The sequence below is a fragment of the Nostoc sp. LPT genome (assembly GCF_017115165.1).
Classification (GTDB): Bacteria; Cyanobacteriota; Cyanobacteriia; order Cyanobacteriales; family Nostocaceae; genus Nostoc.
On sequence record NZ_JABXKF010000190.1, the window covers coordinates 1 to 44313 of the forward strand.

Sequence of the window (44313 nt, forward strand, 5' to 3'; positions counted from 1 at the left end):
TGCTTTGGAAACTAGAAAGTAAATCAGCATTCCAATAAATTTTGATATTTTGATCGTGTTGGTTCGCGGTAAAATGCTCAAACTCTCGAATATCAGGCAAGAAAAATAAGTAGTTGTAACTTGCGACTTCTTCATAATCGTCATTGACTTCTAGCACATTTGGTGTAATAGTTCTTACACCACCAGATAGATAAAATTTAGATGTCAGAAAAGGCGAAGTATCGTGTCTCTGCTCAAAAATCACTGCCTCAGAAAACTCATTGTCACAGATTACTAGCTCAAGGTTATGGCGAAGAAAAGTCCAGCGAAAGCTGCTTTGACCAAACCAAGTAGATAATTGTGATTTTCCCTCATAGTCATTAAACAACTGCACATCCTCGCAAAATTCCCCAAAGTCTTCTGTCCCAGTTAGACGAATAGTCATGGTAATACTCTTAACTACTTCTTGAGAAATAGTATCTATTAGTAGGGAGAGCGATTGCAACTGCAAAAATTGTGCAACAAGAGTACGATCGCATAGCTGTCCAATTTAGGCGATCGCCTTTGATTTCTGCTGCGTGAGCGCCAAACCACTGAGTAAATAAAAATGCTAACTCCTAAAGCTTTAAATTGAAGTTCTATCAAATGCTATTTTTTGTAGTCGGTTTTGCTCGATAGCGATACCACCACATCACAAAGCCAGTGATGAACAGAATTAACGGAGCCAGACCAAGGAAGATGTAGAGAATGCGGGTGGGTAAGCCGCCGAAGGTGCCGAAGTGCAGTGGCTGGAAGGAATTAAGAATCTTGTCGCCTAACGATGCCTTTAACGAATTTTCAACTCGTAAAACTTGACCACTGTATTGATCCAGATAGACATTGCTCATACCGTATTCCAGCTGCTCTTGGGGGAGCTTCATGCGCAATCGCAGAGGCGCTTTCGGATCTGTCGTTAAGTCAATGCTCCGCAATGCTCCGTCGGGTAGGGCAAGTTGAGCCGTTTTTATCTGCTGGCTCAAAGGTAGAGGAGATTGACCTGCTAACGGCACAGAGAGAAGCTCAGGCAGCGAAGGACTGAAGGTAATGGCACGAATCAGAGGGTCAACATCGCCCAAATTCCAGGCAAATCCAGTGAAAAATGTCAACAGTAAAAATATGGCGGTAGTAATACCAGATACCTTGTGTAGATCGAAGTTAAGCCGCTTGGGGTGGGCAGACCACTTAATTTTGAAGCCTGCCATCAGCTTGCGCCAACCGGGCCACAAGATAATTCCCGTGGTTACAACGATGCACATCAGCAAACCCACAACACCGAGAATCTGTAAACCCAGATCGCCCAATTTCAACGAGGTGTGGAGTTGATAAACAATCTGGAGAAAGTGCTGTACGGCATTGGGATGCAGACTGTTGCCCAGAATTGCCCCCGTATAAGGGTTGACGTAGACTTCTACCCAATCGTTGCCCGGAATTGAGATGACGACATTAAAGAAATCATCCGGTTTAGTTGGGAAATAAACCCTTTGTAATGCCATTTCTGGCTGGTTAACATAGGCAGCTTTGACAATATCCAGGACAACTTCCAGCGAGAAGCGATCGCCTTTGGGGAAGATAGCGCCAAACTGTTGATGCAGTTGAAACTCGTTGATTTCGCGCTGAAAAACGATCAGGCTGCCAGTTAAGCCAACCAGGATCGCAATCAATCCGATCGCAAAACCCAGGATGCGATGCAGAACAAAAGTCAGATGACGGAGCTTTTTCGCGGACATGGTAGAGACTACTTGAGCAAAAACAACAGCATATTAAGCAGCAGAAATCAAAGTGAGCAAAACCGCACGGTTTCTGAATCTGATAATCGTAAACTTGCACGATTTCTTCAGAAGACGTTGTTTATTATGTCGGCGACTGCACTAATAACAATTGGTCGTTCTTGGCTGGATTCTCTATCTCACTTACTTGCCGAATTTGTCGGATTGCATCAACAGTCTGTCCTTTGATAATCAGGCGTGTTTGTTGAGTAAAGTCTTCCTTAGCGTCGGTGCACACTGTACTCTTATGAACTCTAAGTGATGATATTTCCTCACTTCTAGTAGGTTCTGTCACCAACACCACGAGCGCACCTGTCAGCAATAGACCAAGAACAAACTGTTTAGACTTCATTATTGTTTTGTGACTCCGTTACACCACTCAATGTCTAGTTGACAACTACTAGCATTTAAAGAGTATTGAAATCTATTCGCATTAAAAAAGCAAGCTGAATGAAATAAAAACAAATAATAATTTACACAATCGTAGGAAAATTTCAATAATACTACTGCTTTTAAAGAGTATTAATTCATACAACAACCCTTGTAGTGTAAAGTCGATATTTTGTACCTAATCGTATGTAATAACTCAGATGTTAATATCACTTCTGCTTTATTTTTGTTTTTACTCCCTTTTGGTCGTCCTCGCCCCCGTTTTTCTTTGGGTTTTACTTTTTTAATTGCGGGCGTACTATTTGTTTGATTATCACTTTTAATTATCTGTTCTATCTGAATAGGAAATGACTGCCTTCTTTCAACACTAACTAATGATAAAGCAAAGAAGGATAGACCTAATATTGGTTTGCTTGGTAGGCAAGAATTGAATCTATCTAACCCATAAGTCTGTTTACCCGATTTACTGACTACAACTTCATCTCTAGCAAGTAGATATACTTCATTTTCTCGCCACAAATGTTTACGAAAAAATAGCCAAAATAATGTCGCCCTTGGTATTACTGTCCCAAAGAATCTCAGCATCGTCCGATAACTACTACTAGCGCCTGTCCAACGGGAGATTCCCAACATGTGACTCGACCGCTCATCGATAACATGGACAGGATTATTTGGTTCAATTACCGCATTGTTATATATTTATCTGCGGTAACAGGCATTGTAGTAGTGATAGGATATCGAGCATGGGCTGGAGAGTAGCTTTTGAGTTGTCGTTGTGAGAGACAATAACTCTACTACGTCAGCCCTCTCTCTTCATACTCTTTTTTTGGTGAAGGTATTGTTAATCAAACATTAATTACATGGAACAAGTCATTACTTCAATGGCAGATGCTTTGTTAATAACCAGTAATTCCGGAAAAATAAAAAAAGTAAATCGTGCTGCTCAAAAATTATTTGGTTTTCAGGAAGAAGAATTAATAAATCAACCAATATCACTAATAATTGATGAGGATCAGCTTTTAATAAAAACGATTTATCAAAATTCTTATTTAAAGCGTAATTCCCAGAATATAGAAGTAGTTTGCCGAACAAAAACTAGAGAAAAACTGTTGATTGCTTTTTCTTGCTCAGTAATTCCAAAAAAAACAGAAGGGCTAGAAGATATTGTCTACATTGGGCGGGATATTACTGCTTGGCAACGCCGGGAACAGCGTACAAGTGCCCAGTATGCTATTACTCGCATATTATCAGAATCACAGAGCATAAAGCAGGGAATTCCACAAATTTTGCAGTCGATTTGTCAAAACTTGGGATGGGATTTAGGCGAACTTTGGACACCAAGCCAATATATTGGCACTTCGGTACAAGGAGATAGTCTCAATGCAGTATTAAGGTGTGTGGAAATTTGGTCAAGTCGATTAGTTTCTGTCCGAGAGTTTAAAGCAATCACCTGGCAAACTACTTATACACCTAGTGTTGGCTTACCTGGTCGAATTTGGATCAGACGTTTGCCTTTGTGGATTAAAGATATCACAGTAGATGGAGATCAAAGGCGATCGCTACCGGCTGCGGAGGCTGGATTGCACGCAGCTTTTGGCTTTCCCATTTTAGACGATAGTGAAATCTTAGGAGTAATGCTTTTCTTTAGCCGGGAGTTACTATCAAAAGATAAAGACCTATTGCAAATGATGGATTCTATTGGTAGCCAAATTGCCCAATTTATCAAACGCAAACAAGCAGAAGATGCTCTTGTAGAAAGTGAAGAGCGATATCGAGATTTATTTGAAAATGCTAATGACTTGATTCAATCTGTCAATCCATCTGGTCGTTTTTTGTATGTCAATCGTGCATGGCGAGAAACTTTGGGATATAGCGAAGCTGAAATTGTGAATATGAGTATTTTCGATATTATAGATCCAGAGTTTAAACAAAGCAGTTTGCAAAGATTTTATCGCGTGCTATCAGGAGAAAAGTTTGGGCAAATAACAACTATATTCGTTACTAAAGACGGTCAAACAATATTTTTAGAAGGTAATATTAATTGTAAATTTGTTGAAGGTCATCCAGTTGCGATTCGCGGCATTTTTCGCAATGTAACCCAGCGAGTAGCAGCAGAAGAAGCACTTCGCTATCAGCAAGAAGAAACCGAACGTTTATTGCTGAATATTTTGCCAGTCGCAATTTCTAGAGAAGTGAAAGAACAACCAGATAGCATTGCCGAAGACTTTGCTGATGTCACAGTTTTATTTGCAGATATCGTCGGCTTGACCGAAATTGCTACTTCTATAAGTGCAATTCAACTGCTAAACCTACTCAACTCAATTTTCTCAGTTTTTGATCGCCTCACCGAACGATATAGTTTAGAGAGAATCAGAACCATTAACGATGCTTATGTGGTGGTTGGTGGCTTACCTACACGCCGCCAAGATCGTGCTCAAGCGATCGCTCTGATGGCACTAGATATGCAAACTGCGATCGCTCTATTTAATACTGAGAATAACCAAAATTTCAGCATCCGTATCGGTATCCATAGCGGTTCAGTAATGGGGGGAGTCATCGATCTCAATAAGTTTACTTATGAATGTAAAGACACAGTAAACATCGCTAGCTGTATGGAATCCCAAGGTATTGCTGGTAAAATCCAGGTTACAGAAAATACTTATAAATGCTTGTGTGATGAATTTGTATTTGAAAAACGAGGCGAAATTGAAGTTAAAGGCAAAGGGAAGATGATAACTTATTTGTTGATTGGACGGAAGAAATGAGGGCATTGCCAAAGAGAAGGCAGAAGGCAGGAGGCAGAAGTTCTTTAATGCGTGAATTTTGAATTTTGAATTGATTTCTCCTCCTGCCTATGTCCCTTAATGAGTATTCGGAATCAGCCGACCACAGGGATAAGTTGCTGTTTGCTGTGAAGCACTTTCGGCAACTGCTGCTGGAATCCGATCCGATGGTTGGGTTTTGGCTGCTAGATAGTCTTTTTGCAGTTTCTCTAAAATGGCTTCTCGCCTGTCATACACGCGCTTCAGGGGACGAGGCTGGCATTTGTTTAACACATACGCACTCACCAGTGGTAGAGCGATCGTGCTATCGGTATAACAAACGATTGTGTTAGGTAACTCATCGGGGTCAATCTTACCCCAACTGACAGCTTCCGATGGGGTTGCTCCAGATAAACCGCCTGTATCTGGACGTGCATCGGTAAACTGCACAAAGTAATCGTGTCCTCGTTCTTCCAACCCCAAGACTTCGTGAAGTTGGGGCTGAGTTTGTAGCAAAAAGTTTTTAGGACTACCGCCACCAAGAATTACAGCCGCACTTTTACCTCCTGATTCACGGGCATTATATGCGATCGCTGCTGTCTCATTCACGTCAATTGATGGATCTATCACCAACTGCGAACCTTCCAATGCTAAAGCCGCCACGTTCATCCCAATTGAGCTATCTCCTGGAGAAGACGTATAAATCGGTACGCCATATTCATAAGCTGTAGCTAGCAAGCAGGAATGCTGCACACCCAATTGCTTTTCTACTTCTCGGACATATTTACCTAGTAAATAGTGAAATTCAGCCGTTCCCATCCGCTTTTGAAACGCTTCTCCTTGCAGAATCTTGCGGATGAACGCATCAGTTTCTAGCAGCACATCGTAACCAAAGATAATGTCATAAATGCGGATCGTGCCTTCTTGTCGCAGTTTCACATCATCCAAAAACGGATTACCAGCAAAGAGTTCAAAACCCAAACCATAGTGCATATCGTGGTAAAGATTTGCACCAGTGCTAATCATCCAGTCAATAAAGCCGTTGCGAATTAAGGGTGCAAGCACTGAAACCCCAAATCCTGCTGGCGTCATCGCACCAGAGAGGCTAACTCCCACCGTGACACCTTCTGTTAGTACATCGCGACTCAGTAGTTGGCAGATTTCCCGCAACCGCGCTGAGTTGTAAGCGGTGAAATATTGATCGATTAAATCCACTACATTGATATCATTTGATATTGGTGTAGGTGCAATTTTTTGACCCAGCTGTTTAGACATTTTGGCACTCCCGAACAGTAAACACGCCGAATCTAATGGTATCTAGCTTTCAGCCAAAGTGATAGCAATACTTTTTGATCGCTAACTTGAAAAAGCAAGTGAGGCGTAGGAGAAGAAACCTTTTTCATCCCTTTGGGGATTTTCCGTTATACCAATTCAATTAATGATTGCAACACATCCTTGGGTAAAGACGCGATGAATCGCGTCTCTACAAATGGTCTATTTGTCGCATTTTTTTAAAATTGGTATGACCTCGCGGTTACAGCAGTTTGATAACACTGCCGTCACCGATTTGCTCCCCCTGTTTGAGGAGTACGGACTAGACGCACTCGGCATTCTTGAAGACGTGGAAATTGGTTTGTAACTTTTTTGGGTGGAATATGAGTCAATTTTGCTAAACTTTCAGTTAGCCTGAAACTCATAACTTATCACTCAGGACTAATGCAAGATAGGCAAGAACAATTTTCGCAAGTGGTAGTGACTGCTGGGCAGATGCGCGATATTGAAAAGCGGATCTTTGCAGCGGGAATGCCTGTAGTTGCTTTGATGGAAAAGGTGGCGGGATTAATTGCTCGTCGCATTTTAGAGATTCTTTCAAACACCGCTTTGTTAAAGGGATCTCGTGTGGGAATTCTTGTCGGCCCCGGTCATAATGGCGGCGATGCTTTAGTCGTAGCCCGTGAATTACACTTTCGCGGGTATGAGGTTTGGATTTATTCTCCTTTTTCTAAACTTAAGGAATTAACCTCGCAGCACTTACAGTATGCCGAGAGTTTGGGCATTCCAATTTATCAAACAATTGAGCAACTGCCAGATTCTGATTTGTTGATTGATGGCTTGTTTGGATTTGGTTTAGAAAGAAACCTGACCGATCCCATCGCCTCTGCAATTAATCAGCTAAATGAATTGTCTGTACCGATTTATAGTATCGATTTACCTTCAGGTTTACACACCGACACAGGCGAAGTATTGGGAACTGCCATTCGCGCCACTCACACATTTTGCTTAGGTTTATGGAAACTCGCTTTCTTCCAAGATCGAGCGTTGGAATATCTTGGTAAAGCTGAATTAATCGATTTCGATATTCCTTTGGCTGATGTGGAAGCTGTTCTCAAAGATGCACCTAAAATTAAACTTATTACACGAGCAAAGGCACTTGTTACTTTACCTTTACCCCGTCCAGCAGTTACTCACAAATATAAGGAAGGACATTTACTGCTGATTTGCGGTTCGCGGCGCTATGCAGGTGGGGCAATTTTAACTGGTTTGGGTGCTAGGGCTAGTGGTGTGGGGATGCTTTCGATTGCCGTACCCGAATCCCTGAAATCTCTTTTGGTGTCACACTTGCCAGAAGCGCTAATTGTTGGTTGTCCAGAGACGGAAAGTGGAGCGATCGCCCACTTACAACTACCAGAGAACACCGATCTAAATTCCTTTAATGCGATCGCTTGTGGCCCCGGTTTAACACGAGATGCTACGCCCATTGTGCAAGAGGTAATTAAAAGCGATGGCTTTGCCAACGCCAAGGGCGAACGCCCTTTGCTTCTTGATGCCGATGGCTTAAATATCCTGGCACAAATGGGAGCGATCGCCACATTAAAAAAACGCCAATCAGTAACCTTACTCACACCCCACACTGGCGAATTTGAACGATTGTTTCCTGATGTCGCCGATGCCAAACATGACAGGGTGCAAGCAGTACAAGAAGCTGCCGCGCAAAGTCAGGCAGTAGTCTTGTTGAAAGGGGCAAGAACTGCGATCGCCAACCCTCAAGGTGCTGTTTGGATTGTTCCTGAGAGCACACCCGCTTTGGCACGTGGCGGTAGCGGCGACGTGTTAACTGGGCTGCTAGGTGGATTGTTGGCGCAAGCAGCAACTAAACAGATTCCCGTAGAAGATATTGTAGCAACTGCTGCTTGGTGGCATTCCCAAGCAGGTATTTTAGCAGCCCAAGAGCGTACCGAATTGGGTGTAGATGCGTTTACATTGACACAATATTTGATAAAAGTTCTAAGTAATTAAACAGCTTTTAACTATGACTCTAAAAACCGTATCGTACACTACTATTTTTTAACGTAGGCGTAGCCCGCCGTAGGCATCGCAAAACTTTTCGGTCTACTGAAAGTAATTTAAACTCAAATATTGAATTTGTATAATTTTAATTGAGAACGGGTAATAAGTAATTTATTTACTATTACCCATTACCAACCTTAACTAACTACCGCTTCCGCTTTTTCCTCAGCTTTTTCTTTCACTAGAACATAAGGTTTTTCTGCACCTTGTACTAAATACTCAGCTAGCTGACTTTCAATTTGATCGCGGACAATTTGGCGATACTCCAGAAAATGCTCGTTGTGGGCGCAAGCAGAAATGTAATGTTCAATAACTCCGGGGTTACGCTTGAGAATGCTGAACAAATGATGCCAGAATTTCCAGCGGGTTTCCCGTTTGATTCCTTGTCGCCAAATCACAATCAGCAACGCTTTTACAACTACCCACTCTGGCATTTTTGCTGGGGCTTTCCAACTTGGTAAGCCCATCATCAAGAAACAGCGATAGGTGCGATCTAAGTACTGTACTGGGTCGTATAAAGTACAGAATGCTTCAATATATTCTCTGGCAAGTTCTTCCAAGGGACGGGTGGGGAGGAAGTTCATCAATGTTGTTTGGTTGATGTTGCCATCTTGATTTTCCCGTAATCGTCCTTCCTTTTTCAGGCGATGCCAAAGCGCAGTATTAGGTAACGCTTGTAACATGGCAAAGGTAGTTGAGGGAATTGCTGCTTGTTCAGCAAAGCGGACAATGCGATCGCCTGCACCTACTTTTTCGCCATCAAACCCAATAATAAACCCAGCCATTGGGCGCAATCCCGCTTTAGTAATGGTTTGCACTGCCTCAGTTAGAGAACTGCGAGTATTTTGAAACTTCTTGGTCATTTGCAAACTATCCTCATCCGGCGTTTCGATTCCCAAAAACACCGCTGAGAAACCACACTCAACCATCAACTCCAACATTTCTTGGTCTTGTGCTAAGTCAACTGAAGCTTCCGTGTCAAATCGGAAGGGATACTTATGTTCTGCCATCCAGACTTTTAACTCTTTGAGCAACAATTTTACATTTCGCTTGTTGCCAATAAAGTTGTCATCTACCATGAACACACCCCGCCGCCAACCCAGTTCATAGAGGTAATCTAACTCTGCTAACAGTTGGGCTGGGGCTTTGGTGCGCGGTTTGCGCCCGTAGAGAACAATAATGTCGCAAAATTCGCACTGGAAGGGACACCCGCGCGAAAACTGCACCGACATCATGTCATAAGCATTCAATTCTAATAAATCAAAGCGGGGTATTGGTGTGCTTGTCACATCAGGTTTTTCTGTGGCGCGGAAAGTCCCAGATGTGTCTCCCCTTTTTATTGCCTCAATAAACATGGGCAGCGTGATTTCCCCTTCATCCAGAATGAGAAAATCTGCGCCAACATTTTCAACTTCATGAGGTACTGAGGTGGGGTAGGGGCCGCCAACTGCGACTAGCTTGCCACGTTTTTTTGCTTCCTGGATTTGCTCAAGTAAATCTTGTTTCTGGACAATCATCGCAGAGAGAATTACTACATCTGCCCACGCCCATTCTGCTTCTGTTGCGGGGCGGATGTTGCGATCAACCAGCTTGAATTCCCACTCTTGGGGCAGAATTGCGGCTACTGTTACTAAACCCAGAGGTGGTAATAAAACCTTGCGATCGACTAACTCCAAAATTTTTTCATAAGACCAAAAGGTTTTGGGAAATATTGGATACACTAACAAGATTCGCATTTAGTATCAATCCTCACACTTTGATTGTTATCCCACTCTAACGAAAATAAAGAGTTATTGACTTTTTATTAAAGTTGTTTTATTTTACCACTGATATTTTTACCTCAAATGGGCAACTGGTACAGCACGGCGTAAATCCAGCTACCATCTCAATTAACCAGACAAGTTGCTCAGAGCAACTAGTTAAAGGTAGCTAAACTTCCGCCACAGTCTACTAGGCTTCTTTAAAAAAACTCCCACATATATAGGAATTATTATCATTTAGCTGTATCGTGAAAAAAGAAGCAAATAAGAAAACAAGTGTAGCGTTTCCGAATAAATCAATCAGATGATCGCACAATGGCTCTCAAAAGCTTTTGCACAAAGTTTCAGGATTCTCCTTACCGTTACATTTGTCAGTACTACATTTCCTGTGGTTGCATCTGAAGATAAGTCCAGTTCTAGTAATCAACCTAACCTTCTTCAAACTGAGATTACACAGCAGGATTTCAAAATCATTGAGCAATTAGTAGCTATTGCTGAACGCAACTCAGCCCAAGTACTGGAAACAAAAGCTGCAATGGGATTGAATGCTTTTAGCGATGTCGTAACTATCGAATTATCTCCGGCTCTAAGTACGATCTCAACATCACCCGATTCCTCATCTGAGCGCTCAAACAGCTTTTCCTTAACCCTCACAGTTGACCCGATTAAATTCATCAGTACTTTTGGGCAGCTTCCTGTTTTGCAAGCTCGTTGGAAGGAAGCTAGACAGCAAAAAAGGTTAGCTATCATCCAATACTATGTTGCTTATCTCCATGCCCGCCAAGCTACTCTAATTGCCACCTATCAAATACAAAAATTTACTGGAGGTTCCGGCATTGCCAGCCTTTATTCCCAAGCAACTTCTTCCAAGAATGTCAATCATCTTGCTAATCCTGATTACATTGCGGCTGCAACGTCTATGTTACAAGCAAACACACGCGAACGATTGACATTGGAAGAACTGGCAGCTTGTGTCGGCTTATCTTCGCAAGAAATGACCGCTATCATTAGCAAAGAATAGATATTTGATCATGCACGTTTAACGCCACTAATTTTTAAAACATCAGTCATGGTTGCACAATAATTTGGCAAGCCGAAACTATCGGGATTGATGAATTTTTCGTATGTAAAATGCCGATAGTTCATGCAAAATCGATCCCAAGCGGCCATCCGAATGCGAAACAGAACAATAATCAAATTAGCCAATGCTATAGATATGGGGATGCGAAAGTAAATCTTTTTGCCCAGATAAGCGCAAACTTCTTTCACTGCTTGATTAGCAGTTAACGGTGCTTGACCTAAAACAAGCCGACGTGGTTGATCGCTTTCGGGAGGATGATTAATTAAATATCGCACGACAGTGGCAATATCTTGTCCGTGGATAAAGTGAAAACTGCCATCTGCTTCCAAAAAGCGAATCAAATTAATATATTTCGTCACTTCTGGAATGCCAGATGTGAGGTGAGAATAGGGTTTATTGGCATCACCACCCAATACTAAAGTCGGAAATACTGTGGTAATTTTAGGTGCGATCGCTAATTTTTCTTTTTTCTCTAAGCACTCATATTTAGAACGGATGTAATCTGTCCCAATTTCCCCAGCTTCTTTTAATGGTTGATTGTAGCGATCCAAAACGCTAGCTGTCGAAAAATAAATCACCTGTTGGCAACGTTCTGGATCTAGCAGTTCGAGCAACTCTATAGTCTTGACGACATTAATATCAAATGTCTCATCACCACCCCAAGCTGTGGCTGTGAGTACCGCCGTATCAATTGTGGATAGCAAATCGGCAAACTGGCGAATATTTTGCATATCACCTTGTAAAATGTTGATGCCTGAACGTACCTTGGTATCAACTTGCAGTTTGCTTGGGTTCCTAACGAGTAGATACAGTTCACAATCTGTTTCTTTAATTAAGGCTTCTGTTAAATAATGACCTACACAACCACTTGCACCAGTCACTAAAATCCGTTTCTGGTTCATAAAGAATTTTTCAAAATTTAGGAGTTAAAAGTGAAGAATTAAAAATAAAGTTAAAAGTTCCGAATCAGGAGTTAAAAATAAAGTTATGAGTTAGAAGCGAGGAGTTAAAAATAACTCTGCACCTCACAACTAATAACTTCATAACTCGTAACTCCTAACTCTTAACTCATAACCCATAACTCCTAACCCTTAACTCCTGCAAGATTCAATTCTTTTGCAGTTTCAAAGAAGAAAGCGACATTTTCTTCGGGAGTTTCTGGTAAGACACCGTGACCGAGATTGAGAATATGACCCCAATTGCCGGCTTTGCGAACGGTATCGAGAATGCGATCGCGGATAAACTGTTTAGAGCCGAATAGCACGCCTGGATCAAGATTTCCTTGAACTTTCACTTGCTTACCCAATCTGGCTCTTGCGTCTGCCATATCTACAGCCCAGTCTACACTGACAATATCAGCACCAGATTGTCCCATTCTTTCCAACACACCTGCACTACCGCTAACTAGCAAAATCAAAGGTGTATCGGGATGGGTTTGCTTGACTTGCTGGAAAACTCTCTGCTGATAGGGGAGAGCAAAGGTATCATAATCTTGAGGACTCAATTGACCCGCCCAAGAATCGAACATTTGCACAACTTGAGCGCCAGAGTCAATTTGGTAGCGGGCATAGATGGCGATCGCATCTGCTAATTTAGCTAACAGTTGATGCAATATCGTCGGATCTGAAAATGCCAGATTTTTGATAATGGAGTAGGTTTTAGAACCTTTTCCCTCAACTGCATAAGCTGCTAATGTCCACGGCGCACCCACAAAGCCCAACACCGTTGATTTATCGCCTACTTCCGAACGCAGCGCTTGCAAAATTGTTTTGATAAATGGTAGAGCTGCTTCTGGTTCTAAAGGATGCAGAGCATCGATTTGTTCTTGAGTGCGGAGGGGCGAATGAATGATTGGCCCTTTACCTTCGGCAATATCCATGTCAATGCCCAAACCAGGTAATGGGGTGACAATATCAGAAAACAAAATTACTCCGTCTGGTTGGAAAGCTCTCCACGGTTGCAAGGAAACTTCAATTGCTACTTCTGGAATTTCCGAGCGATCGCGAAACGAAGGATACTTCTCTCTTAAGTCTCGATATGCTTTCATATATCGTCCCGCTTGTCGCATCATCCATACAGGGGGACGATCTACTACTTCACCACGAGCAGCCCGTAAGAGATGAGGAGTTGTTAAAGAAACACCCATTTATTACTTCATCCTATTTATGCCACTGTTTAGCTTATCATTCTGGGATTACGCTTTTCCAGCACGTTGTTAAGAAAAGGTGAGTAGCAAGGCATAAAGTAATATTATTTTATAATATTTTGATTATTGGATATAAGCGCTCGGTTGGCTTGACTACAGTAATTAATGCCACTAAGTGCCACAAATTATTCTTTTTTTAGCTTATCCGATGAAATCATCGCTTTGAGTCCCACGTAGAAATGCACCTCTGACTTATACATCAAGGGAACGCATCAGGAAAACTGCATGATAAATAACAAATGTGTCTCTACGCTTGACGTAGAGACACATCCTTAAGGGTTTTCAATCGGTATCGCGATCAATTTATCCTTTCACTGTCGCTTTATGTTGTGAGCGTTTGAAAAGTGAAGTCATACCACAAGCACCTATTGCTAACACACCTAACATCGCACTAGGTTCGGGAACGCTCTCGGCTAGTCTATAAGCGTGGTTATCTGTTTCAAAAGCAATACCATTTGAGCGCATCACAACTCGGTCAAATGTTTCTCCTGTATCAGCTACAAGATTGACAAACATATTAGCTTGAGAGCTAGTCCAACTACCATCAGCTATAGCAGTTGGCACATCTGCACCACTAAAACTCTTTAACAACTGATTGCCTTTGTAAATGTCAACAAAGTTGTAACTATCCAATGAGCCTGCATAAAAACCGAAGTAATTAACAGCTTTTTTGAAGTTAATATTAACAAAACCACTGTCACCTGCAACATTACTACCTGATGGAGAAATTGTTAGATATTTGGTGTTATCCCCAGAAGGTGAGGCGTATTGACCAGATACACTACCTTGAACAATGTTAGAAGTAATATTAGAGTAAGTAACAAATCCATTAGGATCGTTTGCTGTGCCATCGTCAAAGGTGACAGTTTTGGCATCAGCGTAGCTAGAAAACGGGCCACTGTTGACTTGCATCGTCACAGCACTAGCTGGATTTGCACTCATGATCGCAATAGTTGTTCCGATTAAAGCCAATGATAATTTTTGCAGCATTCTAGTAATAAACATTGAAGAACACAAAGAGAATTAGGACTGAACTTTTCTTTAAACTTAGCTATGAAAAACTGGTTTTATTATTCCAAAAACCTAGAAAAAAAATTGCAAAGATTATTTTTTCTATATGACTGTTGTTGGATATCACAAGCTTAAAGATGTAAGTGTGTCTTCATACTTTGTAATCCTATTTTGACTTTTATAAGTGACAAAAGATACGGTGTATATACTAAAATGTTTTTAAAGATTAAGTGAAGGTTATTGCGCAATTGTAGTGGGCAGAACAAACATATCTAAATTACTCTTGATCGCAACCAAAATTAAGAATCAACAAAAAATCACCATTTCTGGTTTGGTTTAGTTTCCAAGACTCAAAGCGATGTCTACGATGGACTACCTCTAAATCTTTAAGAATAAAGATAAATTAATGAGATTAATTCCGGCTCTATTGACAATAGACTGCTATTATTGACATAGTATCCTCGCCTTGGGCAAGTGGCGAGTGGCGAGTGGGGAATGGAAAATAGGGACTGGTGATTGAGAAATAGGGTAAAACAAGAATCAATATTTAATTGAGAATTGGGCATTGGGCATTAGTTATTCTCCCTCTGCTCCCTATCTCCGTAATTTCCCTATTCCCTCACTCCTCTAACTTCTTATGCAAACTGACTCTAACAGTCCTGATAATCTTGCATCTGCTAATAATGAGCCTAATCCAAGAAAGTATTTGATTCCGCGATCGCAGCGACAGAGGTTCTTTGTTCAGTTTACCTTAATGACCCTCATCGGATGGGTTGTGGGTGGCGTTGCTAGTATCGCTTTAGAGAAAATAGTTCTCCAAAGTCTCTCACCTAACGTTGCTATCCAACCACAAGCATGGAGCATTTTGGTTAGAAGTCTCAGTAACGTTGTATTTGCCGTGATTTTCGCCGCCGATCAAGCCCTTGTTATTTACCGATATTTACTGAGTTGGCAGTGGCTATTTGCTACTAGTGTAGGTTGGCTGATTGCCAATGGTGTTTCTACAGCCTGGATTAACTACATTTCAACCATTGCCTCATCATCTTCTGAAGATACTTTGATTTTTGGATTTTTGTCTGCGATCGCATATATAATCTCTGGAATTTGGCTAGGGATTTGCCAATGGCTGGTATTGAGGCGATATACAGCAGACATTTGGTGGTGGAATTTTTTACCCTCAATTTCTTTCTTCTGGATCACTATTTTGGTTTGGTTGCTTTTTCTTATGCAAAATTTGATTCCAGAAACTTACCGTACTCCCATACTATATTGGAGTGGACAAGGATTGACAGCAGTTATTTTGGGAGCCATACCAGCAATTGGTTTGTGTACATTGAAAAGAAATTTACATTCCAAAACTGGAGTCTCTTCCTGACTTTTATCGATATATTCTATAACCTTAATATTTATGACTCGCCCGCGCATTCTTCAACTTGGTCAAAGTTATACATTTAATAAGTATTTTGAATTACCCTATGCCCCAGCAGATATCTTGGCGGAACTGGGATGTAGTTACGAACGCGCATCGCTACAACTACCACAATATTCAGGTGTAATTGACTATTTAGAGTTTTTACAGCGTTACTTACGGCGCAATATCATGTGCGTAAATACTATCAGTGAAGCTGCAAAACGTGAAGTTTTAATTGCTCCTATTTTGTTGGAAATTTGCGACCAAACGCAAACTCAACTAAACATTGAGTACCCCATTAATGTTAGCGAACAACTCAAAGGAAGTTTTGATTACTATATTTCATCTTCCAATTCACTATTAGTAGTTGAAGCCAAGCAATCTGATTTAAGTCGGGGGTTTACTCAACTGGCAATTGAATTGATAGCACTCGACCAATGGACAGATTCTCAAACCCCAACTTTGTATGGTGCTGTAACAAATGGTGAAGATTGGCGATTTGGAATATTTTATCGGCAAGATAAACGGGTCATGCAAGATATTAAACTTTATCGCGTTCCAGAAGGTTTGGAAGAATTAGTGCGAGTACTTGTAGGAATTCTTACCAATGCTAATAGTTAATTATGTACTCAAGCTTGAGCTACCCAGTCCCATTTAATTGCTATCCCAAATGGTTTCTAAACGCTCTTGTGCTATCTTAAGAGCTTTTTCGGGAGACTCACCCAGCAATGTCGCCTCGATAGCTCGACCAAGACTGTCAGAAAGACGGCTATATCCAGCAATAATCGGTCGAGCGCCAGCCAGAGGAATTTGTTCCATAAACACTTTTAACCAAGGTTTTTGCTTGATGAATTGCTGATAAGCTTCACTTTGAGCAGCTTTAAGATTAACTGGTAAAAAACCGGTGCCGATACTCCATTCTTTTTGGAATTCTTCACTCAAAACATATTCTAAAAATTTGAGTGCGGCTTGCTCTCTGACTGGTGTAGTCTTCATTACATACAGATTTCCGCCACCTGTCACCGTAGCTTGACTAACATTTGCAGGTATGGGAAATGCGTCGTAATCAACTTTAGATTTAGTGATATAACTCCAAGGGCCTGTAATTTGCATAGCAACGCGACCCGCTATAAAAGCATCCTCTTCATAACCCCGCTCTGGAGAAGAAAGCATGGCTGAACCATCTTTTAATAGCTCTTGCCAGAATTGTAAGGCTTTCAGCGCTCCAGCATTTGTTAAATCTGGTCGGTTGTTTGTCAGTACTTCTCCTCCAGCGCTCAGTAAAAAAGAAAACCAGCTAAAAACAGTCCATTCTCCCTTCCCTAAAGGCAGTGTAATTCCGTACTGCTCTGGTCGGTTGTCGCCATTGCGGTCTATGGTTAATTTTTTGGCAACTTCCCTCAATTCTTCCCAAGTCTTGGGCATTTGCGTAATTCCCGCACCTTGGAAAAGCTTAGGCCTATAAAAAATGCCTATATTGCTTGTGTACAACGGGGCTGACCAAAGATGACCATCTAATTGCAATTCCTCAAGTAGGTTAGCGCTGATTTCTGACTTTATGGGTAATTTGTCCAACCAATCTTCTAAAGGTATAACTGCCCTTAAATCTACCAACTGACCTGTAATTTGCGGGTAGAATGCCAAGATATCTGGAGGCGCATTACCCACAACCGCAGTTAATATTTTTGGCAATTGGGGTTGAGCTAAAAAGATAGATTCTACCTTGATATCAGGATGAGTCTGATTAAATTGGTCTACCAGTTTTTCAAACACATCTCGATTTGCAGGGGGATTGATTGCTTGCCACAAGGTTAAATGAATTACTCCATCATCCCTCTGTGCTATTCCCTGACAACCAGATAACAATATAAGAAACGAACTTAGAACAATCCCTAAAAGTAACATTTGCCAAACAGAAGTAATGAGCCGACGAGAATAATGGCTTATTTGGGATAAAAAAAGGATAATCTTCATGCCAGGTAGTTAATCTGATTAAGAAATATTTTCCAAAACACTTTTGGTAATACTAGTTTCTGCTCTTGTGTAAATATAAGTTTGGGGTTCGGTTAGTTTTTCGGTTCTGAATATTTTTGCCGCCCGATACCAAAAGTCTGTATCCTCTCCATAGGCAATATGATTAAATCCTTTCACCTCAAAAAATACCTGTCTCTTCCCAAAAAATGTTGGGCCTAAAACACATTCTCGGAGATTAATTTTTTGACCTGGTTGAAAATAATCTGCAACCCAAATCTCTTCTTCGGCTGCGAATCCCCCTTCAATCAAATCAATTTCTGGATTAGCTTTCATATATTGAATTCGCGCATCCAAGTGATTGACTTTGTACGCATCATCACTATCTAGAAATGTTATGTATTTGCCGAAAGATGCTTGGATACCAGCATTTTTAGCATACCATAGCTTCTTATTTTGATGTTTCAAATACCGGATATTTTGAAATTGTTGAATATAAGGATTGACAATTTCAAAAGTATTATCTTGGCTGCCGTCATCAACTATAATCAGTTCCCAATCTTTAAAACTTTGAGCAATAACACTATCGATACAATTATTTAGATATTTTGCTCTATTGTAAGTACAGAGAATAATTGATACTTCATGATTGAAATCAAAAACTACAGTTTCCATTGTAAAATCATCTTAATCATCATTGCAAATTATGGGGGCTGCTTGGCGTGGGAATGTTGAGCCAGTAAAACATCAGCCAGATCCGAAAATTAATTGGAATTTATCAAAGCATTTAGCAGATTATTCTGTGAGTGGATTATGACTGTTTAACCAGAAGCGGATCTGATTTTAACTTAATCTAGATGCGCGATCGCTAATATTCCTGCATCCCCATCTAAAGTTACCTCTACACCCACTGGTAAGGCTGAATTGGGATTATCATGACCAAAAGGCAAATCGGAGACAATTGGAATACCCAAATCACCCAAGCGATCGCGCAGTACTTCTTCTACACTAAAACTAGATATAGTTGGTGGCGCTTCACAGCGAGTAAAACCCCCCAAAGCAATACCGCAGACTTGAGACAAAGCACCACTCAAACGCCACTGCGTCAGCATCCTGTCAATCCGATAAGGTGCTTCGGTAACATCTTCCAACGCCAGGATTACACCATCTAGATGTGGCAGGATTGGTGTACCCAAAAGGTGAGTAGCTACCGTGAGATTCCCTGGTAACAAAGTACCATTAACCACACCACCACCCCAACCACAACCTTTGAGAGGCGTGAAAGAACTACTTTCTACCCAATCAAATAATCGCTTAATTGACCAATCTGGCTCATCTGCCAAAGTTGTCATTACAGGGCCGTGAACGCCGGAAATTCCTGCTGTATAAAGGCTCCATAATAAAGCTGTAATATCAGAAAAGCCTATCAGCCACTTGGGAAGCGCGGAGGTTGGCCAATTCCAATCTTCTAAAATGCGGGTGCTGCCAAAACCACCTCTGGCACAGAGAATACCACGACAATCAGGATCTTGCCATGCTGCTGCTAGCTGTTGACGGCGATTTTCGTCTATCCCAGCTAGATAACCCCATTTGTCATCTATCTGGGGGCTGACTTTTAATTGATAACCACGCGATCGCCAAATTTCTAGACTCTGTTTAAATTCCTCGAATTCTCGCAAAGCACCACTAGGGGCAATTACTCGTAGTAAGTCTCCAGGTTTTAGGGGCGGTGGTAAGATTTTGGCTGGCATGAAAAAAGTTAGGAGTAAAAAGTATAATATTAACAATGCTGCAACTGTGTTAACAATACAACAACTTCATCAATTGCCTGTCGTACCACTGTTGCAGACTGATCGGACTGATTGACGATAATACTAAAAACTAGCGGCTCATATTTCGGCGCATTCAGATATCCAGATAGAGAAATTACACCCGTTAACGTACCCGTTTTTGCTTGCACAATGCCCTCAGCAGATGTATCTTGAAAGCGGCCTTTCAGAGTTCCACTTTTACCAGCCACGGGTAAAGATGCGCGATATATATATGCTGTTGGGGTTTTTGCCATTCCCCGCAGAGTTTGTACAAAAGCTTCTGGTGTTACTAAGTTACGACGTGATAAACCGGAACCATCCACTAAAATATAATTTGTTGGATCGACCCCCAATTTAGTTAAGCTTGCTTTGACAACTTCTAAACCGACATCAGCACTAGTCTGATTTTTTAGTCTAGTTTTTTTCACAGATAATTCTCTCAGCAGTGCTTCAGCATAAAGATTATTACTATTTAAATTAGTTTCTGCTAATAATTCAGCTAAAGGTGGCGACTCTACAAATGCTATTTCCTCTTGATTAATACCACCATTTCCTACTAATGTTTGTCCCAAAGTAATTTTTTCTGTTGCTAAAGCAGTACGGAAGCGTCGTAAAAAGTAATAATTAGGATCAACTACAGGCAAATCTATTAAAGAGGGTTCTGAATTCGTTGCCAGTTGTCCTTGAATTCGTAATACTGTTCCTGACAATTCGCGGGTGACATTGACAGAGCTTGGTTGATTTTGGGCAACGGTTACTGATTGATTAATTATCCGCCACTGTTTCGCTTCGCCAGCATCAATCCACATTAATTGTAAAGATTTACCTACAGCCTGCGGTACAAGTTTTAAGCTAAAAATATTTTGATTCAGAATAAAGCTACTGACTGGTGCGCCATAGTCTGATTGCACATCTTCCCATTGCCAGGTTGGGTTAACAATATCACCTTGAATAGAACTATCATCGGCAATCAACCGCTGAATTTGAGTAATACCTTTCTGTTTTAACTGTTGTGCCAATTTTTGCAGTTCAGTATCGCTTAAGCTAGGATCTCCCCTACCGACAATACGTAAAACACCATTGCTATTTTGATAAATAGAGGTGCGAATCCGAAAATTAGCACCCAATTCCTGCAATGCAGCTGCTGTGGTCAGCAATTTGAGGTTAGACGCAGGAGTAAAATATTTCTGAGCATCTCGACTGTAAAGAGTTTGTCCGGTTGACAGGGGTTGTACCAAAATTCCCCAGCGCTCCCGACTAAATAAGGGACGATTGATTACAGCATCTATCGCTGTTCCCAGTTGGCTAGAGCAAATTGATTTTGTGGTAGTTGTTGGTGCAACTGGGGTTTGTGCTTTTGCAACTCTAGAACTAAATCCTATCTGGCTAGTCAAAAATATTAATAAAATACCCAGTGGTTGATTTAAAATCTTAAGTCTCACCAATTTTCCTTATCCCAAAGACAGATATTTTTACCTTGCAAACAACTTCTTTCCGGAGAGAGAAGAATTGCCTCAGTAAAGTTACTTAATTAGTATAGGGAAGATGTTCACATGTTTCCTACATAGGCGATCGCACAAACATAATTTATGGGACTACAAAATAGAAACGTAAATCAACCTGCATATACAGAAATACGAAATCGAGGCAACGGTGTGAGTACATTTTTATCTGGTGTAGCTGTATTACTCTCTACTTTGGCTTTGGGATGTAGCGGCTATGTAGCTTATGAAGTTTTCACGTTACGGGAGACACTAAATGCTACTAATACAGTCAGTAGCAGCATTCCTACTCAAGTGCCAAGTTCTACAGCTACAACTTCTCCACAAGCAACAGTCTCTCCATCTCCAGCCAGTGCAACAACTTCAGCAATTAGCCCTGGTCAATTTGTGCAGCCTGCTTTTGGCAAAAAGGCAGAAGTTGAGTTACTTTCAGCAAAACGCATTAAAGATCCAGAAACTGGAAACCGTGATGTGGTAAATGTGCAAATGCGTATTCGTCGCCTTGCCACAGACGGAGTTGTTGGTAGCGATATTATATCGGTTGCTAGTACAACAGCCCGCAATCCTGACACTAGCGTAACCTACAAAGGAGTTGCTCTTAATCGCTCAACAGGAAGCGTTTCTTTGTTCCCAGTACGTCCACAAGCCTCCGCAGATGCTTATATCTGGCTAAGAGTTCCCGATGGTATCAATAAATTGGACATTTTTGTGCCAGATACAGCCGCATTTAAAAATGTACCAATTTCCTTTTAGCTAGCTAACTGATGTCAAATAACTCCCCATCCAGGGGAGTCAGTAGTAAATAGTATTTTATTATACAAATAATGTTTTAGTTCTCTAAACAGTAGCCTGTAACTGTAAGCAGCAGTTTGAGAGATAACCAAATTTCCAAAACCCTTTTTAATTACTTTCTCTTTCACTCCAGGAGTAATTTCGCTGACTGCCATTGATGCAGTTAAACTCATTTGCATAGTTTGCAAAGTTAGTTTAGTAGCGATTATTTGACCCCTTCTTCACCACTAAACCCGTCGTTAAAGGCACTGGATTGGGGCTATCCATTAGTTATCAAATTGTTGTAGAAAAACATTGTGGTCAACTGCAATGCATATCTACGGTAAAAGAAGGAACCGAGTTTATTTGATTGTCTTTGCCCTATCCCGTGTGTTCTGGCTTTCACTGCTTTCATTATTAGCGGCTGGTTTCGGCTTTATTTTGCAGATAATTGCCGGACGCACTTTGCTTCAGTTGTTAGTGAGTGATGAAAATCGCGGACAAATTACAGGTCTTTATGTTATGGCATCTACAGGCGCAGTACCTATAGGTAACTTAATAGCTGGCGCACTAGCAAGCAAAATTGGTAGTAGCAATACTGTCATCCTTGGTGCAAGTATTTGTATTGCAGGCTCAATTTTCTTTATGCAGCAAATCTCCACCTTCCGCGATCTGGTTCGTCTGAATCTACGTACTGAAGGAGCTTAAAAGAAAAATAGCTCTGGCTATTTGAAAGAGTGCATAATCAGCCATAACCCCAAAAATTGATAACAACAATGACTACTATAAATGACCCTGCTGTTGTCGCGGAAGTAACTGATTTGTACCTCAAGTATGAAGAAGCCCTTTGTAATAACAATTTAGAAGTGATGGACAGCTTGTTTTGGGATGCACCCGAAGTAGTGCGGTTTGGCATCACAGAAAACCTTTATGGCGGCGATGAAGTTCGTAACTTTCGCCAGAATCGACCAAACCCAAAAATAGAGCGAGAAATCTCGAATCTCAAGGTTGTAACCTTTGGGAAAGATGCAGCAACAGTAACTTTAGAGTTTCGCCGGATTATCAATGGTGTAGAGCGTTTCGGGCGACAAAGCCAGACTTGGTACAGGTTTACCGAAGGATGGAAGGTGGTTTCAGCCCATGTTTCATTATTGCCAGTGTGATGGTGTGAGAAGTTTTGCTTAAGGAGTAGATATGACAACCTATCCTATCGCCTCTAGTGCATCATTAGTGCAGCAGGCCGAATCTCTAGCTGCACAACTTGAGTTTACCCAATTCTCCCAGAAGTTGGTCGCCTGTTGCACGTCCTCACCAGCCACATCATACAGGGTCAAATTGGCGAGATTGGTAGCGGGTGTGGGGTTGATGCAGCGTGGATTGTGAGTGCATTACAGCCAAATAGTACATTCATTACTATTGAAAGCGATCGCGATCGTGCCAAACTTGTGCAACAGCTATTTGCAGATAAGTCTAATGTCCGCGTACTTCAAGGCAACTAGCACGATTTACTCACCTATGCTCCCTTTGATTTATTATTTGCCGATGGCGGAAAGGCAAAACTTACAGAACCTCAGACATTGATAACTGCTCTCAAACCTGGAGGCTTCATCTTACTAGACGATCTCACACCCGAAGAATACTGGCCATCAGAATGGCACGGACGAACAGATCCAATCAGAGAATTTTGGCTCAAAGATCCTCGAATTGCTGCCACAGAAATCCGCGTGACAGCAAAAAATTCAGTAATCCTAGCAACACGCATTCAATGAAATAATTACTGTAAAAAGCAGATAAAGAGAGGTTTAAATATGGGAAATTCATTTGATTGGATTGTATTAAAATCTAGACATTTAGTAAAAGATAAATGGATTTCAGTACGGTCTGATACTTGCCAAATGCCTAATGGAACAATAGTTGACCCCTATTATGTTCTTGAATATCCAACATGGGTAAATGTTGTAGCTTTAACCAAAAATCAGGAAGTTATTTTAGTAAAGCAATATCGCCACGGTCTGAAAAAAACAATTCTAGAATTGCCCAGTGGTGCTGTAGAGACTGAAGATGTTTTGCCAATGGAAGCTGCAAAACGCGAATTATTGGAAGAGACTGGTTACACTAGCAATCATTTTATTGAAACTGGTATATTATCACCAAACCCAGCTAATCATACCAATTTAACCCATTGTTTTTTAGCAACAGATGTGGAATACGTAGCTGATTTAAAGTTAGACATTACCGAACAAATTGATGTAGTTTTATTGCCTTTAAAAAAAGTCATTGAAGGTATTGATCAAGGTATACTGCTGCAAACATTACATATTAGCTCATTATTTTTTGCTCTAAAAAAACTTGATAAAGTGCAATTTACTTAGTCATCTGGCTAGAGTTGTCTTTGTCAATAACTTCACTAAAGGATAAAAGATAAATGACTGCAACCATTTCATTTGATCGCGTTTCTGATATCTACGATGCAACACGAGGACTACCGCCTGAGATTTCCGAGCAAATCACAGATTTTATTCTCAATCTAGTTTCAGCAACAACATAAACAAAATTCTATGAAACAGGTATCGGCACTGGTAGAATTGCTGTCTCGACCGCAAAAAGAGGTTACTCTTAGAGCTAATTTGTAAACTCAAGTAAAGTACTTGTCTGATAAGGGTTTCAGTAATTTAAGTCAATACAGCACTTATTTGCTGAAACTTAGACCTAGTAATGATTTGAGTACTCTTAAGATTTTATTTACGAATCAGCTCTTATACTGGTATAGATATCTCTGAAAAAATGTTAGCTAAACTGCACCAAAAACTAGAGGGTGTATCTCATCAATTAACAGCAATTAAGAGCTAATTTGTAAACTCAAGTAAAGTACTTGTCTAATAAGGGTTTCAGTAATTTAAGTCAATACAGCACTTATTTGCTGAAACTTAGACCTAGTAATGATTTGAGTACTCTTAAGATTTTATTTACGAATCAGCTCTAAGGGAGACGCAACTTCTCTACCATTTGCTGATAATTCTTTTGATGTGGCGTTGACAGTTCATGTGTTTCACCTGGTTTCTGCTTGGAAGCAAGCACTAGCAGAAATTCGTCGAGTCGTTAAACCGCGAGGAATTTACCTCTACACTCACGGTAATATGAATTTCAGCAAAGTTAATGAAGATGTCAATCAGGGTAGATTTGAATTTCAGCAACGTTGACAAGATATCATTGCTAGCTATGATTATCCCTTACCTCGCTATGGTGCAACAGAAGAAGAGGTTTTAACAGAGTTGCGCGAACAAGGAGCAAATTTAGAAACAGTTGTTGCAGCCAAATGGCAGTCTAAACTAACTGTGGGCAAATTGCTTGAATCTCATCAAAACAAGATTTATCGCCATACTTGGCATATCCCAGATGATATCTTTGCCCGTGCAATTCAAGATTTGCAAGACTGGGCTTTGCAACACTACGGCTCTTTAGACTACGATTTGTCTGGTGAAAGTAGCTTCAAGATTGTAGTAGTACGCAACTGGGCTTAATTGCGATAAACAATTTTGTAGTAAGGACTTTAGTCCTTGTCTTACAGCAATTTTTAGGTAATTAGACCACGACTGAAACGAGGAGTAGAGAGTGTGGAGTAGTGTAGTTCAATTACTTAAAAAGCACTATAAGCACTGAAGTGCTTACTACGTAATAGACAAAGATAAACTGGACAATCACTAAACGAGGATTCACTAATGATATTGGAAACTCAACGCCTATTACTGCGGGAAATGACGCTTTCTGACCTCGACGCGTTACTGCTTGTCCTCGGCGATGCAGAGTCGATGCGCTACTACCCAAAACCCTTTGACCGCGAGATGGTGGAAAGATGGATTGACCGACATCGCCACAACTACGCACAGCACGGCCTCGGCTTGTGGGCCATGGTTCTCAAGACGACGGGTGAGGTAATCGGCGACTGCGGACTGGTTTGGCAGGAGGTCGAGGGACACCAAGAACTCGAAATTGGTTATCATGTCCGCCGCGACCAACAAATGCAGGGTTACGCAACTGAAGCTGCATCTGCTTGCCAAGACTACGCCTTTAATGTACTGGGTTGCGATCATCGCGTCATTTCCCTAATTCGCAAAAGAAACATTCCTTCTCGTCGTGTAGCTGAAAAGAACGGACTCAAGGTCGTTCAGGAGACACTCTGGCGCGACATACCGCACTATATATATGCTGTGCAGCGCTCAGAAAGTAAATTTCTTACAACAAGCAATTTCTCAGAAGCAGAGAAGTTTAATAATCTGTGTACTAACGTTGAGGCTGCTCACGAGAAACATAGCTCAATACGCTTGGGTTAGCGTCAAAAACCATAAACTGCGTAGTAGCGTAGCAAGCTTAAAATATTGGGTTGAGTAATCATAGAATAGTTTTGGACTTTCTAGGTTTTGTGAACCCAACGTTTTAAGGATGACGTGCTAGTAGGTTGGGTTGAACTTTAGTGTTACCCAACAAACCACTGAAAATGTTGGGTTTCGTTCCTCAACCCAACCTACAATTCTCCTTAACCCAAGCGTATTGGAACATAGCTAGCCATTAGACTTCTTGGCATTGTGGGGAAAAGGGTAAGGGGTAAAGGGCAATACGCTTGGGTTAAGGGTTATTGGTGTAAATAATTGGTCTTTCAAGAGGCGATAAATCGCGTCTCTACATCAGGGTTTTGTTGCTCATTCTGAACTGTATTGCCTAATAATTGCGTTGTAGAGCAAACTTTTGGTTGGCTATGCTTCAAAATATCAGGTGCATTTAATTTTTTGAGTATAAAATCTAGCTGTTAAAAGAGCCGCACCTGCTACTAAAGTTGCTAGTACACTATCAGGTTCAGGGACGGCAGCAACTTGAGCATCAATTCGTGCAGTTCCAGCAAACAAACCGGACAATTCAGGGTCCTCTAATATATCAGCAAACTCTGGAGAAATCAACAATTGAACATCAGGGATGGTTAAATTTTGGCCATCAAATGCCACAAGTCCCGGACTGCTCAAATCAAACAAAATTGTATTTAAAGAAAACGTGTCTCTTAAAACAAGTCCGCTGGCACCTGTGACAGTACGTCCTGGAGCAAAACCAATTGAAAAATCACCAACAGTAATTTGATCGTTGAATGTAACAGTACCAGTATGCTCGATTGTACCTGAAAGCGGAGTAAAACCGCTCTCGTCACTGAACGTGAAGTTAGTAAGTGAGTCGATGTTGAAACCAACTAAATAATTGCTAGGAATTGGTGCAACTGTCTGATTAGTGCCTGTCAAAGTTAGCCCAATACTACTAAGAATCTCCTCGTGATCGCGATCGATGCTGGTGACTCCAGATATCACTTTAAAAGTTGCAGCATCTACCTGTATCGGTGCTATTGAGATAAAAGCTGCTGTCGTACAACCAAAAATTCCTGCAAACTGAAAAAAACGCATATATATTTCTGATGATCTTCGTAGTTTATTCTATCTAACAAAACGTCTTTTATTAATAGATAAATTCAAAAGTTTTCCCTAAAGAAGTATTCTCAAAACTTAAGATTATGTAAAGATACTGTTAATAACAAAATTTAAACCATACAGCTACAAATACAAAGTTGAGTTTGTGGTTACAAATAAAAATTACTAGTCAAAATGAAGCAAAAAGTATAAGGTATAAAGCATTAAGGATATAAAATGAAAACAATATAGCTACGTTTAATTATGTCCAATGCCAATTATTTAGGAGCAAATTTAAAAGTACCTCTCCCAAATTTGGGGGAGGGATTTAGGGTGAGGGTTTTTGATTCATGCAAGAAGTCTAATTTAAGTATTTGCAGACTCTAGCTGAGAACCATAGGCTGATTTATTCTCGCTGATTTACTTCTTAGTTCACAGACTTGTTCTAATCCAGCAGCTTATTTTCTCCAAATTAGGATCTATTTCCTGCCAAAAGCTTGCTGACGAGTCTGTTTCTCTTGTTGCAGCGAATATTTTATATATACTGTCGAAGTTTTTTTGAATCAATTGCTTATCTAGTTTAGGAATATCTAATTTCAGATATTTCAGACGGTTGGGTAATTCTACTTTCTCTTTTGTCGACAAGTGGGCAATCTGAGCAATTTGTTCTAAAATTTTGTCTATTGATGTAATAACTTCTTGCAGACTCGGCTTTTTAGTTTTTAATTGTAAATCTTTTTCTTCAAAGGCTTCTTCTTGATTACCTAACTTTACTAAGACTATTTTAACAAAGAAAATATTGTAATCTACCTCACTAACTTCACCCACCTGCTGATGATATTTTCCACTTTTATTTATAAGTACTATGTCACCTTTCTCAATTCTGTTGTTCATAATTTATACAGCTTTGTAATGAAATTACTAAATAATCTCCTCTACAGAAAATACTACTCTAAAGCCACAAACCCTCAGCCCACCGTCTGACTCATTCCAGCTACGGCTAGCACTGCGACACAGTTCTGGACTGAAACTCCAAGAACCACCGCGTAGCACCCGACGATTTATATCGCCGCCAACTTCCCAAGCTGTTCCATCTAAGGGTGCGTCATTGTAATTGTTATGCCACGAATCAGCACACCATTCCCAAACTAACCCGTGCATATCGTACAATCCAAAGGCGTTGGCGACTTCAAAACTACCGACGTTTGTTGTTTCTTTACGGAATTTGCTTTTTGGTTCCATAGTGCAGCTGACTAACTCAGGAGTAATGGTTTCGCCAAAATGGAATGAGGTTGTAGTTCCAGCCCGACAAGCATATTCCCATTCCGCTTCACTCGGTAAACGATAGTTGCATCCAGTTTTTTCTGATAGCCTGAGACAGAACTCTACAGCCTCATACCAAGATACATTTTCTACTGGTCTATCTAGACCTTTGAATTTCGATGGATGGGGATTTAAAGCTTGTTTGACTTTGGGTAAAGCTGCTACTACTCTCCACTGTGCTTGAGTTACAGGAAATTTCCCCATAAAAAATGGTTTAACGGTAACTTGATGTCGAGGACGTTCGTCAGCATCTCCTTCAAACTCTGGCGAACCCATCATGTAAGTACCACCAGGAATCGATACCATTTCTAATGTGACAGACCTACCTAATTCTTCAGCAAAGAAGTTTGCATTACAGTTCATGCGGTTTACTTCTCTACCACCTGTGTCTACTGTCACTACGTCAAATTCAAAGGTTTCTAATGGGGGTAATGGTACGATTACTTTTTGTGATAACGGCAGTAATATAGGTTGAGGTATCGAAACAATTTTTAAGGCAACAGGTTCAATGTTCAATGTGGCAAACTTCAAATCGTTAATGACTTCTACTGCTGTTTGATACCTTTCACTCGGTAGATGTTTGAGTAATTTATCTAAAATTTTTCCTAATTCGTCGCTGATAGTAATACCTTTTTTTTGTAAACGTTCGCGCCACAACCATTTAGCGCTCATGGCATCATAAATAGGGTCATTAATCTGTCCAGAAGCATCCTGCAAAGGCAAACATTGAGTTAAAAGACGCACACAAGTTACGCCCAAAGCATACAAATCACTGCCGTGACAAGCAAATCCAGCCATTTGTTCTGTTGGGGCATAGCCAAGGGTATAAATTACCGTAGCTTGTCTTCCTATACTGGTTTGTGTCACCTGTTTAGCACCGCCAAAGTCAATTAAGACGGGTTTTTTATCACTTGCACGGCGAATGATATTTTCTGGTTTGATATCCCGATGAATAACGTTATGGGTATGAATGAATTCCAGAACTGGCAATAAATCGGCTAAAAGTTCCCAAATTTGTTGTTCGCGATAAATTTGTTGCTGAACTTCTTGTAAGAGAGTTTTTCCTTGAATAAATTCTTGTACGAGATATAAGCTAGTACCTTGTTCAAAATAAGCTAGTAATCTAGGAATTTGGGTATGATTTTCTCCCAGTTCATACAACCGAAAAGCCTCTTCTTTGAAAAATTCTGCGGCTTTAGTGCGTTGTCCTGTTCCCTGAAACTGCGGGAAAAATTGCTTGATGACGCAAGGGGCGTTTAGTCTGTCTACATCTTCTGTAGCATAAGTTCTACTAAATCCACCTTCACCTAAGAGTCTTAATACGCGGTAACGGTTTCTGAGAAGTTTGCCAAAGTTGCTTTGTCCGCAACTGACGCAAAATCTATTGCTATCAGAGTTGAATGGATTTGAGCAATTGGGATTTTGGCAGATTTGCATAATGAGGGGGAAATAGCATCTTCTCCAAAGTTAGCCCCAATATTATCTAATTGAAAACAGTTATGTAGAGAAGCGAACACGGAAGTTTATTCATGTGTTTAAAACTATCTTTCACACGAGGGCATAAGGATATAATACAATTCAAAATTCAAAATGACGCTCGCGGACTCGCTAACGCTGCGCTAACAAAATTCAAAATTTAAGAGAATTACATCAGGGGATTTAAAATTCCGAATGACACTGATATTTGTGCGTTATGGCAAGCATAACTCACCCGATATTTTAATATAGCTGTTGTTCACTATCTAAAAAAGTTCATAAATAACCAAATTACCCATAATTTTTATTGGCAATAGCGAGTCTTATTTGAAAGTTTTATTCTCTCCAGAAGCGCGAATTAATTCAGCTACAAGCGCAACGATCGCAGATACTAAAATTAACATGACACTCAGAGCATTAATATCAGGTTTAACTCCGGTTCTAATCCGGCTAAAAATTTCCATTGGTAGAGTGTTAGAACCGCTACCAGCAGTAAAACTGGCAATGAGAAAGTCATCTAAGCTAAGGACAAAAGCCAATAGACAACCAGCGACAATCCCAGGCATTAATTGAGGTAATAATACTTTGATGAAAGCTTGGGTTGGTGTCGCGCCTAAATCTAGTGCTGCTTCTTCTAAGTGGGGATCTAAATTAGTTAGTCGGGAAGCAACCACAAGTCCGACATAAGCCAGACAAAACACGACATGGGCTGCAACTATCGTCCACAAACTCAAAGGTATTGCAAAAGCTGCTAGACATACTAGGGTCGCCACTGCGATCGCAATATCGGGAATAATCAATGGTAGGTAAGCAATACCACGATACAATTTCTTACCAGGAAATTCGTAACGCGCCAACCCTACTGCCATCAAGGTTCCCAGCACTGCTGAAATTGCCACGGCACAACCAGCAACTATCATACTATTTTGCAAAGCTGATAAGATGCGATCGTCACTGAACAACTTGCGATACCAATCGAGAGTGAATCCTTGCCAAGTTGCACTGTAGGGCGACTGATTGAAGCTATAAAAGCCAAGTACCAGTATGGGCAGGTACATGAACACAAATATCAACAGTGAGAAAACCGCCTGCCATGAGACACGCGGTTTTTTGAGAGATGGAGAGATATTCACGTTTATATATGATTTTTATTGATAGCAATATAATATATCATATTTAATGTAAAAAGTCAATGATTTAACTATCTTCTCTTTCTTTTGACTAGCAAAGAATCGAATAGTATCTCAATTAATCATATAAGAGGCTTAAGCCCCTTGTTATAAGGTACAGCATTTTGCATCTCAATGAAGTACATCCTTACCCCCCTTAATCCCACGCCACTTGCTATAACGGAGGGAGCCACTGCGGTCTTGGGGTTTCCCCAAGTGGAGCAAGTGGCGTGAGGGTTAGGGAGGGGTTTTTTGTACTTCATTAACTTGCAATTTGCTGTAGATCAATTTCCACCCTAGACATCTAGTGAAAAAGAGATATAGCACTGCTATGTTTCTACAAGGGTTTTGGATAACGTATATTTAATTTCTGAAAATGTCTAATAGTTAATTGTTACCTTTAAAAACTTTGATAGAACTTATAAGAAAAATTGCTGCTTTTGATTTCCAACTATCTACTTTACAAAAGTTTATCCTCTGGACGGCTCCAGATTATTCTTGAGAGTACGGAAAGCCGCCTAAAAACTCTCTACACGATTTATTCTTTAATTAACATTTGCAAATTAGATATTCGACAGGCGATAGCAGAGATTTTTCGCAAAATATCAGCAATTAGCTGAGAAGATGACAATTCTAGGAAAATTATGTTTGTCAGCAAAATCTATATTTAACATTGTACCAAATCACCCAAAAATTAATAACCAGAGTGTATTTACCTCTTTAGGAGTGGGTAATTTCCGTACTAGGATAGACAAAACTCTAGAAGTAATAGCATAAGATTTAAAAGCAATTGTTAAGTAGTTTAGGATCTAAAGCTACTTTACTCATGCCAAGTTAATCAATTACAAGCACTCAAACAACAGAAATAAAAAAATTCTAATTCAATTTTTATTTTTTAGGAGGTTTATGATGAAAATCGCTCAATTAGCGCCGCTGTGGGAGAGAGTTCCGCCTCCAGCTTATGGTGGCATAGAGTTAGTAGTAGGGTTACTGACCGATGAATTAGTCCGGCGCGGACACGAAGTAACTTTATTTGCATCGGGAGATTCTATTAGTTTGGGAAAACTAACTTCAGTTCATCCCCGCGCTCTCAGACTCGATCCTACTATTAAAGATTACGGTATTTACGAGATGCTGAATCTTGCTTCGCTGTACGAACGTGCAGAAGAGTTTGATATTATTCACTCCCATATCGGATATGGGGCGCTGGCTTACGCAAATTTGGTAAAAACTCCTACGGTTCACACGTTGCACGGTATTTTTACCCCTGATAACGAAAAGATGTTTAATTTTGGTAAAAAACAACCCTACGTCAATATCTCTGATGCACAACGAGAACCAAGGTTAGGATTGAACTATGTCGCGACGGTTTACAACGGGATTGATGTCAGCAGTTATGAGTTTCACTCCCAACCAGAAGATCCTCCTTACTTAGCGTTTTTAGGTCGGATTTCTCCAGAGAAGGGAGCGCACTTAGCTATAGAAATTGCCAAAGAAACTGGTTGGCATTTAAAAATGGCAGGTAAGATAGACGTTGTTGATGTCGAATACTTTGAAAAAGAAATTAAACCGCACATTGACGGAGAGCAAATTGAGTATCTGGGTGAAGCCAACCATGCTCAAAAAAATGCTCTGATGGGTGGTGCAGTAGCAACTCTATTCCCTATCACTTGGCGGGAACCCTTTGGATTGGTGATGGTAGAGTCCATGGCTTCAGGTACGCCAGTGATTGCGATGAAATTGGGTTCTACTGAAGAGATAATTTCCCACGGGAAGACTGGTTTTCTCTGCAATAATATTCAAGAGTGTATTAGTGCCATTGATGGCGTCATAGAGTTAGACCGCTATGCTTGTCGTCGGTATGTCGAAAACCTTTTCAGCGTTGAACACATGACTGATGGCTATGAGGCAGTTTATCAACAAATAATAGCAGAACGATTTTCTCAGAATGGGCATTTTCGCGGTTTAGTTGATTTAGCTAGCAATCGCATTTAAATATTGCATTTGTGTAATATTACATCTTTTTAATTAGGTAGAACACAGATTATCGAGTAGGGTAGCACAGCTGTGCTACCCTACCAAGTTATGTGATTATCCCATTTTTCTAAAGTTCTAGCACTCACTCCTGGAACTCGTTCTAAGTCTTGTAAAGATGTAAATTTTTGCTATTGACGACTAATAATTATTCGCTGTGCTAACTTCTTACCCACGCCAGGGATAGTTGCTAATTCTTCTAAACTTGCGGTGTTGATATTTACTTTTTGAATTGCTTGTAGCTCAGTTGATGAAGAAGTTTTTATTTGAGGACACCGTGTTTGTTCTAATTTAATTTTTTCTTGAATTGCTGGTGGTAAGCCGGGTTTGACTTTAGCATAAAGACGAGCAAATTCTCGCACATAATGGGCGGCAACTATCGGATTTTCAATCACCACAAGTGTCTCGTCGTTACTATTATTGGCAGCATCTGACCAATTATGAGAACCTGTGATTACAGTTTGGCTATCAATAACACCAAATTTGTGATGCAATAAATCGCCTTTGGGTAATACAGGTACACCTACGGTAGTAATTGGATTTGACCAAGGATGATTGTCAATTTCATATTTACATTTGTTACTAAGAGCAACCCCCATCATATCTAAGGCTTCGCTATAAGGACGATAGGCGAATTGTGGTTCAATTAAAGCGCGAATTTGCACACTTTGTTGATGGCGTTTTTCTAAAATATTGGCAAGACGCTGTTCGGAAAGGACAAATAATGCTATGTCAATAGACTTGCTTGCTGAATCCAAAGTTTTACTAATTAAACCATTACTACTGTCACTCCAAGGTTGAGTTGGAGAAGTAGGCGAAAATTTTACAGTAATTTTGGTATTACCTAAAGTTATTTGTTTAGGTAAACGCAGCGGTTTTTTTAAACCAAATCGACTATCTAGTTGACCTCCTGGCCCATCTCCCCATAAGATGTTAAACTCTTCTGTAAATGAAGATGCTAATTCTGGGCTATCAATCTGCAATAAATTATTGGCATTGCCTAAGCTGCTGGAATTTGTAAAGTCACCAGAAGTATCACTTAATGTAAAATTGGCCGAAGTGATAATTATAAGGCGATTGTCCACAATCACAAATTTGTGATGCATCAAGCTGCTGCCTTCTGAACCATCTGCTCGATCGTCTAGCCAGGGAATTTTAGCATTCTGCAAAATCATCAAAGCATCTCTTTGATTGATTTCGGCTGGACTAAGTTGATTATCTTGGTTAATATCGATAAATTGGCGAAATTCGTTGTAACGTTCCTGTTCTCTTTTATCTAACTTACCTATTTCAGTAGATGTTAAGCTACTCCAAGGTCGGCTATAGGTATTTTCTAAAATTATTCTGACTTTTACCCCAGCTTTTTGTCTATCAACCAATGCTTGGGCAACTCTGGGTAAACGTAGTTCTTGCACCGCTACATCTACTGTAGATTTAGCATTCGTAATAGCATCGACAATCTGTTTTTCTAAATCATCCCCAAGGCGAGTTTGCTGACGGTAAGCTTCTTGGTATTCTGAAGACTCAGAATGGTTAAAATAAACTTGAACTAACGGGTCTTGTGGTAAGGGTGCTGGACGCTGATTATAAGACTGGACTCGTTGACAACCAGCGAGAGAGAATATCAGTAAAAAGATAGATAAAAAATATCTTTGTCTAGAGAGAAGTTGCACTGTAATCTGTTAAAAGTGGATTGAAAGTGGATAGATTTATCATTCCCAAAATTTTGTCTTCTGAATTAAGTAGAGAAATAAGTTTCCAAGTAAAGGGAAAAATCCACTGCTAGATGTAAAATTACAGATATTTTTTTCAGAATTTGTCCACTAAAACTGTATATACTGACAAATCCGCAGTCTATCACTAACGTGTGTTCTCACTATTATCGGTTATATGCAAATTTATCTAGATTACAGCGCCACTACTCCGACTCGAAAAGAAGCGATCGCAGTTATGCAAACAATCCTCACTCAACAGTGGGGCAATCCTTCCAGCTTACATGAGTGGGGACAACGGGCGGCAACGGTTGTAGAACAAGCCAGAGTCCAAGTTGCTGGTTTAATTAACGCCGCTACCCCTGAATCAATCGTTTTTACCTCTGGTGGCACTGAGGCAGATAATTTGGCGATTATGGGTGTGGCTCGGTTGTATGCTGTTCCTCAACATCTAATTATTTCCAGCGTTGAGCATTCCGCAATTTCTGAGACAGTACGGTTGCTAGAAATGTGGGGTTGGGAAGTTACGCGCTTGTCTGTAGATATTAAAGGCAGAGTCAATCCCTTGGATTTAAAGGCGGCGTTGCGACATAACACAGCCTTAGTTTCTATAATTTATGGTCAAAGTGAAGTTGGGACTGTGCAACCGATCGCAGAACTGGGTAAGATAGTGCGATCGCATGGTGCTTTGTTCCATACAGATGCAGTGCAAGTTGCGGGACGTTTACCCATAGATGTGCAACAACTACCTGTAGACTTACTTAGTCTTTCCAGTCATAAAATATATGGGCCGCAAGGTGCAGGGGCGTTGTATGTGCGTCCTGGTATGGATTTGATGCCTTTACTGGGTGGTGGTGGGCAAGAAATGGGACTGCGTTCTGGTACGCAAGCAGTACCGATAATTGCGGGGTTTGGTGTAGCAGCAGAATTAGCAGCGCAAGAATTGGCTACAGAAACACCACGGTTAATTGAATTACGCGATCGCGCTTTTGCCCAATTAGCTGAGATTCCTGGTTTAATTCCTACAGGGGATGTTTGCGATCGTTTACCTCACCATATCAGTATGTGTTTAGAAAACGCCGACGGGGAAAAACTGAGCGGTAAAACCTTGGTGCGACAGCTAAACCTTGCTGGTATTGGTATCAGTGCTGGTGCTGCTTGTCATAGTGGTAAACTTAGCCCTAGTCCGATATTGTTAGCAATGGGTTATTCCGAAAAAGCTGCCTTGGGGGGAATTCGCATCACATTGGGACGTGATACGACGGAAGCTGATATAGATTGGACAGTAATGGTGTTGAAGCAAGTTTTGCAAAGGCTGACACCGGATTTATTTTTAGTTAAGCGTTGACCCCTCATACTAAAATTTAGATACAGCATTTGTCGGAGTGTTTTCTATGTCCCTGCAAGAGCTTAAAGAGCAAGCCCGTCAACTGCCAGCGAGCGATCGCCTTGAACTCGTCCGTGCGATTATTGAATCCTTGCAAGATGTTCCAACCCAACCACCTGAGCGATCGCGCATCATCAAGCAGATGAAAGGTTTATTGAAGACCGACCAGCCAGCGCCGACTGATGAACAAGTGGAGTTCATGCTAGAAGAGCGTCGGGTGGAGAAATATCTTTAATGAGAGTTTTGATTGATACCAACATCATTTGAAATTATGTTACATGAGATAAGCTTATGTATGTTTTAAAATGGCTCCTAATGTACTGAAATTGTGACTGTCGCCTGTTGTACATCAATCTTTTGCAAAATCAAATCTTGCATTTGCCGATTAAATCGCTTTAGTTTATCAACATTTTCTCCACAAAGCTGCCAATATTTTTGATAATCGTAGGTTACGAGCCACAAATGATCGTTAAACCCAACAATAAGCAATTCGTCTAGCTTAATTGAATCATCTAGCTTGAGAGACTTGCCAACATCAATGAATGTGCAATCAAAAACTTTTTGATTCGTTTGCAATGTTTGCTGTTTCTGTTGGACATTATCAAAACATTCTTCGATTTTTCGACTGCTTTGGCTAGATGGTTTAAGCAGTACAACCCATTGTCCAAAGTCTAGATTGAACAGCCATTCCTTAAAAATTGGATATTCTGTTTGAGGATAAAGCGTCTGATAAGCGTTGCTTAAAGTAATAGCAATCTGACGATCATGAACACCTAAGCTGATTGCATAAACTGCTGCTGTAGTTGACACGCCATGAGTCACAAACGAGGTAAGGCTATTAAAAACGCTAGGGATTTTTTGATTGTTCAAATAAAATCCAATATGCCTGATTAGTGAGTTAAATCCCCAAGCAAAAGCATGAGTCACTTTTTCCAGTTTTTTGACGACAGTTTCTGTTTTACCCTCGAAATATAAATCTGCTAATTCTTTATAATCTTTACCCTGAAGCCACCCTATCAGTGGTTCAATACTGTCAAGCTTTAAACTTTCTGTCAGTTCCGGGATTTTTTTGAACACATCATAAGACTCCTGCCAAAACATTATGGGCAAATCACTTACGGCAGTGTAATTGTCAATTTCTCCAACAAGTTTTTGTGCATAGGCTGTTATCACTTGATTACTACCTACGCTTAACCCTGTAAGATTAAACAACTTACGCTGTTGGATATCCGTTACTTCATTTTTTAGCAAAATTACTCTTGCCTTTAGCGCATTCTTGAATTCAAGCAATACATCCTCAATATCTAGAGACTGTACATGACATAGCAGTTTCTTAAAAATAAATTCGACCTTTTCCTCATCAACTTCATCAAGACAGGATTCTAGAATCCATGCCAAAAGTTGTGAATCTAGATAGGATAAAATTTCAGTCTGCTTCTTGCTGGCTAAAGTTTGCTTGTGCTTTGTCCAGTGTTGATAGTCATTGCCAGCCTTTCTAAACTGGCTTGTTGAAGCTAATGACCATAGAGAGAGGAAATCCTCAGTTGTCTCAAGCGACAACAACCTTGACTGTGCCAAATGCCTTATACCTGAAACAATAAAACTTTCTGATACTTCTGTCGGCGCTTCCTGGCGAACTCGTTCCAAATCCTTGCTGTCACAAAAGATAATGTGACCTTCTGTTTCACAACCTGCTCGCCCTGCTCGTCCAACCGCATTGGCGTACTGAGCCATGCTAATCGTGTTGTCCATTGACAAGGAATGGACGATTACATTCTTGATTGGCAGATTAACGCCTTGTGACAAAGTGGTTGTAGAGACAATAAGTGGAATGATGTTGTCGCGCACTGCATTTTCTATACGCCGCCTAACAATATTAGGGAGTTCAGCATGGTGATAACAAAATCCAAGTGCAATAGCTTTCACAAGTAAATCTTCAGAGCCAAGTAGTTCACCACATTCATCTGCAATTTGTTGCATTTCTGGTGAAACGGGTAAAGGCTGCTTTTGCAAAAGGGAGATTAAACACTCAGCAATGGCTTCAACGATTGGTTTGGTTGTTGTAAAAACCAAGGTAGAGCCAGTTTGCGTATAATATATAGCGAGTCGTGCTGCGACTTCAACGTATAATCGGTAAAATCTGCCATTTCTATTCTTCATAGGAATTGCAGGTTTCAAGAAAGGCAATGGCACGAAGAAGTTATTGGATGGATAATCACCCGTCTGGGGCAAATAACAAACTGTTGCTCTTTTGCTTCGGCCCCATTCAAAGAAGCCCAAGCGTTGCTTTGTAGGTCGCCAATCTATTTTGACAACATTATTTTCGTTTCCAGAAAGCCACTGGGCGAAATCACTAGCATTGTTAATAACCGCTGAAATCCCAATCACTCTGGCGTGATTCTTTTCTGCAATAGTCAGCAATCTTGAGTAAATTAACTCCTGCCGAAGACTTCTAGGATTTGCGGCAGCAGAATCATGCGCCTCATCAATGATGATGAGTGCAAGCTTACTTTTGAACTCCTCGCTATTGCGGGTAAGCAAATCTAATTTTTCAGGAGTTAGAACAAACACCTGATTATCTTGTAAAATATCCTCTTCCAATTGACTAAAATCATATCCACCATAGAGGATAGAAACAGCTATATTGACGCGGGATAAGCTTGTGGACAGGCTGCTTTCCACCTCATACGCCAAAGCTTTGGTTGGAACAACGTAAGCACAGACTTTATCCGGTTTATCCTTGAGCGAACGGTAAATTGCCAGCTCAACAGTTTTGGTTTTACCTGCACTTGTTGGCATTGCAATAACAAGGGATTTATCCGTCAACAAACCTTCATGCAAAGCTTTCTGCTGCGATTTCCACATCGACATCATGGGAAATTTACCAAGAGTACAAAGGAAGCGCAGGTAAAGCTTCCATTCGGCGTTCATATCAGGAACATGAGTACTGACAAGCCTTTGTGTTGAGATCGATTAAACTTTGCAAATATTTGCCTACAGAGTTGAGCAAAATGTAGGAGCGATAATCACTGACGGTTGCATATTGTTTACCTGCCGCTATTGTCAGCTTAAGAATTTCTGTCTGATGTGATTCATTTCCTGTACGCAGGTATTGAGTAAAATTTGCGAAGGCTTTTGCTGTTAGCCAGTCACCGATATCAGCAATTTTAGCGGACACTAAATCCATCCATTCTTCTTCTTCCAATGGATAATCAGGTGATTCTAATTCCTTCTGAGCGAATTTAAAAAAGAACTGTGCCAGAGCATCTTGTAATTGGCTTATTTCGCCAGTTAGTAGATAGATCAGCAAAATTCTTGGAGTATTCGACAGTAAGACATCTTTAATATCTTGTCGATGTAGAATTTTTGAGACTAAGACTTTGGCGTTGGCATTATATCCTGCGATACTATACAATAATGCACTTGTAACAATATTTTCTACAGCACTATAAGCTTGGTTATCTTCAATTCTAAGAATCGCCAATCTCTCATGAATAACAGCAGATTCCTTGAGTACCTTTTCTGCTTCTTCAGAACCGTCCATCAAAAGGTTATAGCCTGTTAATGCTAGAAAATTAGCTGCTTTTTCTAGTTTAATAGGGTCATATTTATAAGAAATAAACTTTCTTTGCTTATTCCTAAGATCGATTGTTAAGGCTTCTGAAGCTAGCTGGTTATGTTCGTTCTTAAAATCAGAGTTGCTCAGTAACTTTACAACATCTTTTAGCTCATCAATCTCAATAGAAGGAAATGATAATCTTGAAGGTTCTTCATTTTGCTGAATAGCAACTAAATTTTTCTGATAAGCTATCCAGTTTGGAATCAGAAATGCGTTAACAGTCAAAGGAGTTGTAATACCTTCGACAACAGCATCAAAATATTGTTCTTTCCATTTTTCTTGCTCAGTCACAACAACCGCAAGATATTCTGTACGGTATGAATAAGTATAGGTATCATTAAATCTCTTAACCAGTTTTGCCTCGTTGTATCGTCCAGCCCCTCTAAGAACATTGATGATAAAATCTAGAAGTGTAACTGAACCTTCCTGAACTTTAAGCAAACCCTCGGTAGCCTTTTTAACAGCTTCTTTCGGATTGCTACCGTAATTTTTAACTTCTGTGACCAGTAATGCTTGTGGTATTCCATCAGCATTGAACTTTAGCCCCAGTACATCATCACCATGCATTGCCATTTTTCTATTAGTGGCAAAACGAAGCTTAAAAACGGGAATCTTGTAGTCCGTACAACCTAATATATAAGAAGAGGCTATTGCTTCACCTATAGTGCCATTCCATACCTGCACACTACCTTGTGTCATTTGGTGAAGGTCTTTAAGAACTGACTCTAACCCGTCTTCTTTCAAATTCTCTAGCTCTTCAATGATGCCTTGGGGATGGCGACAGAAATAGGGAATTATCAGTCGTAAGTGACGCAAAAACGTTTCAATGTTTTTTGGATTAACTTTTTGTCTTTCAAAATCTTTGCCAACAGACTTGGCACAAGAGACCAAAACTAGATTAGCAGTGAAATCTTGTAGAAAAGGCATTTTGGAGTAATGAAAAGCACTAGCTGGGTATAGTTACTTATTACTAACATAAGACACGCTGAAATGTCTTGTTAATGCATATCAACTTATCAGTAGGACTAGCCCTTTAAAGGTAGATAAGCCTTTTGTGGGGTTGCTCGTTATCGTATGCCTACTCAATAAAAGTCAATACTGGAACAATGGAAGTAATGCTAAAGCGATATAATAAACCACCTAACTTAACAGTCTTAAAGATGCGATCGCCTTTAGCACGTAGAACCCTTCACCACCGTCATATTCTTTGGCAGAACTGCTAAGGCGATATGTCACCGTCACCGCAAGCATCACTCCAGTTTTTACAAATAGGTAAAATTTTGAGCGTGTCTCCAATGCGATCGCAATTCTCATGCAAGTTCCTGAGTAAGGGCGATATTTATGCACTTTGCGATCACTTTCGGCAAGAAATAACTGGCCATAGGCGATCACCTTTACCATATTGATCCTTTCGTCACCATCATATTCCTCGGCAGGACTGCTAGGATTTCCATAGATTCGGTTTAACAATGAGCTACTCAAGCAAGTTTTAGAGTTGCATTTATCAAATTTCGTGCTAACCAGACCAGAAATATTAGCTAATTTCAGGACAATAACACCATGAACACTGCTAAACTCACCACTGATGGCACTCACCAAATCGTTATTTTGCCCGAAGACTTTCAACTTCCTGGGACTGAAGTTTATATCAAAAAAATTGGTAACGCCATTGTCCTGATTGCCAAAGACAACCCTTGGGAATCCCTCATTGATAGTCTAGACAATTTTTCTGATGACTTCATGACTACTAGAGATCAGCCACTCCTCAACACCAGAGAGAACTTCTAAATGCGATACCTGCTTGATACCAACATCTGTATTTACCTTATCAAGCAAAAACCCCAAAAAGTACTGGATAAATTCCAAACTCTTAGCATTTCTGATGTTGGTATCTCCTCCATCACCGTTGCCGAACTCGAATATGGAGTTGCCAAAAGTCAACAGCAAGAAAAAAACCGCATCGCCCTGTTGCAATTTCTGCTACCTCTAGAAATTGTCGAATTCAATCAATCATCTGCAACGATTTACGGCAGCATCAAAAGTGATCTCGAAAGTAAAGGACTTATTATTGGTGCAATGGATATGCTCATTGCTTCTCATGCGCTGAGTTTAGGAGTTACCCTAGTCACCAATAATGTGCGAGAGTTTTCTCGTATTCCTACCCTCTTATTAGAAAACTGGGTTGAGTAGTTGTCAATATGCGAGATGTGATGATATTGCGTTACTGGCATCCTGTAATATCAATCAAAATAACTTTAAGCTCAATCAAAATCAGCATCATGAGTATTATCGTCTTCGGCAGCATAAATATAGACTTGGTAGCAACAACACCCCGGCTGCCAGTTGCAGGAGAAACGTTGCTAGGAGAAGACTTTTTTAAAGTTTCGGGAGGGAAAGGAGCCAATCAAGCCGTAGCATTAGCAAAATTGGGCATTCCTACCCAGATTGTGGGGCGTGTAGGCTCAGACGATTTTGGTAAGGAACTTGTTAACAATTTGCAGGCATCTGGTGTACAGACTGATAACATTTTTGTGGATGAAACTGTTAGTTCTGGAGTAGCTATTATCACTGTGAGTCAGACTGGTGAAAATCAAATTGTCGTTATTCCTGGTGCAAATGGGCGCGTCAATCAAGAAGATGTAGAGCGATTATCCCACTTTTTACCAGAAGCTACAGCACTACTTTTACAACTAGAAATTCCTATTCCTGCCGTGATTGCTGCTGCTCAAGTGGCACGACGTGCAAACATCAAAGTAATTTTTGACCCCGCACCCGCACAATCTAATTTACCAGATGAACTCTATCCATTAGTAGACATTATTACACCGAATGAAGTTGAAGCAGCGCAGTTGGTTGGCTTTCCTGTGAATGGAGAGGAACAAGCAGCTAAAGCCGCTACGGTTTTATTACAACGGGGTGTGAAATGTGCGATCGTCAAACTAGGTGCTAAGGGTGTTTTTTGTGCAACTGCTGAAGAAAAGTTTTTTGTACCCGCGTTTTCAGTTCATGCAGTTGACACAGTAGCCGCAGGCGATGCTTTCAATGGTGGTTTAGCGGCGGCACTTTTTGAAGGACTTTCCTTACATCAAGCAGTTGTTTGGGGTGCAGCAGCAGGTGCTTTGACAGCGACAAAACCAGGCGCACAAACTTCGCTACCGGATAGGTTTACATTTGATGCATTTCTTAAGGAAAGGGGAATGAATAGTAAATTTCAAGAGTAGGTATTTAAAAAAGCATAGATAAGCAGGTAAAATACTTATCTGATAGGGATCGGCAGAAATATCAGTGCAAAGCTTCTGGACGATGTATGGTGTGTAGCAGGAGAAATGCAGGTAGGAAAAGTGAGGAATTAAGTATGGCACTATATCTAGACTCAGCGATCGCATCGGAAGCTGAAGTTGTTAAGCTTTGGGGATGGGTAAAAGGTATTACAACAAATCCCACTCTATTATCTCAAAGCGATACTCCACCAGAAACCACGCTCAAAAAGTTGGTTGCCTTGACAAATGGCCCGTTATACTATCAACTTATGGCATCCGATAAAGCCCTTATGCTAGCTGAAGGTAGAAAAGCTTTCGAGATTATTGGTTCACAAACAATTTTGAAGATTCCCGCAACACCGTTAGGGTTTGAAGTGGTGGCGAGTCTATCGGCAGAGATTACCTGTTCGGTGACAGCGATTTATAGTGCAGCCCAGGCAGCAGTAGCACGGGAAGCAGGAGCTAAAATTGCCATAGCTTATGTAAATCGAGCTACCCGATTGTTAGGTGATGGTATTGCCTTAGTGCGGGATATGGCTAGCGTACTTAAAGGTAGTGATACGGAAATCTTGGCAGCTAGTATCAAATCTCCTGAAGAAGCAGCCGCATCGTTGCAAGCCGGGGCGGATCATTTGACTTTACCACTGGCAATGTTGCAGGCGATCGCAACTCATGAATTCTCACAAAAAACTGTTGAAGAATTCGCTAAAGGAGGCATCGGTTTAACTAATATCATGTCCGCTTGATTACTTATTAAACCCGAAGAACCCCACCCCGCCAAAGCTACGCTTTCTCTCCCCTCCCCGCAAGCCTACCGTGTACACACAAGTCGAATTTCTTCTTAAATCCCAAAGATTACCTACTTAATCGCAGTGATGGTTAGGGTGGGGTAAAACTAAAGCTAAAACCTTAGTAAATCGGGTTTCAGGTGAGGTTTTGAGAATTTATGCAATAAATATATTGATTTCGGGTGGTCGTTTATTAAATTCGGACGGTCATTTATTGAATTTGGGTGGTCGTTTATTAAATTCGGGTGGTCGTTTATTGAATTCGGGTGGTCGTTTATTGAATTCGGGTGGTC

At 40.6% G+C, this 44313-nt stretch carries 41 protein-coding genes and 4 pseudogenes; 23 read left to right on the forward strand and 22 right to left on the reverse strand.

Translation table 11 applies throughout. The features are described 5' to 3' along the window. From HWQ58_RS38040 to HWQ58_RS38055, 4 genes and pseudogenes are all read right to left on the reverse strand, one after another. A pseudogene (locus HWQ58_RS38040) lies at positions 1-424 on the reverse strand (hypothetical protein); the annotation flags it as partial. Positions 425-620: 196 nt separating this feature from the next. Next, on the reverse strand, positions 621-1745 hold the full coding sequence (locus HWQ58_RS38045; protein ID WP_292873991.1) for a PepSY-associated TM helix domain-containing protein: 1125 nt from the start codon (positions 1743-1745) through the stop codon (positions 621-623). Positions 1746-1869: 124 nt separating this feature from the next. Then, positions 1870-2136 carry a hypothetical protein gene (locus HWQ58_RS38050; RefSeq protein WP_292873993.1) on the reverse strand — a complete coding sequence of 89 codons (267 nt, stop codon included), beginning with the start codon at positions 2134-2136 and terminating at the stop codon, positions 1870-1872. A gap of 227 nt (positions 2137-2363) precedes the next feature. Then, positions 2364-2919: pseudogene (locus tag HWQ58_RS38055) on the reverse strand (transposase); the annotation flags it as partial. 115 nt (positions 2920-3034) lie between these two features. On the opposite strand from HWQ58_RS38055, the gene HWQ58_RS38060 reads away from it, so the two are divergent. Then, positions 3035-4939 (forward strand): adenylate/guanylate cyclase domain-containing protein, encoded by a 1905-nt coding sequence (locus HWQ58_RS38060; RefSeq protein ID WP_292873995.1) that lies wholly within the window; start codon positions 3035-3037, stop codon positions 4937-4939. Between the two features lie 96 nt (positions 4940-5035). On the opposite strand, the gene speY is transcribed toward HWQ58_RS38060, so the two are convergent. Beyond that, positions 5036-6211, reverse strand: coding sequence for a deoxyhypusine synthase (gene speY, locus HWQ58_RS38065; protein WP_292873997.1), 1176 nt, complete (start codon positions 6209-6211; stop codon positions 5036-5038). Positions 6212-6652: 441 nt separating this feature from the next. Between speY and HWQ58_RS38070 the strand changes: the two genes are divergently transcribed. Continuing rightward, the gene (locus tag HWQ58_RS38070; protein WP_292873999.1) at positions 6653-8233 is read left to right on the forward strand and encodes an NAD(P)H-hydrate dehydratase; all 1581 of its coding nucleotides are present in this window, start codon (positions 6653-6655) and stop codon (positions 8231-8233) included. Between the two features lie 188 nt (positions 8234-8421). Here the strand turns inward: HWQ58_RS38070 and HWQ58_RS38075 are convergent, their stop codons facing one another. After that, positions 8422-10020: a B12-binding domain-containing radical SAM protein gene (locus HWQ58_RS38075; RefSeq protein ID WP_292874001.1), complete on the reverse strand. Its 1599-nt coding sequence runs from the start codon at positions 10018-10020 to the stop codon at positions 8422-8424. Between the two features lie 328 nt (positions 10021-10348). Here HWQ58_RS38075 and HWQ58_RS38080 point away from each other — a divergent pair, with 328 nt between their 5' ends. Continuing rightward, the gene (locus HWQ58_RS38080; protein WP_292874003.1) at positions 10349-11065 is read left to right on the forward strand and encodes a hypothetical protein; all 717 of its coding nucleotides are present in this window, start codon (positions 10349-10351) and stop codon (positions 11063-11065) included. 8 nt (positions 11066-11073) lie between these two features. On the opposite strand, the gene HWQ58_RS38085 is transcribed toward HWQ58_RS38080, so the two are convergent. The 3 genes from HWQ58_RS38085 to HWQ58_RS38095 all read right to left on the reverse strand — a co-directional run bounded on the left by HWQ58_RS38085 (position 11074) and on the right by HWQ58_RS38095 (position 14336). Then, positions 11074-12027 (reverse strand): NAD(P)-dependent oxidoreductase, encoded by a 954-nt coding sequence (locus HWQ58_RS38085; RefSeq protein WP_292874005.1) that lies wholly within the window; start codon positions 12025-12027, stop codon positions 11074-11076. A gap of 182 nt (positions 12028-12209) precedes the next feature. Further along, positions 12210-13271, reverse strand: coding sequence for a uroporphyrinogen decarboxylase (gene hemE, locus HWQ58_RS38090; protein WP_292874007.1), 1062 nt, complete (start codon positions 13269-13271; stop codon positions 12210-12212). A 363-nt stretch (positions 13272-13634) separates the two neighbouring features. Beyond that, positions 13635-14336: a PEP-CTERM sorting domain-containing protein gene (locus tag HWQ58_RS38095; RefSeq protein ID WP_292874009.1), complete on the reverse strand. Its 702-nt coding sequence runs from the start codon at positions 14334-14336 to the stop codon at positions 13635-13637. A gap of 643 nt (positions 14337-14979) precedes the next feature. On the opposite strand from HWQ58_RS38095, the gene HWQ58_RS38100 reads away from it, so the two are divergent. Both HWQ58_RS38100 and HWQ58_RS38105 read left to right on the forward strand, forming a co-directional pair. Then, positions 14980-15717, forward strand: a complete 738-nt coding sequence (locus HWQ58_RS38100) for a hypothetical protein (RefSeq protein ID WP_292874011.1) — start codon at positions 14980-14982, stop codon at positions 15715-15717. Positions 15718-15750: 33 nt separating this feature from the next. Next, positions 15751-16374 carry a hypothetical protein gene (locus tag HWQ58_RS38105; RefSeq protein ID WP_292874013.1) on the forward strand — a complete coding sequence of 208 codons (624 nt, stop codon included), beginning with the start codon at positions 15751-15753 and terminating at the stop codon, positions 16372-16374. 33 nt (positions 16375-16407) lie between these two features. On the opposite strand, the gene HWQ58_RS38110 is transcribed toward HWQ58_RS38105, so the two are convergent. From HWQ58_RS38110 to dacB, 4 genes are all read right to left on the reverse strand, one after another. Beyond that, entirely contained in the window at positions 16408-17727 is a 1320-nt protein-coding gene (locus HWQ58_RS38110) for an ABC transporter substrate-binding protein (protein WP_292874015.1), read from the reverse strand. Between the two features lie 18 nt (positions 17728-17745). After that, positions 17746-18399 carry a glycosyltransferase family A protein gene (locus HWQ58_RS38115; RefSeq protein WP_292874017.1) on the reverse strand — a complete coding sequence of 218 codons (654 nt, stop codon included), beginning with the start codon at positions 18397-18399 and terminating at the stop codon, positions 17746-17748. A gap of 173 nt (positions 18400-18572) precedes the next feature. Beyond that, positions 18573-19475: an LD-carboxypeptidase gene (locus HWQ58_RS38120; protein WP_292874019.1), complete on the reverse strand. Its 903-nt coding sequence runs from the start codon at positions 19473-19475 to the stop codon at positions 18573-18575. A gap of 29 nt (positions 19476-19504) precedes the next feature. Beyond that, positions 19505-20977 carry a D-alanyl-D-alanine carboxypeptidase/D-alanyl-D-alanine-endopeptidase gene (gene dacB / locus HWQ58_RS38125; RefSeq protein ID WP_292874021.1) on the reverse strand — a complete coding sequence of 491 codons (1473 nt, stop codon included), beginning with the start codon at positions 20975-20977 and terminating at the stop codon, positions 19505-19507. Positions 20978-21190: 213 nt separating this feature from the next. On the opposite strand from dacB, the gene HWQ58_RS38130 reads away from it, so the two are divergent. The 10 genes and pseudogenes from HWQ58_RS38130 (at position 21191) to HWQ58_RS38175 (ending at position 25329) form a co-directional block, all read left to right on the forward strand. Beyond that, a complete protein-coding gene (locus HWQ58_RS38130) occupies positions 21191-21790 on the forward strand; it encodes a hypothetical protein (RefSeq protein ID WP_292874062.1) in 600 nt (199 codons plus the stop codon). A gap of 241 nt (positions 21791-22031) precedes the next feature. Continuing rightward, positions 22032-22178: pseudogene (locus HWQ58_RS38135) on the forward strand (ATP-binding protein); the annotation flags it as partial. Continuing rightward, positions 22139-22516 (forward strand): MFS transporter, encoded by a 378-nt coding sequence (locus tag HWQ58_RS38140; protein ID WP_292874023.1) that lies wholly within the window; start codon positions 22139-22141, stop codon positions 22514-22516. The pseudogene HWQ58_RS38135 and the gene HWQ58_RS38140, both read left to right, overlap by 40 nt. 68 nt (positions 22517-22584) lie before the next feature. Beyond that, the gene (hpxZ, locus tag HWQ58_RS38145; protein ID WP_292874025.1) at positions 22585-22971 is read left to right on the forward strand and encodes an oxalurate catabolism protein HpxZ; all 387 of its coding nucleotides are present in this window, start codon (positions 22585-22587) and stop codon (positions 22969-22971) included. A gap of 31 nt (positions 22972-23002) precedes the next feature. Next, positions 23003-23191 carry a hypothetical protein gene (locus HWQ58_RS38150; RefSeq protein WP_292874027.1) on the forward strand — a complete coding sequence of 63 codons (189 nt, stop codon included), beginning with the start codon at positions 23003-23005 and terminating at the stop codon, positions 23189-23191. Positions 23192-23385: 194 nt separating this feature from the next. Beyond that, positions 23386-23577 carry a hypothetical protein gene (locus HWQ58_RS38155; protein ID WP_292874029.1) on the forward strand — a complete coding sequence of 64 codons (192 nt, stop codon included), beginning with the start codon at positions 23386-23388 and terminating at the stop codon, positions 23575-23577. 39 nt (positions 23578-23616) lie between these two features. Then, complete coding sequence (locus tag HWQ58_RS38160; protein WP_292874031.1) at positions 23617-24180, forward strand: NUDIX hydrolase; 564 nt, start codon at positions 23617-23619, stop codon at positions 24178-24180. A gap of 53 nt (positions 24181-24233) precedes the next feature. Beyond that, the gene (locus HWQ58_RS38165; protein ID WP_292874033.1) at positions 24234-24356 is read left to right on the forward strand and encodes a hypothetical protein; all 123 of its coding nucleotides are present in this window, start codon (positions 24234-24236) and stop codon (positions 24354-24356) included. Positions 24357-24780: 424 nt separating this feature from the next. Next, complete coding sequence (locus HWQ58_RS38170) at positions 24781-25008, forward strand: class I SAM-dependent methyltransferase (protein WP_292874064.1); 228 nt, start codon at positions 24781-24783, stop codon at positions 25006-25008. Positions 25009-25080: 72 nt separating this feature from the next. After that, entirely contained in the window at positions 25081-25329 is a 249-nt protein-coding gene (locus tag HWQ58_RS38175; RefSeq protein WP_292874035.1) for a hypothetical protein, read from the forward strand. Positions 25330-25441: 112 nt separating this feature from the next. Here the strand turns inward: HWQ58_RS38175 and HWQ58_RS38180 are convergent, their stop codons facing one another. Beyond that, positions 25442-25693, reverse strand: a complete 252-nt coding sequence (locus HWQ58_RS38180) for a hypothetical protein (protein WP_292874072.1) — start codon at positions 25691-25693, stop codon at positions 25442-25444. On the opposite strand from HWQ58_RS38180, the gene HWQ58_RS38185 reads away from it, so the two are divergent. Then, positions 25591-26139 carry a GNAT family N-acetyltransferase gene (locus tag HWQ58_RS38185; protein ID WP_292874066.1) on the forward strand — a complete coding sequence of 183 codons (549 nt, stop codon included), beginning with the start codon at positions 25591-25593 and terminating at the stop codon, positions 26137-26139. The genes HWQ58_RS38180 and HWQ58_RS38185 overlap by 103 nt on opposite strands. A 435-nt stretch (positions 26140-26574) precedes the next feature. Here HWQ58_RS38185 and HWQ58_RS38190 read toward each other — a convergent pair whose 3' ends face one another. The 4 genes from HWQ58_RS38190 to HWQ58_RS38205 form a co-directional block, all read right to left on the reverse strand. Continuing rightward, positions 26575-27249, reverse strand: a complete 675-nt coding sequence (locus HWQ58_RS38190) for a hypothetical protein (RefSeq protein ID WP_292874037.1) — start codon at positions 27247-27249, stop codon at positions 26575-26577. A gap of 435 nt (positions 27250-27684) precedes the next feature. Next, positions 27685-28146 (reverse strand): hypothetical protein, encoded by a 462-nt coding sequence (locus tag HWQ58_RS38195; protein WP_292874039.1) that lies wholly within the window; start codon positions 28144-28146, stop codon positions 27685-27687. 27 nt (positions 28147-28173) lie between these two features. Beyond that, positions 28174-30012 carry a bifunctional serine/threonine-protein kinase/formylglycine-generating enzyme family protein gene (locus HWQ58_RS38200; protein WP_292874041.1) on the reverse strand — a complete coding sequence of 613 codons (1839 nt, stop codon included), beginning with the start codon at positions 30010-30012 and terminating at the stop codon, positions 28174-28176. A 362-nt stretch (positions 30013-30374) separates the two neighbouring features. Then, positions 30375-31184: an ABC transporter permease gene (locus tag HWQ58_RS38205; protein ID WP_335199988.1), complete on the reverse strand. Its 810-nt coding sequence runs from the start codon at positions 31182-31184 to the stop codon at positions 30375-30377. A 945-nt stretch (positions 31185-32129) separates the two neighbouring features. On the opposite strand from HWQ58_RS38205, the gene HWQ58_RS38210 reads away from it, so the two are divergent. Then, positions 32130-33215: a glycosyltransferase family 4 protein gene (locus tag HWQ58_RS38210; RefSeq protein ID WP_292874070.1), complete on the forward strand. Its 1086-nt coding sequence runs from the start codon at positions 32130-32132 to the stop codon at positions 33213-33215. A gap of 80 nt (positions 33216-33295) precedes the next feature. Here HWQ58_RS38210 and HWQ58_RS38215 read toward each other — a convergent pair. Then, positions 33296-34927 (reverse strand): annotated as a pseudogene (locus tag HWQ58_RS38215) (phospholipase D-like domain-containing protein). 217 nt (positions 34928-35144) lie between these two features. Between HWQ58_RS38215 and HWQ58_RS38220 the strand changes: the two are divergent. Together HWQ58_RS38220 and HWQ58_RS38225 are read left to right on the forward strand one after the other, a co-directional pair. Further along, complete coding sequence (locus tag HWQ58_RS38220; protein ID WP_292874043.1) at positions 35145-36314, forward strand: cysteine desulfurase family protein; 1170 nt, start codon at positions 35145-35147, stop codon at positions 36312-36314. Between the two features lie 46 nt (positions 36315-36360). After that, the gene (locus HWQ58_RS38225) at positions 36361-36588 is read left to right on the forward strand and encodes a hypothetical protein (RefSeq protein WP_292874045.1); all 228 of its coding nucleotides are present in this window, start codon (positions 36361-36363) and stop codon (positions 36586-36588) included. Between the two features lie 77 nt (positions 36589-36665). On the opposite strand, the gene HWQ58_RS38230 is transcribed toward HWQ58_RS38225, so the two are convergent. The 3 genes from HWQ58_RS38230 to HWQ58_RS38240 form a co-directional block, all read right to left on the reverse strand. Next, positions 36666-39284 carry a DEAD/DEAH box helicase gene (locus HWQ58_RS38230; protein ID WP_292874047.1) on the reverse strand — a complete coding sequence of 873 codons (2619 nt, stop codon included), beginning with the start codon at positions 39282-39284 and terminating at the stop codon, positions 36666-36668. A gap of 1 nt (position 39285) precedes the next feature. Beyond that, positions 39286-40899, reverse strand: coding sequence for a Hachiman antiphage defense system protein HamA (locus HWQ58_RS38235; RefSeq protein ID WP_292874049.1), 1614 nt, complete (start codon positions 40897-40899; stop codon positions 39286-39288). A 213-nt stretch (positions 40900-41112) separates the two neighbouring features. Further along, entirely contained in the window at positions 41113-41442 is a 330-nt protein-coding gene (locus HWQ58_RS38240; protein WP_292874051.1) for a hypothetical protein, read from the reverse strand. Between the two features lie 90 nt (positions 41443-41532). On the opposite strand from HWQ58_RS38240, the gene vapB reads away from it, so the two are divergent. The 4 genes from vapB to HWQ58_RS38260 all read left to right on the forward strand — a co-directional run bounded on the left by vapB (position 41533) and on the right by HWQ58_RS38260 (position 43978). Further along, positions 41533-41760, forward strand: a complete 228-nt coding sequence (gene vapB / locus HWQ58_RS38245; RefSeq protein WP_292874053.1) for an antitoxin — start codon at positions 41533-41535, stop codon at positions 41758-41760. Continuing rightward, on the forward strand, positions 41761-42162 hold the full coding sequence (locus HWQ58_RS38250; RefSeq protein WP_292874055.1) for a type II toxin-antitoxin system VapC family toxin: 402 nt from the start codon (positions 41761-41763) through the stop codon (positions 42160-42162). An 89-nt stretch (positions 42163-42251) separates the two neighbouring features. Beyond that, positions 42252-43193, forward strand: a complete 942-nt coding sequence (gene rbsK / locus HWQ58_RS38255) for a ribokinase (protein WP_292874057.1) — start codon at positions 42252-42254, stop codon at positions 43191-43193. A 134-nt stretch (positions 43194-43327) separates the two neighbouring features. Then, on the forward strand, positions 43328-43978 hold the full coding sequence (locus tag HWQ58_RS38260) for a transaldolase family protein (RefSeq protein WP_292874060.1): 651 nt from the start codon (positions 43328-43330) through the stop codon (positions 43976-43978). The last annotated feature ends 335 nt before the right edge of the window (positions 43979-44313 follow it).

Excerpts from the sequence above, each read along its gene's own strand:
- HWQ58_RS38210 (WP_292874070.1), top strand. The coding sequence starts at position 32,130 with ATGAAAATCGCTCAATTAGCGCCGCTGTGGGAGAGAGTTCCGCCTCCA.
- HWQ58_RS38110 (WP_292874015.1), bottom strand. The coding sequence starts at position 17,727 with ATGAAGATTATCCTTTTTTTATCCCAAATAAGCCATTATTCTCGTCGG.
- HWQ58_RS38220 (WP_292874043.1), top strand. The coding sequence starts at position 35,145 with ATGCAAATTTATCTAGATTACAGCGCCACTACTCCGACTCGAAAAGAA.
- HWQ58_RS38250 (WP_292874055.1), top strand. The coding sequence starts at position 41,761 with ATGCGATACCTGCTTGATACCAACATCTGTATTTACCTTATCAAGCAA.
- HWQ58_RS38115 (WP_292874017.1), bottom strand. The coding sequence starts at position 18,399 with ATGGAAACTGTAGTTTTTGATTTCAATCATGAAGTATCAATTATTCTC.
- HWQ58_RS38050 (WP_292873993.1), bottom strand. The coding sequence starts at position 2,136 with ATGAAGTCTAAACAGTTTGTTCTTGGTCTATTGCTGACAGGTGCGCTC.
- HWQ58_RS38160 (WP_292874031.1), top strand. The coding sequence starts at position 23,617 with ATGGGAAATTCATTTGATTGGATTGTATTAAAATCTAGACATTTAGTA.
- HWQ58_RS38235 (WP_292874049.1), bottom strand. The coding sequence starts at position 40,899 with ATGCCTTTTCTACAAGATTTCACTGCTAATCTAGTTTTGGTCTCTTGT.
- HWQ58_RS38105 (WP_292874013.1), top strand. The coding sequence starts at position 15,751 with ATGACTCGCCCGCGCATTCTTCAACTTGGTCAAAGTTATACATTTAAT.
- HWQ58_RS38095 (WP_292874009.1), bottom strand. The coding sequence starts at position 14,336 with ATGTTTATTACTAGAATGCTGCAAAAATTATCATTGGCTTTAATCGGA.
- HWQ58_RS38120 (WP_292874019.1), bottom strand. The coding sequence starts at position 19,475 with ATGCCAGCCAAAATCTTACCACCGCCCCTAAAACCTGGAGACTTACTA.
- HWQ58_RS38140 (WP_292874023.1), top strand. The coding sequence starts at position 22,139 with ATGCATATCTACGGTAAAAGAAGGAACCGAGTTTATTTGATTGTCTTT.
- HWQ58_RS38080 (WP_292874003.1), top strand. The coding sequence starts at position 10,349 with ATGATCGCACAATGGCTCTCAAAAGCTTTTGCACAAAGTTTCAGGATT.
- HWQ58_RS38200 (WP_292874041.1), bottom strand. The coding sequence starts at position 30,012 with ATGCAAATCTGCCAAAATCCCAATTGCTCAAATCCATTCAACTCTGAT.
- HWQ58_RS38165 (WP_292874033.1), top strand. The coding sequence starts at position 24,234 with ATGACTGCAACCATTTCATTTGATCGCGTTTCTGATATCTACGATGCA.
- HWQ58_RS38100 (WP_292874011.1), top strand. The coding sequence starts at position 14,980 with ATGCAAACTGACTCTAACAGTCCTGATAATCTTGCATCTGCTAATAAT.
- hpxZ (WP_292874025.1), top strand. The coding sequence starts at position 22,585 with ATGACTACTATAAATGACCCTGCTGTTGTCGCGGAAGTAACTGATTTG.
- speY (WP_292873997.1), bottom strand. The coding sequence starts at position 6,211 with ATGTCTAAACAGCTGGGTCAAAAAATTGCACCTACACCAATATCAAAT.
- HWQ58_RS38195 (WP_292874039.1), bottom strand. The coding sequence starts at position 28,146 with ATGAACAACAGAATTGAGAAAGGTGACATAGTACTTATAAATAAAAGT.
- hemE (WP_292874007.1), bottom strand. The coding sequence starts at position 13,271 with ATGGGTGTTTCTTTAACAACTCCTCATCTCTTACGGGCTGCTCGTGGT.
- HWQ58_RS38150 (WP_292874027.1), top strand. The coding sequence starts at position 23,003 with ATGACAACCTATCCTATCGCCTCTAGTGCATCATTAGTGCAGCAGGCC.
- rbsK (WP_292874057.1), top strand. The coding sequence starts at position 42,252 with ATGAGTATTATCGTCTTCGGCAGCATAAATATAGACTTGGTAGCAACA.
- HWQ58_RS38190 (WP_292874037.1), bottom strand. The coding sequence starts at position 27,249 with ATGCGTTTTTTTCAGTTTGCAGGAATTTTTGGTTGTACGACAGCAGCT.
- HWQ58_RS38045 (WP_292873991.1), bottom strand. The coding sequence starts at position 1,745 with ATGTCCGCGAAAAAGCTCCGTCATCTGACTTTTGTTCTGCATCGCATC.
- HWQ58_RS38060 (WP_292873995.1), top strand. The coding sequence starts at position 3,035 with ATGGAACAAGTCATTACTTCAATGGCAGATGCTTTGTTAATAACCAGT.
- HWQ58_RS38085 (WP_292874005.1), bottom strand. The coding sequence starts at position 12,027 with ATGAACCAGAAACGGATTTTAGTGACTGGTGCAAGTGGTTGTGTAGGT.
- vapB (WP_292874053.1), top strand. The coding sequence starts at position 41,533 with ATGAACACTGCTAAACTCACCACTGATGGCACTCACCAAATCGTTATT.
- HWQ58_RS38230 (WP_292874047.1), bottom strand. The coding sequence starts at position 39,284 with ATGAACGCCGAATGGAAGCTTTACCTGCGCTTCCTTTGTACTCTTGGT.
- HWQ58_RS38075 (WP_292874001.1), bottom strand. The coding sequence starts at position 10,020 with ATGCGAATCTTGTTAGTGTATCCAATATTTCCCAAAACCTTTTGGTCT.
- HWQ58_RS38260 (WP_292874060.1), top strand. The coding sequence starts at position 43,328 with ATGGCACTATATCTAGACTCAGCGATCGCATCGGAAGCTGAAGTTGTT.
- HWQ58_RS38225 (WP_292874045.1), top strand. The coding sequence starts at position 36,361 with ATGTCCCTGCAAGAGCTTAAAGAGCAAGCCCGTCAACTGCCAGCGAGC.
- HWQ58_RS38070 (WP_292873999.1), top strand. The coding sequence starts at position 6,653 with ATGCAAGATAGGCAAGAACAATTTTCGCAAGTGGTAGTGACTGCTGGG.